The following is a 57,671-nucleotide window of genomic DNA, read 5'->3' on the forward strand; positions in this document are numbered from 1 at the left end:
AGGATGCCATGTTGCAGCTCCAGGTCCGGATTGGCGGCGCCTGGATGGATGGCGAGGATGCGCCCGGCCGCGATTTCCACAGTGGCCGGGCCGGTGAAACGCTCACCATCGAAGAGTGTCTGGGCAAAAATCCGCATGGTCCGGCCTTGTTCGATCTCTGCCGCCCTTCTGCGGCCAGGGCGGGGGCGGGGCAAGGGAGCAGGCCAGATCGGCGGATAAAAATCGCCGCTGGCCCCTTGCCGGGCGCGGCCGGGAGTGCTGGCCTGGGCGCCTGTGAATGCAAGAGGTGATGCATGGATGCGCTGCCCCCCGCCCCTGAGCTTTGCCAGCTCGATGCCGCCGCGCTGGCGACGGCGTACCGCAAGCGCGATCTCTCCCCGGTGGAGGTGACCAAGGCGGCGCTGGCACGGGCCGAGGCGATCAACCCCGCCCTCAACGCCTTCACCTTTCTCGACCGCGACGGCGCGCTGGCGGAGGCCAAGGCGTCCGAGGCGCGCTGGCGGATGGGCGCGCCGCTCTCCGAGGTCGATGGGGTGCCGACGACGTTGAAGGATATCGTCTGGGTGCAGGGCTGGTCCGTGCGCTATGGCAGCACCACCACCGATGCCACGCCCTGCCGGGAGGATGCGCCCGCGGTGCGCAAGCTGCGCGAAGCGGGCTGCGTGTTCATCGGCCAGACGACGACGCCGGAATTTGGCTGGAAGGCACTGACCGACAGTGCCGCCTTCGGCATCACCCGCAACCCGCATGACCCCTCCAAGACCTCCGGCGGCTCCTCCGGCGGGGCGGCGGTGGCGGCTTTGATGCAGGCGGGGCGGTTGCATCTGGGCTCGGATGGCGGCGGCTCGATCCGGGTGCCGGCGAGTTTCTGCGGGATTTTCGGGATCAAGCCGAGTTTTGGGCGGGTGCCGGCCTATCCGGCGAGCGCCTTCGGCACGGTGGCGCATATCGGCCCGATGGCGGCGAATGTCGCGGATGGTTTGGCGATGCTGAAGGCGATGTCCGGCCGGGACCGGCGTGACTGGAACCAGGGGGCGGGGCAGTTTCCGGGGCTGGAGGCTGCCCCGCTTTCGCCCAAGGGGCTGAAGATCGGCTATTGGCGCATCCCGCCTTCGGGGGCGCTGGATGCGGAGCTGGGCGCGATCATCGATGCCAGGATCGCGGCGCTGGCGGGGCAGGGGGCGGAGATTTCGCTCTTCACGCTGCCGGGCGGCGATCTGCTGGACTTGTTCCATGACCATTGGTTCTCCGGGGCGGCGACGCGCCTGGCGGGGGTGCCGGAGGCAAAGCGCGCCGGGATCGATCCGGGGTTCCTGGAAATCGCCGCGCAAGGGGCGCGGATGAGTGCGGTGCAGCTGGTGCGCGCCCAGGTGCGCCGGGCGGATTTCGGCGCGGCGATGGATGCGGCGCTGGCGGATTATGATTTCATCCTCTCGCCGGGCACCGCCATTCCGGCTTTCGAGGCCGGGGCCGAGGTGCCTTCGGGCGCCGGGCTCACGCGCTGGACCGAATGGGCCGGGTTCAGCTACCCGATCAACCTCACCCAGCAGCCCGCCGCGGTGGTGCCGTGCGGCAAGACCAAGGCCGGGCTGCCGGTGGCCCTGCAGATCATCGGCGGGCGCGGCGAGGATGGAAAGGTGATGGCGCTGGCGGCTTCGCTGGAGGCGCTGTTCGCTTAAGGCGCCTGGCCTTGCAGGGCGGCGGCGGATAGCCCGGCTTTTTTCAGATTGCTGGCGACGCTGTCCGTCTCGCTCTGCACCTTGGCGTTATAGGCCTGGCCGGGCGGCAGATGGTCCTGCAGCACGAAATCCGGCCGGGGCTGGGTGTCCACATAAAGCGCCACCTGGAAGGCCTGCTGTTCGCTGAGATGCGGGTTGCCGAGCGGCATATTGCCCTTCACCCAGGTGGCGAGCTTGGCGATGTTGGCAAGGCCAGCCCCGGCATTATAGCTGCGCGCGCCCCAGACCGGCGGGAAGCTGCCCATGCCGGCGCCGTTGGCGCCGTGGCAGGCGGCGCAGTTCTGCTTGTAGAGTGTCTGGCCGGCGGCATAATCCGCCGCAGTGGCGGCCTTCACCATCGCCGGGTAGGGGCTGGGGGTGGGCGTGGCGAGCGCTTCCACTTTCTTGTCGCGGTCCAGCCAGTCGATATAGGCGGCCATGTCCACCACCACGGCGCTGTCCGTGCTCGGCCGCTTGCCGTCCATGCTGCGCATGAAGCAATTGGCGATGCGGTCCTCCAACGTGATCACCGCCCCCTCGCGCGGCGAGAAGGAGGGGTATTCGCTGGCGGTGTTGAGGAAATTACCGGGATGATCGTTATTGCCGGCATTAGTATGGCAGTTGGCGCAGGTGAGCGCGTTGCCGATATAGCCCTTCGAGGCGGCATTGGTGCCGGTCTGCATGATCAAGTCATGGCCGCTTTGAATGGCGGCGCCGAGCGGGCCGGGCGGCAGGCCCTGCAAAGGCTGCGCCGCCGCGGGCAGGTTGGCGAGGCTGAAAAGGAAGGTGGTGATGAATAGCTTGCGCATGATTCGCTCCCGTTTGTCCGAGCTCTATCACTTTTGTAATGAAGCGGAAATGACCGGAACGAGAAAATCCTGGCTTTACGCGCGCGAAGGGTGCGGTTCGGGCCTTCGCCTGTGCGCGTGGCTGGGGTAATCTCGCGCCAAAAGGAGATTTGCCACGGTGGCCCACGCCCCGACCAAGACGATGATGCCGCCGATGGCGGAGCCGCCGAGCCTGGTGCTCACCCGCCGCCAGCGCATGGGCGACCAGCTTTATGGCCAGATCCTGGAGCAGATCCTCTCCGGCCGCCTGCCCGAGGGGACCAGGCTGCCGGCGGAGGTGGATCTCTGCAAGATGTTCGGCGTCTCCCGCCCGGTGGTGCGCCAGGCCTTGCAGCGTCTGGGCGCGGATGGGCTGGTGCAGGCGCGCCAGGGCTCGGGCACCTATGTGATGGCGCGCCCGGCGGAGCGGCTGGCCAGTTTCGCGGCGCCTGAGCAGGTCGCGGATTATCTGCGCTCGGTCGAGGTGCGGGTGGTGCTGGAGGGGAGCGCGGCGGAACATGCGGCGGAGCGGCGCAATGCCGGGGAGCTGGCCGCCATCGAGGCGGCGCACGCGCATTTCCGCCAGGAGGCCGAGCGCGGCGTGCTGACCCCGGCCGGGGATCTGGCGTTTCACATGGCCATCGCCCGGGCCAGCGGCAATCATTTCTATGCGAGCGCGATGGAGCATCTGCACCAGGCGGTGAGCGGGTTCATGAGCGTCTCGCTCAGCCTCACCCGCACCAGCCCGCGCGAGCGCGCCAGCGTGGTGCTGCGCGAACATGAGCTGATTCTGGAAGCGATCCGCGGGCAGGACGGGGCAACGGCGCGCATCGCCATGCAGTTTCACATCACCCAGGCCCGGCGGCGGATGGTGGACCATCATCGCGACGATTGAGCCGCGGGCGCCGCGCTCACCGCGCTTCATGAACCGGCTTTAACCGGTCCCCCAGCCGCCTTTGCCCGGCGCATGCGCTATAAGGGGGGCGGGCCCGTGTGGCCGCCGATCGTCAAGATGTGATGGAGGATCGTTGAAATGGCTCTGCAAACCAGTTCCGCCCATGCGCGTGTGCGCGAGCGGCTGTTCGTGATGTGGGAAGAGGCGGGGAGCGACCCTGATGCCGCCTACCAGCTCTGGCATAAGGTCCGCCCGCTGCTGGAGGATCGCGGGATCTCCGCTGTCGCCCGGCCGCCTGCCTCCCGGCAGGCGCCGCCGCGAGAAGAAAGGCGGCGCTGAGCGCCAGCCTTCGAACCGTTCGCCGGGGCCGGCCCGGCGTTGGGGGGAGATACGTGGGTTTGGCAAAAAATGCGTTACAATCTTCCGTTAAATGTAAGCTTGTAACCTTTTTTGCGAAGAGGGTGGTTCGATGCGTTATCTCTTGAAATCGCTTGCTGTACTGTCCGCCCTGGCGGTTGGGGCGCTGGCCCTGCCGGGGCGCGCCCAGGCGCATGATGGCTGGCATGGTGGCGGTTGGGGATGGGGGATCGGGATCGACGTGGCGCCGATCGTGGTGCCGGGGCCTTATGTCTATCCGCCTTATTACGCCCCGCCGCCGGTTTATGTCGCGCCGGCCCCGGCGCCGGTGCCGGATGGCTATTATGAGCCTTATCCGGGCTATATCGCGCAGGCGCCGGTCGCGCCCGTGGCGCCGGTGGCCCCTGCCGCGCCCGTCGCGCCGGCCGATGCGGGGGCGGCGCAATCCTGCCATGCCGGCGCTTATATCTGCCCGATGGAGGTGAGCGTGCCGGTGGGCGGGCGCTGCTATTGCCCGGGCAATGATGGCGCGCGCCAGTACGGCACCGCCCAGTAATTTCCGCCCTCCGTGGGTGAACGCGAAAAGGCTTCAGCGTCGCGCTGAAGCCCTTTTTGCCGCCCGGATGCAGGTGCGTCAGGCCGCGAAGAGCGGCGCGCCGATATAGCTGCCCGGCTGCGCCCCTGGCGGGCAGGCGAACACGGCGCTGCCGACATGGGTGGTGAACTGGTTCAGCGCGTCGAATTTCGACATTTTGTCGAAAATCTTGATGAAGCCGTTGCGCGGGTCTTTCTGATAGGCCTGGAAGAACAGGCCGGACTCGAACTCGATCCCCTGCGTCCAGGGCGGCCAGCGCTCGGCGGTGAAATCGGCGCCGTTATTATAGCCGTAAGAGCGGCGCAGGATCTGCGCGCCATCATTCAGTGCCGCCGCGCCCAGCCTGGCATGGGCGGTTTGCGGGATGACATAATTGCCGTCGCTGTCGGTGGCGTTGAAATTCGGCGTGTCGAACTCGCGCGTGCCGCCGAGCGGCGCGCCGCTGGCCTTGTGGCGGCCGAAAGTCTGCTCCTGGAAGCCGACCTTCATCCGGTCCCAATGTTCCAGGGCGATGCGGATGCGCCGCGCCACCATGTAGCTGCCATTCTGCATCCAGCCGGCATCCGCCCCGGCCCAGACCACCGCATCCATCTCATGGCCGGTCGGGTTCATGGTGCCGTCCTTGAATCCCATCAGGTTGCGCGGTGTGCCCTTGGTCCGCGGGGCGGTGGAGAAGCCGGTCTGCACCCATTTCAGCGTCGCGGCGCCATAGGCGATGCGGGAGAGTTGGCGCACGGCATGGAAAGCCACTTGGGGATCGTCGGCGCAGGCCTGCACGCCGAGCGCGCCGCCGCACTGGCCCGCCACCAGCTGGTCGCCGTTGAAGGCGGGCAGATCCACCAGCGCCGCCGGGCGCCGGGCGGCCAGCCCGTAACGGTCCTTGCCGTTCAGCGTGAACAGATCCGGGCCGAAGCCGAAGGTGAGGGTGAGCCGCGCCGGGGTCAGCCCCAGCGCCTCGCCGCTATCGAGCCCCGGCTCGTCCTCCTGCTGGGTGCCGGGCTCGGCGGGCAGGCCGGCGGCCATCCGCGCCGATGCCGCCGTCCAGCGTTGCAGCAGGACGATCAGCTCGGCGCGGTGTTCGGTTTCGAGATCGAAGGACGCGAAATATAGGGCACTCTGCATCGGGGTGGTGATGCCCTGCTGGCGGGGGCCGTAAAATGGCAGGGTGGTCCCGGCCGCCTGCATCCGCGCGGCGGCGGCGGCGGGCAGGCTGGCGGCGGCGCCCGCCAGCCCGGCCGTGCCGAGGAAGCGGCGCCGCGAGGGCGCCTTGGGGGTATCCGTGCTCATTGCGCCAGCTGCACCGTGTTCATGTCGTCCTCGACATAATAGAGCCCTTTGCCGTCCGGCGTCGTGACCAGACCGAACAGGTCGCCGCTGCCCGGCGGGGTCTGGGCCTGGTCCTTATCCAGCCATTTATCGCCGATCTGCTGGCCCGAAGCCGGGTCGATCTCGACGGCGCGGCCATCCAGCCCGTTTACCGCGATCAGATTGCCGTTCGGGGCCATGGTCAGGGCCAATGGCCGGTTCAGCAGCCCGCCCTTGCTGACCTCGGTGCCGGTGCCGGCACTGTCCGTCCGGGTGGCGGCGTCGGTGATCTTGACGATGCGGTTGCCGATCGCGTCCGAGACATAGAGCGTGCCATCCTTGCCCAAGGCCAGGCCGGTGGGGCCGACCAGGAAGACGCTGGCATCCGCCTGGGCGCCGAAGCCAGTGCTGATCACGGTCTGGCTCGTCACTTCAGGCGGCTTGCCGGCGGGAATGTTCAGCTCCAGCCGCAGCACGGTGGCGGTGTTCTGCACGGGCTGGCCGGGGGCGCCGATGCCAAAGCCGGCATTGGAGAGGAAAAGGGTGGCTTTGTCGCCCTCATCGATCCAGGCCATGTTGCCCCACGGATCGTCGATATCCGGGCCGGCCAGCGTGCCCGCCAGCTTGCCGCTGGAATCCAGCAGGATCAGGCAGCCTTTGCCCAGCGTCTTGGTGGTGCCGTCGGTGGAGGGGGCGGAGCCGACGATGACCCAGCCGGATTTCAGCACCGCCATGGCGGTGGAAAGCCCGACCCCGCCGGGGCAGCCGGCGAGCTTGGCGGGCAGGGTGGCGAAGGTCGTCGTCTGTTTGGTGGCGGGGCGGTAATCGATGATCGTGGTGCCGGTGCCCTGCAGATTGGCCTTGTTGTTGAAATTATCCGCCAGCAGGTCGCCCTTTTGCAGGCTGCCGGCGGAGACCGGGGAAACCGCCATGGCGTAGGGGTTCTGGTCGCCGTTGGCCGGCACGGTGGAGGTGATCAGCCGCTCATGCTTCAACCCGCCGAGATAGCCAGGTCCGGGATGGTCGGTCTGGGCATAGGCGGGCAGGGCCAGGGTCAGGCCGAAGAGGGTCAGCAGCGTGCGTGAGGGCATAAAATCAGTCTCCCAGGTTTCTAAAGGAGAATGAAAACCATTCTCAATTAAAACGCAACAGGAGATGATAATAATTCTCAATTGAGGGGCGGATCAGACCCGCGCGGCGGCTGGAGCGCGCCGACCGTAAACGGTCAGCGCGCTCCAGATCTTTGTTTTGGCGAGCAACTTTATGGCCCTGACTGAGTCCAGTGAGGGTCATGTTGCGCTATGTCGGCGATCAGCGCTTCCAGCGCCTCGAAGGAGACCGGTTTGACCAGATGATGGTCGAACCCGGCCTCGGCGGCGCGTTCCTTGTCGCGCTCCTGGCCCCAGCCGGTCTGGGCGACGATCTGAATGCCCTGCAAGGCGGCCTCCTGGCGCAGGAGGCGGCAGACCTCATAGCCGTTCAGCCCGGGCAGGCCGATATCCAGCAGGATGATGTCCGGCCGGTAGCGCCGTGCCGCGTCCAGCGCGCCGTGCCCGTCATGCAGCAGCTCATAGTCATGGCCCATCTCGTCGAGCATCCAGCCGACGGTCTGCGCCACTTCGATTGTGTCATCGACGACCAGGATGCGCCGCGGGCCGGAAGCGGGGGCGCTGGCGGCGGGGGCCGGCGCGGCCAGAGGCGGCGCCTCGATCAGCTGCATGCGGATGGTGAAGCGGCTGCCCTGGCCGGGGCCAGCACTCTCCACGCTGATCTGCCCGCCTTGCAGCGCCGCCAGCTGCTGCGCCAGAGCCAGACCGATGCCAAGCCCGCCCTGCGCCTGGTCGCGATGCGCATCGATCTGGGTGAAAAGCTGAAAGACCGACTCCAGCATGTCGGCGGGAATGCCCATGCCGTCATCGATGACGCTGATCACCGCCGTCTCGCCCTCCTGATGGGCATCCAGCGTGATATGGCCGCCGGCAGGCGTGTATTTGGCGGCGTTGTTGAGCAGATTGCCGATGATCTGCGCCAGCCGGGAGAGATCCGCCTGCAGCCAGAGCGGCGTCTGCGGCTGCAGGACGGTGAGGTTGTGGCCGGCGGCGGCGATCAGCGGCTGGCTGGTCTCCAGCGCCAGGCGCAGCACATCGCTCAGTGGCACCGGCGCCAGGCGCAGCTCGATCTTGCCCTGGCTGATGCGCGAGACATCCAGCAGATCGTCGATCAGCCGCACCAGTTGCGTCAGCTGGCGGTCCATCATCGCGTGGATGTCGGCGGCCTGGTCGCGGCCGGGGTTGCGCCGCAGCAGGTCCAGCCCGTGGCGCAGCGGCGCCAGCGGGTTGCGCAGCTCATGCGCCAATGTCGCGAGGAAATCATCCTTGCGCCGGTCGGCGTCGCGCAGCGCCTCGGCCTGCTGGCGCAGCGTGTCGCGCTGTTCGGCCAGCTGCTGGCGCTGGCGGTAGAGCTCGAAAAACACCTCGGCCTTGCTGCGCAGAATATCCGGCTCGATCGGCTTATAGATGAAATCCACCGCGCCGGCGCCATAACCCTGGAAACGGCGCTGCGTGTCCGAGGCGCCGGCGGTGACGAAGATGATCGGGATGCGCCTGGTGCGCTCATTGCCGCGCATCAGCTCGGCCAGCTCGAAGCCGTTGAGGCCAGGCATCTGCACATCCACCAGCGCCAGCGCCACGTCATGGGTCAGCAGCAGCTCCAGCGCCTCGTCGCCCGAGCGCGCCTTCAGCAGCACCAGCCCGTCGCGGCGCAGCAGCGCGTCCAGCGAGAGCAAATTCTCTTCAAGATCGTCGACCAGAAGGAAATAGACGGGTGCCATATGCGATCTCTCAGTTCTCATCGACGGGCGGCATCGCCGCCAGCTCTTGCAGATAGGCGGCGACGCCGCCGGGTGTGACGATACGGGCCCGCGGACAGGCCGCCAAAGCCGCCTCCGGCATGGCGGCGGCGAAGGCGGTTTTCGGGTCCTGCACGGCGACCTGGCCGCCGGCGGTTTCAACCGCCCGCAGGCCCCGCGCCCCATCCTCATTCGCGCCGGTGAGCACCAGCGCGGCCAGGGCCGGGCCATACACATCGGCGGCGCTCTCGAACAGAATATCGATCGCGGGGCGCGAATAGAGCACCGGCTCATCCGCCGACAGGGCCAAAGCCTGCTCGGTCTCGACCAGCATATGATAATTCGGCGGGGCGAAATAGATCGTGCCGGGCTCGATCGGCTCCTTGTCCTCGGCCTCGCGCACCCGCATCTCGCAGCGGCGCGCGAACAGCTCCGCCAGCAGGCTTTTGCGGTCCGGTGGCACATGCACCACCACGAAGACCGGCAGCGGAAAGCTGGCGGGCAGGGCGGGCAGGACCTGGTTCAACACCTCCAGCGCGCCGGCGGAGGCGCCGATGACCACGGCACGGCAGCGTCTCGCGCTCATCCGTCGCGCCTCTGATAAAGCCGCTCCTCGCGGTTGAATTCGCTGAAGGCATCGGCATGGGCGCAGAAGCGCAGATTCTCCTTCGCCCCCAGCCCAAGAAACCCCTTGCGGGAGAGCGAATCCTTGAACAGCCCGATGGCGCGGTCCTGCAAAGCGCGGTTGAAATATATCAGCACGTTGCGGCAGGAGATCAGATTCATCTCGGCGAAGACGGCGTCGGTGACCAGGCTGTGATCGGCGAAGAGCACGCGCTCGCGCAGGGATTTATCGAACACCGCGCGGCCGTAGCCGGCGCTGTAATATTCCGAGAGCGAGGATTTGCCGCCAGATTTGCGATGGTTTTCGGTGAAAAGCTGGATCCGTTCCAGCCCGTAAATGCCGGCGCGGGCGCGGGCCAGCGCGTCCTGATTGATGTCGGTGGCATAAAAGATCGTGCGCTCCTCCAGCCCTTCCTCGCGGAACAGGATGACGAAGGAATAGAGCTCCTCGCCATCGGCGCAGCCGGCGATCCAGAGTTTCAGCGACGGGTAGGTGCGCAGATGCGGGATGACGGTTTCGCGGATGGCCTTGAAATAGCTCGGGTCGCGGAACATTTCGCTGACCTGCACGGTGAGATAGCCCAGCATGCGCGGCAGCATCGTCTCGTCATGCAGCAGCCGCTCCTGCAGCGCCGAGATGCTGGCAAAGCCCATCTGCTCGCGCGCCAGCCGCAGCCGGCGTTTGATCGAGGTGGCGGCGTAATGGCGGAAATCGTAATGATAGCGCAGATAGAGCGCTTCCAGCAGCAGCTGGATTTCGATCTCCTCGACCTGGTCAGTCATTGGCGCGGGTCATTTCGGCATCCAGACCCGCACCAGCGAGAGCAGCTTCTCCACATCCAGCGGCTTGGCCATATAGTCGCTGGCGCCGGCTTCGATGCAGCGCTGCTGGTCGTCCGGCATCGCCTTGGCGGTGAGCGCGATGATCGGCAGCTTGGCCCAGGCGGGGTTTTCGCGGATGGCGCGGGTGGCGGTGAGGCCGTCCATCACCGGCATCATCACATCCATCAGCACCAGATCCACCGCCAGCTCGCGATGCAGCTGGGAGGTCGCCAGCCGCTCCAGCGCCTCCTTGCCATTGCGGGCGATTTCCACCAGCGCGCCGCGCGGCTCCAGAATGTTGGTCAGCGCATAAACATTGCGGACATCGTCCTCGACGACCAGGATGCGCCTTCCTTCCAGCAGCGCATCGCGGTTGCGGGCCTGGCGGATCATGTTCTGCTGCTGCTCCGGCAGCTCGGCCACAACCTGATGCAGGAACAAGGTGACTTCATCGAGCAGCCGCTCGGGGGATTTGGCGCCCTTGATGATGATGGATTTGGAATAGCGGCGCAGCCGCAGCTCGTCATCGGCCGAAAGCTCGCGGCCGGTATAGACGATGACCGGCGGGAAGGAATAGGCATCCTGCTGGCTCAGCGTCTCCAGCAGCGCGTAGCCGGAGGTGTCGGGCAGCGAGAGATCCAGCACCATGCAGTCGAAGGTCTGGGTGCGCAGCAGCTCCAGACATTCCGCGGCGGTGCCGGCGGTGACGGTCTCGGTGTCGTCCGAGGCGAGGAGCTTGGAAACGGCGTCGCGCTGGCGCTCATCATCCTCGACGATCAGCACGCGGTGCATGCGCTGCTCCAGCCTGGCTTCCAGCTTGGCCAGCACCTCCGCCACCTGTTCGCGGCGCACCGGCTTGAGCATATAGCCGACCGCGCCCAGCGAGAGCGCGGTCTGTGCATGATCGCCGGCGGAGACGACATGGATGGGGATGTGGCGGGTATGCACGTTGCGCTTCAGCCGGTCGAGCACCGAGAGGCCGGACTGGTCGGGCAGGCCGACATCCAGGATGATCGCGCTCGGGGTGAGGTCGCGCGCCAGGCTGAGCGCTTCCTCGGCGGTGCCGGCGAGCAGCACCTGGAAGCCCATCTCATGCGAGAGATTTTTGAGGATGCCGGCGAAAGCCTGGTCGTCCTCCACCACCAGCAGCACCCGGCGGGATTGATCCAGCGAGTCGCGGTCATCGCTCAGCGGTGGGGTTGGCGCCGGGCGGGCGCGGGTGGGGCCGGGGGCGGGCAAGGCGGCCGGCGCCGGGAAGCTGGCCGGGCGCGCGGCGCGCGGCGCCACCAAGCCGGGATCGAACGTCTCCGGCAGGGTCACGGTGAAGACGCTGCCCTGGCCGAGCGTGCTCGTCACCCCCAGCGTGCCGCCGAGCAGCCGGGCGAGCTCGCGCGAGATCGACAGCCCCAGCCCGGTGCCGCCATATTTGCGGCTGATGGTGCCATCCGCCTGATGGAAGGCATCGAAAATATGCGCCTGCTGCTCTTCGGAAATGCCGATGCCGGTATCCGACACGGCGAAGGCGACCCGCCCGCCATCGGCACGCTTGATGCTCAGCCGCACCTCGCCGGCTTCGGTGAATTTCAGCGCGTTGGAGAGCAGGTTTTTCAACACCTGCTCCAGGCGCTGGGAATCCGTCACCATGCTGGTCGGCGCGTCCGGCGCCGCCTCGATCACCAGCCCGATCCGCCGCTCGCGGGCGATCGGCTCGAACATCTGGCGCAAATGCGTGGCGATGCGCTCCAGCTTCACATGATCCGGCTGGATTTCGACATGCCCGGCCTCGATCTTGGAGAGATCGAGAATATCGTTGATCAGGGTCAGCAGATCATTGCCGGAGGATTGGATGGTCTGGGCGTATTTCACCTGCTCGGCGGAGAGCGTGTTGGTCGGGTTATCGGCGAGCAGCTTGGCCAGGATCAGCAGCGAGTTCAGCGGCGTGCGCAGCTCGTGCGACATATTGGCCAGGAAGTCCGATTTATAGCGGCTGGCCTGCTCCAGCTCGCGCGCCTTCAGCTGGATGAAGCCATTGGCTTTTTCCAGCTCGTCGCGCTGGCTCTCCAGCAGCTGGGTCTGTTCTTCCAGCCGGGCATTGCCCTGTTCCAGCTCCGCCTGCTGCTGCTCCAGCCGCGCCTGGGATTCCTTCAGCGCCCGGCTCTGCTCCTCCAGCTCCTCGTTGGAGACCCGCAGCTCCTCCCCCTGCACCTGAAGTTCCTCGGATTTTTGCTGGGTTTCCGCCAGCAGCGCCTTCAGCTCGTCGCGGTAGCGGGTGGCGCGCACCACCATGGCGATGGCGGCGGAGAGCTTGTCCAGCAGCGCCACCACCTCGCCATCCACCGGTTGGATGAAGCCCAGCTCCAGTACCGTGTTGGCCACGCCTTCGATGCTGCCGGGCACCACGATCAGCTGGCGCGGGCTGCGCTGGCCGAGCGCGGTGCCGAAGGTGAGATAGCCTTCCGGCACGTTGTCGAGCACGATATGATGGGTCTTCGCCACCGCCTCGCCGAGCAGCCCGTCATGCGCGGTGATGTGCGCCGGCAGGAAGGCGGTGGCCGGCACGCCATAGCTGGCGGTGCGCGCGAAGCCGTCCTCGTCGGCGACATAGATCACCCCGGCGACGGCGCCGAAATAGTTGGACATGAAGGCGAGGATGCTCTCGCCCAGCCGCGCCGCATCCGGCTGGCCGCGCATCGCCGCCTCCAGCCCGACCTGGGCGGACTGGATCCAGTCCTGGCGCTGGCGTTGCAGCGTGGCGCGGCGGATCAGCCAGCCCACCACCAGCGCCAGAATGATGCTGACCAGGCCGGAGGCGATGCCGCTGGCCATCGCGTGCTGGTAGGCGGCCGCCATCTCGCGCAGGCGCTGGGCGCGCAGCACTTCCTCGGTCTGGTCCATCTCGCCGAGCAGATCGCGGATATCGTCCATTTCGATCTTGCCGCGATTGCTGGCGATGATCGCCATCGCCGCGGGCTTGTCGCCGGACTGGGTCAGGGCGATGGTCTGTTTCAGCTCAGCCAGCTTGGCCGCCACATGCTGGCGCAGCGGCGCGATCCGCGCGACCTGTTGCGGGTTATCCTTGACCTGCCACGCCAGCGTGTCGATTTGCGGCGCCATGTTGGCGATGGCGTTGTCATAGGGGGCGAGATAGGCGACATCGCCGGTGAGCATGTAGCCGCGCTGCCCGGTTTCGGCATCCAGCGCCGTGGCGCGCAAGGCCGAGAGGCTGGCCAGCACATCGTGCGAATGCGAGATTTCGGCATTGTCGCGCTGGATCGTCCGCAGATTGAAATAGGCGGTGGCGCCGCTGATCAGGAAGAAGAGGATGGTGAGACCGAGACCGATGGTGATGGCGAATTCCGATCCTGCCGCGCGTCGATTCGCCTGCCAGCCTGGGGTCCGCTTCATCCTTGTCTCTATTCAATGATCTGTTGGTTAAACCGCGCGTCACACTACATATGGAAAAAGGTAAGGCAAATTGCATTAGTGTCATAAGATTTTTAGGCGCCAGGGCTTGTGCCGGGGCCGGATCGTCCCGGATGCTAGTGAGCTGGGCCTCCCGGGATCGATGCCAGGGCGGCGTCGGCGTAAATGGAAGCGGACATGTGATGGAAGCGGACATGTGATGGAACCTGGCATGTGACGGCAGTGGCTCGCAGCGGCGCACTGGACGGGCTGGCCCAGCTGGCCGCGCAGATTTGCGGGGTGGCGGCGGGCCGGGTGACACGCGTCACCTCCGCCGGGCAGCTGGTGCTGGGGCAATTCGGCACGGCGGCGCAGGCGGACGCGATTTTGCCGCTCTCCCATGGCTTCTGCCCGCTGGTGACCGCCGCCGGCGCGATGCTGAGCATTCCCGATATCGAAGCGGTGCCGGCGCACGCGGCGAATGCCGCGCTGCGCGAAGGCTGGCGCTTCTATGCCGGTCTGCCGCTGCGCGATGCGGACGGGGCGGTTTTCGGGACGCTCTGCGTGGTCGATCTGGCGGCTCGGCCTGGCGGGCTCTCGCCGGAGCAGGTCGCGGCGCTGACGCTGCTGGGCGGGCAGGCGAGCGCGCAGCTGGCGCTGCGCGAGCAGGCGCGGCGCCAGAGCCAGGATGCCGAGAACGCCGCGCGCTATCGCGCTTTGTTCAATAATCTCGATGCAGGCTTCTGCATCATCGAGTTTTTCGATGGGCCGCACGGTCCGCTCTCCGATTATGTGCATATCGAGGCGAATGAAGGCTATGAGCGCCATACCGGCATTGCCGGCATCGTCGGCAAGACGCTGCGCGAGGTGGCGCCGAATGCGGCTGAGGGCTGGCTGGAGATTTATGGCGAGGTGCTGCGCACGGGCCAGGCGGTGAGCTTTGAGCGGGCGTTCACCGAGGTCGGGCGGATCATTGAGGTCTCGGCGAATCGCATCGGCCCGGCGAACCAGCGCCAGGTTTCGGTGTTGTTTCGCGATATCACCGCGCGCAAGCGGACCGAGGCGGCGCTGCGCGAAAGCGAGGCGCTGGCCCGCGAGAACGGGCAGCGCCTGCAGTTCGCGCTCGCGGCCGGGGCGATTATCGGCACCTGGCTGTGGAATCTCGGCACCGGCCTGGTTGTGGTGGATGCCGCGTTTGCCGTGAATTTCGGGCTGGACCCGGAATGGGGGCTGGAAGGGCTGGAGCTGTCCCAGATTATGGCCAGCGTGCATCCGGACGATCTGCCGGGGCTGATGGGCGCGATCGACTCAGTGATCGCCCGGGGCGGGCCCTATGCCCACCAATATCGCGTGCGCCGCGCCGATGGGCGATATTACTGGGTGGAGGCGAATGGCCGGGTGGAGCATGATGCGGATGGCACGCCGCTGACCTTTAACGGCGTGTTGCTGGACGTGCAGGAGCGCCGGATGATGCTGGCCGAGCGCGAGCGCGCCGCCGCCGCGCTGCGCAGCCTGAACGAGACGCTGGAGCAGCGCGTGGCTGAGCGTACGGCGGAGCTGATGCGCGCCGAAGAGCAGCTGCGCCAATCCCACAAAATGGAAGCGGTGGGGCAGCTGACCGGCGGGCTGGCGCATGATTTCAACAATCTGCTCACCGGCATCATCGGCAGCCTGGAATTGCTCGGCACCCGGGTGAATCAGGGCCGGCTGAACGAGCTGGACCGCTATCTGAATGCCGCGCAAGGCGCCGCCCGGCGCGCGGCGGCGCTGACCCACCGGCTGCTGGCCTTCTCCCGCCGGCAGACCCTGGACCCGAAACCGACCGACATGAACCGGCTGGTGCGCGGTATGGAGGAGCTGATCCGCCGCACCATGGGGCCGGAGGTGGAGATCGAGGTGGTGGGGGCGGCCGGGCTGTGGGCGACCTTGGTGGACCCGCCGCAGCTGGAAAACGCCCTGCTCAATCTCTGCATCAATGCACGCGACGCGATGCCCCATGGCGGCCGGCTGACCATCGAGACCGCCAATCGCTGGCTGGACCCGCGCACGGCGCGGGCGCGCGATCTGCCGCCGGGGCAATATGTCTGCCTCTGCGTCACCGATACCGGAGCGGGGATGCCGCCGGAGGTGATCGCCAAGGCGTTCGACCCGTTTTTCACCACCAAGCCGCTGGGTCAGGGCACCGGGCTGGGATTGTCGATGATCTACGGCTTCGTGCGCCAGAGCGGCGGGGTGGCGCGGATCTATAGCGAGCCGGGACATGGCACCTCGGTGAGCCTGTATCTGCCGCGCTTCGCCGGCGAGGAGGCGGCGGGCGAGCCGGTGCCGGAGCTGCGCGCGGCGCCGCGCGCCAGCCATGGCGAGACGGTGCTGGTGGTGGATGATGAGCCCAGCGTGCGGATGCTGGTGATGGAGGTGCTGGAAGAGCTGGGCTATGCCGCCATCGAGGCGGCGGACGGCCCGGCCGGGCTGCGGGTGCTGCAATCGGATATGCGGATCGACCTGCTGGTCACTGATGTGGGGCTGCCGGGCGGCATGAATGGGCGGCAGATGGCGGATGCCGCGCGCGCCACGCGGCCGGCGCTGAATGTGCTGTTCATTACCGGCTATGCGGAGAACGCCATCATCGGCAACGGCCATCTGGAACCGGGCATGCATGTGCTGACCAAGCCTTTTGCGCTGGAGACGCTGGCGGCGCGGATCAAGGAGCTGATCACCAACCCAGGGTGAAGATATAAAATTTGGTTCTGTCCCAGATAACTTTCCGGCTTATACCTTCAACGCCTTGAAGGATCAGCATTATTTCGATCATTGCAGGGTTTCGCCTTTTGCCCGTGGCGTCAAGGGGTTTACTCGCCTTCGGCGACGCGCGGCGAAGCCGCGCGCCCTTGACGCCACGGGCAAAAGGCGAAGAGACTCGGGATCGACATAATGGCCAGATGAATGAAGATCGGGGACAGCCCCTAAAACTTTGCGGATGTGAAGGCTTTTTTCAAAACCCCGCAGGCTTTCTCTGTCTTCGTCAAAAACCGCGTCATTGTTTCAAGGAGGCGGTCTCAAACCGTCTCTCATCGATTTCACCATGGCGTTTTAGAGCATCAAGCTTTTAGCTTGATGCTCTAACTTTTGTTTTTGCGCGCAATTTTATATGTTTATCTTGACGCTCCCGCGTCAACCTAAACACTTATTGCGCTAGAACCGGTTTTCGGTGCGGCCGCCAGCAGGTCGTTGCCTAAAAACAGAGGCGCGGCATTTTTGATTTCCTGGCGGATGAAGGCCAGCGCCAGCTTCACCGGCATGCTGTGGACGAGGTCCGCATGCACCATCGCCCAGTAGCTGCGTTGCAGATGCAGCGTCTGCGGCAGCACCGCCACCAGCTCCGGCCGGCTTTGCGCCACATAGCCGGGCAGCAGGCAAAGCTGCTGGCCGGCACAGGCGGCTTCCAGCTGCGCGTGAATGCTCGAACATTGCAGGCGCGCGCGCAGGCTCGGCTCCAGCTCGGTCAGATAATCCAGCCCGCGGGTGAAAATCAGCTCATCGATATAGAATGCGAAATCATGCCCGCGAAGGTCCTGCGCGCTGCGGATCGGCTTGTGCGCGTTCAGATAATCCTTCGTCCCGAACACGAATAAACGGTAATCGGTGAGCTTCTCCGAGACCAGCTTGCGCGACTCCGGCGGGGTGAGGGTGATCAGGATATCCGTATCCCGGCGCGACATCGAGACCACTTGCTGGATGGTCAGCAGCTCCACCGCCAGCCTTGGATGGGCGGCGGCAAAGCGCGCCAGCCGCCCGGCCAGGAAGAAATTGCCGATGCCCTCCAGCGCGCTGATCTTCACCGCCCCGCTGGCGCTGACCTGGCCGCCGCCCAGCCGCTCCTCCAGCTGGCCGGCCTCGATCTCGATGCGTCCGGCCTGTTCCAGCAGCGCCTCGCCCTGGCGGGTGAGGGAATAGCCGCGGGCATTGCGCACGAACAGGGACACGCCCAAGGCCGCCTCCAGCGCGCTGATCCGCCTGGCCACCGTCGCGTGGTCCGCCGCCAGCATCCGCCCGGCCTGGGAAATGGTGCCGCTGCGCGCCACGGCGAGGAAATAGCGCAGATCGTTCCAGTCGAACCCCGGTCTCATATGTGCAATTCCGCACAGTTGATGGTTGATATTTCCTGTATTCCTGCGGAAGCTGTCAAGGCTAAGGTGACGTTCAAATCCGGCCCGTCAGAGGCAAAGGTGAGAAGGGAGACATAATGTCAGCAATCATGCTTCCGCGCGTGGTGCGCATCGGTGGCGGCGCTCTGGCCGAAACCGGCGAGGCGCTGCTGCAGCTCGGCCTCACGCGCCCGGCCATCATCACTGACAAATTCCTGCTGCAAAGTGGTATGGTTGAGCGGCTGCAGGATGTTCTTGGCAAATCCGGCCTGCATGCCTCGGTGTTTTCGGACACCGTTCCTGACCCGACCAGCGATTGCGTCGCCGCCGCGTCCGATTTCGTGCGCGAAGCGGGGGCGGATTGCGTCATCGGTTTTGGCGGCGGCAGCCCGATCGACACCGCCAAGGCCGCCGCCATTCTGGCGCCGCGCCCGGGCACGATGCGGGCGTTGAAGGCCCCGCATCAAGAGATGACTCCCGGCCTGCCGATCATCGCCATCCCGACCACGGCGGGCACCGGCTCCGAGGCGACGCGCTTCACCATCGTCACCGATACCGCAACCGATGAGAAAATGCTCTGTCCGGGCCTGGCTTATTTGCCGACGCTCGCCATCGTCGATTACGAACTGACGCTGACCATGCCCAAGCGCCTGACCGCCGATACCGGGATCGACGCGCTGACCCATGCGATCGAGGCCTATGTTTCGCGTCTGGCCAACCCGTTTTCGGATTCGATGGCGATCGCCGCCATGCAGGCGATCTGGCGTGGCCTGCGCACCGCCTATCACGAGCCCGGCAACCGCGCCGCGCGTGAGCAGGTGATGCTGGGCGCGATGCAGGCGGGGATGGCGTTTTCCAATGCCTCGGTCTGCCTGGTGCATGGCATGAGCCGGCCGATCGGCGCGCATTTTCATGTCGCGCACGGGCTTTCCAACGCGATGCTGCTGCCCGCCATCACGCGCTGGTCGATCGAGGGCAATGTCGCGCGCTATGCGGATTGCGCCCGTTCCATGGGCATCGCCCCGGCCAGTGCCGCGGATGCGCCGGCGGCGGCGGCGCTGGTGGAGGCGTTGCGGGGGCTGAATGAGGATTTGGCGGTTCCCAGCCCGAAAGATTACGGGCTCGATGCGGCGCGCTGGAGGCAGCTGCTGCCATTGATGGCCGAGCAGGCGCTGGCCTCCGGCTCGCCGGGTAACAACCCGCGCGTGCCTGAGGCCGCCGAAATTGTCGCACTTTATGAAGATGTATGGGGCTGATGCGGTTTTCGCGCGGATCCGCGCAAAGGATTGTTGACATTAACGCAACGGCGAAGGAATATCTCCTAAAAATTCGACGAACTTAACAAAAATTTCGCGGCTAACCGAAATAAATGAGGAAATAACAAGATGGTCTTCAAAAATACCGCCTCTTTGAATCGTCGTGGCTTGCTGAAGGCTGGCGCTGCCGCCTCCGCCTCAAGCCTGATTCTTCCTGAAGTCAGCTGGGCCCAGAGTGAATCGCCGGTGAAGATCGGCAATATCGATCCGCGCACTGGCACCTATGCCGCCCTGGGCGAGAATCAGATTCGCGGCGCAACCATGGCCGTGGATGAGATCAACAAGAAGGGTGGCATTCTCGGCCGCCCGGTGCAGCTGCTGGTGGAAGATTCGCAAGGCCTGCCCGGCCCGGCCGTCAGCAAGGCGCAGAAAATGGTCAGTCAGGATAAGGTGGATTTCCTGATGGGGTCGGTGAACTCTGCTGTTTCCGCCTCGCTGGCGCAATTCTCCAGCCAGCATAACCTGCTTTACATCGACACTGGCGGCCATGCCGATCCGATCACTGGCAAGAACTGCACCTGGAATACTTTCCGCACCTGTTCCACCACCTGGCTGGAAACCGCCGCGGACTTCGATCTGCTCTATCAGAAATTCGGCAAGAAATGGTTTTTCATCACGCCGGACTATGCTTTCGGCCATTCGCTGCATGATGATTATGTCGCGCAGCTGACCAAGGCCGGCGGTGTGTCGCTAGGCAACGCGCTGGCACCTTTGGGCACCACGGATTTCTCCTCCTACCTGATCCAGGCGCGGGCCGCGAAGCCGGACGTGCTGATCTGCCTGCAGGCGGGCGATGATCTGGTGAATGTGCTGAAGCAGGCTGTGCAGTTCGGTATGAACACGCAGATGACCATTGCCGGCGCGCAGCAGGAGCTGGAAGTGCTGGAAGCGCTGCCGCCGGCGGCGCGGCTCGGCTGGTGGACGTTCGAGTGGTACTGGAACCAGCCCGGCGTGCCGCATCTGGAAGAGTTCGTTGCCGCGCATAAAGCGAAATATAACGGCAAGGTGCCGACCGCGCGCACCTGGTTCGGCTATGCCTCGGCGCATGCCATCGCGTTGGCGGCGAACCAGGCGAAGTCGCTGGATGCGCTGAAGGTTGTGCGGGCGCTGGAAGGGCTGGTGCTGCCGCCGGAAGTCGCGCTGCAGCCGGGCAAGTGCTATTACCGGGCGGAGGATCATCAGATGATCGCCAACATGTTCCCCGGCAACGTGCCCAACGGCGCCACCTATCCCAATCTGTTCAACGTGGCGCAGACCGTGCCGAGCGGGACGATCGCGAAATCCCCGGCCGAGGCAGGCTGCAAGCTCGTCTATCCGAGCTGAGCTTTGGCGTGACCGCAAGGGAGCCGGCGTGGGAATGCCGGCTCCCTTTTCCGTTATGCACGGTTGCAATGAAAAGCTGCGCCGCGTGGCGCTTTAAGGGCGAAACACCGTGGAATCACTGATTATGTACAGCGCGTTCAACGGGCTGATCGTCGGCATCTTCTACGCGCTGATGGCGCTGGGGCTGTCGCTGATCCTGGGCTTGAACGGCGTCATCAATTTCGCGCACGGCACCTTCATGGCGCTGGGCGGCTATCTGGCTTTCACCATCGAGCCTTATGTCGGGTTCTGGGGGAGTCTCATCCTGGCGCCGTTCGGGGCGGTGGTGCTCGGCCTGCTGGTCGAACGGATTTTGATCCGTCCGCTTTATGGGCGCGATCCTTTGTTCTCGCTGCTGCTCACCTTCGGGCTGGCGATGATCATGGAGGATCTGATCCGCACCATCTGGGGCTCGGTCGGGCAGCCCTTCGCGCTACCCAATTATCTGAACACCCCGCTGTCCGCCTCGCTGTTTTTCCTCACCGGCTATCGGCTGGTGTTGATCGCGATCACCATTCTGGTCACCGGCGCGCTGTTCGCGGTGCTGCGTTATACGCGCATCGGCATCCGCATCCGCGCCGGCAATGCGGATCTGGAGACGATCTCGGCGATGGGGGTGAATATCTTCTTCCTGCGCGCGGCGAATTTCGGCATCGGCATTTTCCTTGCCGGGCTGGCGGGGATTCTCGCCGCCGGGCAGCTCGGGCTTTCGCCCTCGATCGGCTCCTCGCTGATCATGCCGTCTTTCGTGGCGATCATCGTCGGCGGTGTCGGCAGCTTGATCGGCTCCGTGCTGGGCGGGCTGATCATCGGCATCGCCTCGGGCATCACCGCGGCGTTTTTCCCCGTCGCGCAGGAGGTGGTGATCTATGTGATCATGGCTGTTGTGCTGGTCCTCAGGCCGCGTGGCCTGCTCGGTCAGGAAGGATTGTTTGAATGAGCGCCTCCATCGAAACCAAACCGGCAGCGGCGCAAGGCTCCGCGCGCATGCTGGTGGCGGCCGGCATCTGGGTGCTGCTGCTGCTGGTGCCGCTCTGGCTGCCGGCTCTGGGTGGCTATACGGATCTCGCCACCCGCGCGCTGATCTACGCCATCGCCGCCTCCGGGCTGAACCTCGTGCTCGGCTATACCGGCGGGCTTTCCTTTGGCCATGCCGCCTATTTCGGGCTGGGCGCCTACGGGGCGGGGCTGTGCCTGATCTATATCGCGCCCTCGCTGCCGCTGGCGATCCTGGCGGGCACGGTGCTGGGCGGCATCGCCGGCATTCTGGTCGGGCCGATGGCGATGAAGCGCAAGGGCATCTATTTCGCGATGATCACCATTGCCTTCGGGCAGATGTTCTATTTCATCGCGGTGCGCTGGAATGCGCTGACCGGCGGTGAGGATGGGCTGACCGGCTTCTCGCGCGTGCCGCTGCATCTGGGCGGGCATGCGATCCACATGGGGCCGGTGCGGTTTTATTATCTGGTGCTGGCCTTGTTCGCGGTGGTGATGCTGGTGCTCTGGCAGATCCTGCGTTCGCCGCTCGGCCATAGCTTCGTGGCGGTGCGCGAGAACACCACCAGGCTCCGCTTTCTAGGCGTTGCGGTGGATAAGCAGATCTGGGTGGCGTTCGCGATTTCCACCTTCATCACCGCGCTCGCGGGGGCGCTGAATGCGCTGCTCACCGGCTTTGCCTCGCCGGATAATCTCGGCTGGCAGCTTTCCGGCTCCTTCGTGGTCATCTGCGTGCTTGGCGGCATGCGCTCTTATTGGGGGCCGTTCCTGGGGGCGATCATCTTCATCGTGGCGCAGGATTATCTCTCCAGCGTGACGCAGAACTGGATGAGCTTCATCGGCCTCATCTTCGTGCTGGCGGTGTTGTTCTTCCCGCAAGGTCTGCTGGGCTTCATCAAGGGGAGGGCGCGGTCATGAGCTTCCTGACATTGGATGGCGTCGGCCGCCGCTTCGGCGCGGTGCAGGCGCTGAAGGGGATTTCGCTGTCGGTTGAGAAAGGCGAGCTGCGCGCCATCATCGGGCCGAACGGGGCGGGCAAGACGACCTTGTTCAACCTGATTTCCGGCTATTTTCCGCCCAGCGAAGGCAGCATCCAGTTCGATGGCCAGCCGATCCTTGCGGTCTCGCCGAATGCGCTGGTGCGCCGGGGCATCATCCGCACCTTCCAGATCACCCAGGTGTTTCTCTCGCTCAGCGTCTATGAAAATCTGCGCGTGGCGGTGGAGACGGCGATGGGGTTGCAGCTGCGGCCCTGGATCTCGCGCAATGTTCGCAACCAGGTCGAGGCGAAGGTGGAGGAGCTGGCGGCGATCACCCGGATCGGCCCGAAGATGGACCGGATCGTCGGCGAGATGTCGCATGGGGATCAGCGCGTCGTCGAGGTTGGCATCGCGCTGTCGCGGCATCCGAAGCTGTTGCTGCTGGATGAGCCGACGGCGGGGATGGGTGATGAGGAAACCAACCACATGACCGATCTGATCCGCCGGCTGAACAAGGAGCAAGGCATCACCATCCTGTTCGTCGAGCATGACATGGCGATCGTGTTCGGCATCGCGGACCGGATTACCGTGCTGGATAACGGCACCATGCTGGCGGAGGGCACGGCCAGGGAGATTTCCGAAAATCCCCGCGTGCAATCGGCCTATCTCGGCAATGCGCTGGAGGAGAATGCGGCATGAGCGCGGTTCTGGAAATCGATGGTGTGCACACCTATTACGGCAAGAGCCATATTCTGCACGGCGTATCGCTGAAGGTGGAGGAGGGCGAGCTGGTGGCGCTGCTGGGCCGCAATGGCGCTGGCAAAACCACCACCATGCGCAGCGTGATGAGCCTCACGCCGCCGAAAGCCGGCAGTGTGAAACTGTTCGGGCGTGACCTCACCCGCGCCTCGCCGCATAAGATCGCGGTCTCCGGCGTCGGCTATGTGCCGGAGGGGCGCAAGATTTTCGGCCATATGAGCGTGCATGAAAATCTGCAGGTGCCGCCGGAGATCAGCGGGCCGTGGAATATCGAGACGGTGTATGAGCTGTTTCCCCGGCTTTATGAGCGCCGCGCCAGCAAGGGCGGGCGGCTTTCCGGCGGTGAGCAGGAGATGCTGGCGATTGCCCGCGCGCTGCTGCTGAACCCGAAGCTGCTGATTTTGGACGAGCCGAGCCAGGGTCTGGCGCCGGTGATCGTGCAGGAGGTGATGCGCACCATCGCGCGGATGAAGAAGGAGGGCATGTCGGTGCTGCTGGTCGAGCAGAACGCCATGCTGGCCTTGCAGCTGGCGGACCGCGCCTATGTGCTGGCCGATGGCGAGATGGTTTATTCCGGCGATGCGGCGACGCTGAAAGCCGACAAGGCCAGGATGGAAAGCCTGGCCGGCGTCAGCCATGCGGCCTGACCAATTGCTCTTGCCCTGAGGGGCGGATCCGGCGTGAAATAGGCTGGAGCCGCGATAAAGACAGCAAGAGAGTTCGAGGATGTCCCTGCAAATGCCTCTGCCGGACCAGCGTGTGCTGGCCCGGCGCGACGAGATTATCAAGGCGCTGCGCCAGATCGTCCCCGGGGAAGGGGTGATCGACGCGCCGCATGAGCTGCGGCCTTATGAATCGGACGGCCTCACCGCCTACCGGCAGCCGCCGATGGTGGTGGTGCTGCCGGAGACGGTGGAGCAGGTGGCGGCGGTGCTGCGCTACTGCAAAGGGCAGAATATCAAGGTGGTGCCGCGCGGCTCCGGCACCTCGCTCTCCGGCGGGGCGCTGCCGCTGGCGGACGCGGTGCTGCTCGGCATGGGGCGGTTCAAGAAAATCCTTGAAATTGACTATGAGGATCGTCTGGCGGTGGTGCAGCCGGGCGTTACCAACCTTGCCATCACCAAGGCGGTGGAGGGCGAGGGGTTTTATTATGCGCCGGATCCGTCCAGCCAGATCGCCTGTTCCATCGGCGGCAATGTCGCGGAGAATTCCGGCGGGGTGCATTGCCTGAAATACGGTCTCACCACCAATAACGTGTTGGGCGTGCAGCTTGTGACGATGGAGGGCGAGATTTTGCGCTTCGGCGGCAAGGCGCTGGAGGCGCCGGGGCTGGATCTGCTCGGCATCATCGTCGGCTCCGAGGGGCTGCTGGGGGTGGTGACGGAGGTGACGGTGCGGATTTTGCCGAAGCCGGAGACCGCGAAGGCGCTGCTGATCGGTTTTCCCAGCGTGGAATCCGCCGGGCAATGCGTGGCGGACACCATCGCCGCGGGGATCATTCCGGCCGGGATGGAGATGATGGACAAGCCCGCCATCCATGCCGCCGAGGCCTTCGTGCAGGTCGGTTATCCGCTGGATGTGGAGGCGCTGCTGATTGTCGAGCTGGATGGGCCGGAGGCGGAATGCAGCCATCTGATCCAGGAGGTCGAGGCGATTGCGCGGGCCAACCAGGCGGGGATGATCCGCATCTCCCGCGATGAGGCGGAGCGGCTGGCCTTCTGGGCCGGGCGCAAGGCGGCGTTTCCGGCGGTGGGGCGGATTTCGCCGGATTATTACTGCATGGATGGCACCATCCCGCGCGCCAAGCTGCCGGTGGTGCTGCAGCGGATGAACGCGCTCTCCGAACAATATGGGCTGGGGGTGGCGAATGTGTTCCATGCCGGGGACGGCAATCTGCATCCTTTGATCCTGTACGATGCCAACAAGCCCGGCGAGCTGGAGCGGGCGGAGGAATTTGGCGCCGATATTCTCAGGCTGTGCGTCGAGGTGGGCGGGGTGCTCACCGGCGAGCATGGGGTGGGGGTGGAGAAGCGCGATCTGATGCCGGCGATGTTCTCCGAGGACGATCTGCGCCAGCAGCAGCGGCTGAAATGCGCGTTCGATCCCGAGCTGCTGCTCAATCCGGGGAAAGTGTTCCCGAGCCTGCATCGCTGTGCGGAGCTGGGGCGGATGCATGTGCATCGCGGGGCCTTGCCGTTTCCCGAACTGCCAAGGTTTTGAGCATGACTCCGCAAAATACCAAAGAGGTTTGCGAGATCATCGGCCAGGCGCTGGCGGACGGTGAAAAGCTGGAGATTGTCGGCGGCGGCACGCGGGCGCAGATCGGCGCGCCGCGCGAGATCCCGACGCTCTGCCTGGCCGGGCTCTCGGGCATTCTGGAATATGATCCGGCGGAGCTGGTGCTCACCGCCCGCGCCGGCACGCCTCTGGCCGAGATCGAGGCGGCGGTGGCTGAACGCGGGCAGGGGCTGGCGTTTGAGCCTTATGGCGCGGCCGGGTCCACGATTGGCGGGGTGCTGGCGGCCGGGGTGGCGGGCGCGCGCCGGGTCTCCGCCGGCGGGGCCAGGGATCATCTGCTCGGGTTCGAGGCGGTGTCCGGCCGGGGGGAGATATTCCGGGCCGGGGCGAAAGTGGTGAAGAATGTTACCGGCTATGATCTGCCGAAGCTGCTCTGCGGCTCCTGGGGGCGGCTGGCGGCGCTGACGGAGGTGACGCTGAAAGTGCTGCCCCGGGCGCCGGAGCGCGTGACTTTGTGCTGGCGCGGGCTGGCGGATGAGCCGGCCTTCGCGCTGATGCGCGCGGCCTTGCGGGCGCCGTGCGATGTGGCGGCGGCGGCGCATCTGCCCGGCGAGGCGACGATGTTGCGGCTGGATGGCGTCGGCCCCTCGATCGCGGCGCGGCGGGACTATCTGGGCGCGGCGCTGGCGGCCTATGGGCCGCCTGAGGCGCTGGACGATGCGGCGCCGCTCTGGGCGCGTGTGCAAGGCGGGGCGGGGCTGACGACCGAGGCACCGCTATGGCGGCTCAGCCTGCCGCCACGCGCCGCGCTGGGGGCCATCGCGCCGCTGCTGGCGGCGGGTGGAGCGTATCTGGCGGATTGGGCGGGCGGGCTGATCTGGCTGGCGCTGGAGGGGCGTGAGGCGCTCATCCGTGAAGCGGCGGACGCGGCGGGCGGCCATGCCACGCTCATGCGTGCCCCGGCGGAAATACGTGCGCGCATTCCGGCGCTGCATCCCCAGGCGCTGGGGGTGGAGGCGCTCTCGCGGCGGGTGCGGCGCGGCTTTGATCCGATGGGGATTTTCGAGACCAACCGCTTTCTGGACGAGGCCGATGCAGACTGATTTCTCCCCCGCCCAGCTCGCCGACAAGGACATCGCCGCTTCCGAGGCGATCATCCGCAAATGCGTGCATTGCGGCTTCTGCACCGCCACCTGCCCGACCTATGTGCTCGGCGGCAATGAGCTGGATAGCCCGCGCGGGCGGATCTATCTGATCAAGGACATGCTGGAGAATGAGCGCGTGCCGGGGCCGGAGGTGGTCAAGCATGTGGATCGCTGCCTCTCCTGCCTCGCCTGCATGACCACCTGCCCCTCGGGGGTGAATTACATGCATCTGGTGGACCATGCCCGCGCCTATATCGAGACGCATTATCGCCGGCCTTTGGCGGAGCGCGTGTTGCGGGCGGTGGTGGCTTCGGTGCTGCCTTACCCGAAGCGTTTTCGGGCGGCGTTGCGTCTGGCCGGGCTGGCGCGGCCGCTGGCGGGATTGCTGCAGGGCATCCGCCCGCTGCGCCCGGCGGCTTCGATGCTGCAACTGGCACCGGCCAGGCTGCCCCCGCAGGCGCGGCTACCCGCCAGCCCCGCCGGGGCGCGCGGGCGGGTCGTGCTGATGCAAGGCTGTGCAGAGCCGGTGCTGCGCCCGGAAATCCGCGCCGCCACGATGCGGCTGCTGGAGCGCTGCGGTTATCAGGTGAGTTTCGCCCCGGGCGAGGCCTGCTGCGGCGCGCTCACCCACCATATGGGGCGCGAGGCCGAGGCGCTGGCGGCGGCCAGGCGCAATGTTGAGGCCTGGAGCCGGGAGATCGAGGCCGGGCTGGAGGCGATTATCATCACCGCCTCGGGCTGCGGCACCACGATCAAGGATTACGGCTATATGCTGCGTGACGATCCGCTTTACGCGGAGAAGGCGGCGCGGGTTTCGGCGCTGGCCAAGGATGTCTCGGAGGTGATCGAGGCGGCGGGGCTGCCGGCGCGGGTGGAGATCCCGGCGCGGATCGTCGCCTATCATCCGCCCTGCTCGATCCAGCATGGCCAGAAGCTGACCACCGGGCCGCAAAATCTGCTGCGCGCGGCGGGGTTTACGGTGAAGCTGCCGGCGGATTCGCATCTCTGCTGCGGCTCGGCGGGGACGTATAATATTTTCCAGCCGGAGATCGCCGGGCAGCTGGGCGCGCGCAAGGCGCAGACGCTGGAGGCGCTGCGGCCGGATGTGGTGGCGACCGGCAATATCGGCTGCGCGGTGCAGATCGGCCAGCATTCAGGGCTGCCGGTCGCCCATATCGTCGAGCTGCTGGACTGGGCCACCGGCGGCCCCGCGCCCGCCGGCCTCTAAGGTTCAAAAGGTTCCGGGGGTTCACCCCCGGTTGATCGTCACCACGGAAGACGTCATCGGCGCGATCGCCTTGGCCAGGGCGCTCTCCACCGCCTTGGCGGTAAAGCCCGCCCGCAGCAGCGCCCGCCCGGCCGCGACATGCGCCTTCGACGCACCCGCATCCTGGCTCAGCGTCCCGATCGCGGCGATGAGCCCGGCCGCATCCGGCGCCACGGCGGCGCGCAAAGCGGGGGGCAGCTCCAGCCCCTCGGCGGCGATCGGCGTCATCACGCAGGGCAGGCCATGCGCCCAGGCTTCCAGCACCTTGCCCTTGATCCCCGCCCCGAAGCGCAGCGGCGCCAACGCCAGGCGGGCGCGGGCGTAATAGGGGGCGAGATCTTCCACCGCGCCGGCCAGCTCCACCCCTTGCGTGCGCAGCATCTGCGCCACGCCATGCGGCAGCCCGGCGCCGACCACGGTGAGGCGCTGCCCGGCCAGGGCGGGCAGCACCGCCTGGGCGAACCAGAGCAGCCCGTCGAGATTGGGCTCATGCGCGAAATTGCCGACCAGCAGCAGCCCCTCGCGGTCGGTGCGCATGGCGGGCTTCACCGGCTTGATCGCCCAAGGCACCAGATGCAGCTTCTGCGCCTCCAGCCCGGCCTGGCGCAGCAGCGCCGCCTCGGCCGGGGAGTGGGTGAGCACGGCATCGGCCTGCAGCATCACCGCGAATTCCTGCGCCTGCTGGCGCTGGGCGGCGCGGGTCAGCTCCGGGCGCTCCTGGATCTCGCCCTGGCGGCCCAGGCGCAGATGATGCAGGTCGGCGACGCTGAACATCACTCTCGCGCGCGGCTGGTAATGCCGGATCAGGCTCATATAGGGCGCAGCGACGCTGACCCGGTGCAGATAGACCAGCTCGAACATCCCGGCCTGGCGGCAGAGCGCTTCCTCCACCGAGGCGATGGCGGGGGCAGCGAGGCAGGCGATGCCCTGCGCAGCCAGCAGCGCCTGGGCGGCGCCATCCGGCGCGGCGCCGGTGCGCGGCAGGAAGGAGACGTGCCAGCCCAGCGCCTGCAAGGCGCGCATATGGGAGAGGATGGCCTGGGCCCCGGCATTGCGGTCCGGCCGCGGCCAGGCATCGTCGATCACCAGCGCCCGCTTTGCCGGCAGGGCGGCCTGGCTGCCGCGCTGGCGGCGCATCGGCCCGGAATCGTGGCGCTGCGCGGCCTGCTGGCCCTTCAGCTGCTCGACCTCGTCCAGCAGCAGCGCCAGCAGCGCATCGCCCTCGCCGCTGCAGCCGCGCGCCTCGTCCAGCGCATCGCGCAGGCTGGCCAGGGCCGCCGCGTCCAGCGTGGTGCGCGGGGCGATCGGCGCCGGGGCGCCGCTCAGCAATGTGCCGCAGCCGGCGGCGCGCACGCTGATCAGATGCGCCTGCCCGGCGGGCAGCGGGCGCGGCAGGGTGAAGCTGAAGCCATGCCAGCCATTGCCGATGCCGGCCTCCGCCAGATCCGCGCGGAACTGGTTGGCGAGCACGCTGCCGATCCTGGTCTCGTGGTTGAAAATCTCCAGCTCCAGGCTTTCCTGCGGCTGATCCTTCATCCAGGCCCAGCCGCGCACCAGATGCCGCGTCGCTTCGTCCAGAACCCCTTGCACCGCGCCTTGCGCGTTGCCGCGCCGCTGGGCACGCGCCAGGATGCGCCGTTGCAGCGCCGCCAGCCGGCGGCCGCCTTCCAGCACCGGCGCGCAGAATTTCCATTGCGGGCGAGTATCGTCCGGATAGAGGGCGGCGAACTCATCGGCATTGTGGAACATGTTGCGGCTGGCGCAATCCATGAAGCTCTCGGTGGGGGCGTCCTCCGCGAACAGGATTTCGTGGCGCTCCAGCTCGATATGCAGATATTCGACCCGCGCCGGTGCCTCGATGAGGGTGACGTTGCGGCCATTCACCAGATGCTTGGCCGGCACCAGATGCCCCTCCAGCAGCATCGCATGCTCGGGCGAGACGATCAGCGGCCGGGCGGGCAGCCCTTCGCCCAGCGCGCCGGCCTCGATGCGTACCGGCCAGACGCCGCGGTTGGCGGCAAGGAACGGGTTGGCATAAGCGCGCTTGCCGATCCATTTGATCGGCTGCGGCCCGTGCTCGCGGGTCTGCACCAGATCGCCGATGGACAGCGCCTCCACCGGGGTTTCGCCGGCCGGCGTGCGGATGCGCGTGCCCGGGCAGAAGCAGGGCGTGCCGGTTTCCACCAGCACCAGCTTGTAGCTTTGCGCGGTCAGCGCCGATCCCAGCGTGACCGGCGTGCCGGCGCTGCCGAGATTCTGGTAATCCTGCATCGTCACGTCGTAGGTGCCCTGATTCACCAGGGTCGCGGTGCTGGCCCAGGCGCCATCCGCATCGGCGGTGGTGATGATGGTCTGGGTGATGTTGTTGGCGGTGTCGGTCAGGCGGATCACCACCGCATCCTCGCCATTCACCTTGTTGGTGTAGGTAGAGGCCCAGAGGCTGCTATTGCTGCCGGTCACGGTGCCGCTGGTCCAGGTGCCGGAGGCGTTGTCATCGCCGGCCCAGCCGAAGGAGAGCAGGGTTTCGGCGGTGGTGATGGTGTTGAGCGCGGCGCTGCCGACGGTGGTCACGCTGCCGGCACTCACCGTCAGCGTATCGCCGGAGAGAGTCTGCCCGGCCAAGGCTTCGAAACTCGTGCCGGAGAAGGTGCCCACCACCGGCGCGGCGTCGAGAGAGAGCCCGGCGATGACGGTGCCGGCGGTGTTTTCCTGCACCAGATTGGGGTCGCTGGCGGTGCCGTCGCTGCCGGCGAGGTTATAGGTCAGGCTGTTGACATATTGCGGCACGCTGGTGCCGCTCGTGCCGGAAACCACGCCCAGCCCATCCACCCCGGCGGAGGCTTGTTGGCCGCTATAATCCGGGTTGAGGATGGCGGGCGGGGTGGTCACGGTGCCGCCCGTGACCAGCGCGCCGTTCACCGTGCCGGAGGCGATGGTCAGCGGGGCGGTGATGCTGCCGCCGGTCACCTGCTCGGCGGTGAGGGTGGCGTTGGTCAGCGTCGCGCCTTCAATCAGCTGGCCGCCATTCAGCGAGGTGCCGCCGGTGACGACATAGCCGGAGACGCTGCCGGCGGTCACGCTGCCGCCGGCGATGGTGCCAAAGGCGAACACGTCGTTATTCAGCGCCGTGCCGCTCACGCCGGCATCGTGCAGCCCGGCATTGGTGTAAGTCGTGCCGTTGATGACGTAGGTGACGAGGTTGCCGTCGAGCGTGCCGGCGGTGATGGTGCCGTCCTGGATGGTGATGTCGCTGCCCAGCCCGGTGACCAGCGTGCCGGCCTGCAGCGCCCAGGTGCCGTTGCTCTCGGCGAGCTGGGCATTGACGATGCTGGCGACGATGCTGCCGCTGGCGAAATTGCCGTTATCCAGGGTGCCGGCGGTCAGCGTCGCGTCGTTGATCGTATCCGTGCCGTAAGTGATGCTGCTGGCATTGGTGACGGCGCTGGTCTCGGCGGTGAGATAGAGGTTGAAGGTCTTGCTCTCGGTGCCGTTGGTCTCGACCACCTGATACCATTCGGTGCCGCCGGCGCTGTTCATCGGCAGGTTGTCGAGCATCAGATTGCCCGTTGCCATGGTCGCGCTGGTATTGGCGCTGGCGCTGTAAGTGCCGTTGCTTTGCGAGATATCCCATTGCTGCCACAGCGAACCGCTCAGCGTGATGGTGTCGCCGAAGGTCGGCACGTTGTTGGCATCGGAGGTCAGCAGCCGCAGCTCGATGGTGGCGTTGTCGGCCAGCACCACGCCGGCATTGGTGCCGTTGCCGGTGGCGAAATCCAGCACGATATTATTGCCGCTGGTACCGGTGACCGGCGTGTAGGTGCTGGCGGAGACGATATTGGCGATGGTGGGGGCGGTGTAGCCGGTCGGGGTATCGGTGGCGCCGAAGACGGTGAGGTCGATGGTGGAGACATCGATGCTGGTGCCGGGCTCGGCGAGGGCGAGCAGCGGCCCGCCCGTGGTGTAGGCGGCGGTCTCAGCGTCGGCATAGTTGAAGCCGTAGGAATTCGAATAGCTGGCGAAGGCGGCGGCGTAGCCGTTATAGGTGTGGCCGGCGATGATGGCGCTGCTGAGGCTGCGCCCGAAGCCGTAGGTGGGGTCCCAGTTGGCGCTCTTGTTCAGATCGATGCTGCCGCCGAGTTGGCCGTTCACCGGAACGCCGCTGGTGCCGTAATAGCCGGCATCGAAGCCGACCAGGAATTGCCGCAGCACTGTGCCCCATTCATTATTGGCGCCGGTGTTCATGGTGGTGAAGACACTGCCGTTGGAGACGATGGTGGCGGTGCCGTCGGTGGCGTAGATGCTGTTTTCCAGATTGCCGGCGTCGATATAGATGGTGCCCTGGATCTGGCTGTCGGCCTGCGGGGTGAGGGTGAAGACCAGGCTGCCGCTGCTGGTGCCGGCGCTCACCGCGTAATCGAAATAACCGGCATTATGGTAGGTTCCGCCGGCATCCGCGCCGCCATTGAAGAAGCCGGAAATCTCGATGTCGCTGGCAATCGAGCTGACGGCGGTGACATAGCCGGCCCAGTCCAGCGTGTTGCTGGGCGGGATGGCGCTGGCGAGGGAGCCGGCCAGTGGCCCGGTGCTGTAGGTGCTCAAGGTGGCGCCGGCATGGGCGAGCAGCGTTTCCAGCGCGGTGCCGGTGATGTCGTAGCCGACCGAGGCGCTGGCGCCGCTCGTGTAGCTCACCCCCATCCCCAGGCTGAGCCCGTACTGGACCACGGAGGTGAGGTTGCCGGCATCGGTGGCGGTGCCGGTGAGGTTCAGCTCGACCGAATCATAGCCGAAATGATTGGCGGCGGCGGTTTGCGCGTTGATGTCGCTCTGCTGGGTGATGAGGCTGGAGAGCGAGGGGCCGTTGGCGCCATTGGCCTCGCTCTGCACCAGAATATACATCTTGCCGCTGGCGAAGCTGCCGGGCAGGGTAACCGGCACGCTTTCGCCGCTGAGCGTGCTGGAGATGCTGGCGGCCGTGCCGCCGACCACGGTGCCATCGGTCAACAGCGTGGTCCAGGTGCCGCTGGTCGGGCCGCCATTGTCGTAATAAACGACATAGACCGACGAGGCGGTGTTGTTGTTGGTCAGTTCATCGATCAATGTCGAGCTGAGCGTCACATCCACCGTTGTCGTCATATCGCCAGCCTCTGCCTTGTTGCGGACGCAACTTTGTTTTCGATGGTCACATTAACGGTTGTTTAATCCTTTATTGTCAATGCAGTAATATTGCCACACGGGGCCACATGGCCCTCGGGCCGCCGCCGGTGCGATTTTGACGTGTAACGTCCGTACCGTATGATGTGGGTTGTTTTTAAAAAGAGACTAAATTTGGTTGTGTGCTGAATTTAAAGCGATTTTCGGGTCGTTCCGGTGAAATTTCAGCCCCCGGCCGTTTTGTTGCGGAACATGGTGAATTCTTTGTGAAGCCGCTTCCGGGGGCGGCGTGATTTTGCGTTGCCGCGCGGTTAGAGCCGCAAGCTTTTAGCCCGAGGCTCCGACTTTGGTATCGGCGAGCGCTTCCCTGTGTTTATCTTGACGCTGGCGCGTGGACCAGGCCCTCGCTTTTTGTTCGAGCCCGCAACTTTATCCGTTCAAGCGATTCCGTTTGATCGGATATTGCTGTAGAGCAATAGGGTTTATCCTGACGCGCCCGTGTCGGGAGACACACAACAACAAGCGCGTCCGACCGAACCGAGAGCGTCACGCCAGACGCTGGCGGCTTTGGAACGCCGCGCAGGATATTTTCAGGGTCGTTATGAAGAGATTGATTGCGGCATTCGCCTTGCTGGCTCTGGCCGGGTGCCATTCCGCCGACAAACAGGCGGGTCTGGGCCGGGGCGATGCCGGGGAATGCTGGTCAGCGCCGAACAAGAGCGCGGCACAGCTGGCCGCCTTCCAACTGGCGCTGGCCACGCTCACCCAGTCCTTGCCCGATGGCATGACAGACGCGCAGGCCAGCAAGATCGGCGGGTCGATGAAGCTGACCCTGAGCAAATTCTTCCTGGAATCCTACGATCCCGTCGCGGGGGCGGCGAATTGCGGGGCGGTGTACAGCTTCTCCTATACCCGCCCGGATGGCAGCACCTATAGCGACGATCAGGGCAATACGATCGGCTTCGAGGTCTATCAGGCCGAGCAGGGGCAGAAGATCGTCATCAGCGCCGATGATTATGACAGCGCCACGTTTCAATATCAGGATGATGGCGGCGCGGCCTCGCCCTCTGGCGGCGGCGATACCGAACAGTAGGCTGGGCTTACCCTTCCAGCCGATAGCCCACGCCCGGCTCGGTTTTCAGCCGGGCGGCGAAGTCCTCGCCCAGCTTGCGCCGCAGCTGGCCGATATAGACGCGCAGATAGGCGACATCCTCGGTATGGGCCGGGCCCCAGAGGGCGGTGAGGATCTGCCGGTGGGTGAGTACCCGCCCGGCATTGCGGGCCAGCAGCAGCAGCAGCGCCTGCTCGCGCTTGGTCAGCGCCAGCGCCGCGCCATCCAGCCAGGCCTTGTCCGCGTCCAGCCGCAGCCCGGCCAGCTCCAGCACCGGGGCGGCGGCGGGCTGGCCCTGGCGGCGCAAGGCGGTGCGGATGCGCGCCAGCAGCTCGCCCAGGGCGAAGGGTTTTTCCACATAATCATCCGCCCCGGCATCGAGGGCGGCGATCTTTTCCGCCTCGCGCTCGCGCGCGGAGAGGATGATCACCGGTACGGCGGAGAAATCCCGCAGCCGGCGCAACACCTCCTGGCCATCCATGTCCGGCAGGCCGAGATCCAGCAGCACCAGGTCCGGGGCGTTGCCGGCCACCAGGCGAAGCGCCTCCTCGCCGCGTTCGGCGCGCAGCGGGGTGAAGCCGGCGGCGCTCAGCGCCGGGGCGAGGAAGCGATGGATCTGCGGCTCGTCATCCACCACCAGAATGCGTCCAGAGATCATGCCGCCGGCAGCTCCAGCGCGATGATCGTGCCCGGCAGCCCGTCGGCCGGCAGATCCGTGCGCGGGCTCTGGGCGCGGATGCTGCCGCCCATCGCCTCGGTGAAGGCCTTGGCGATGGCCAGCCCCAGCCCGGTGCCCGGCGCCACCCTGTCGCCCCGGCTGGCGCGAAAGAAGCTGTCGAACACCGAATCCAGCTCGCCGGGCGCGATGCCGACCCCGGCATCGGCAACCGCAAGCCGCACCAGCGCGCCGTCGCGCACCGCGCTGACGGTGATGTGGCTGTCCGGCGGGGCGTATTTCACGGCATTGTCGAGCAGATTGACCATCACCTGTTCCAGCAGCCCGGCGTCGGCCTGGGCGAAGACAGCATCGGGCGCGATATTGACGCGTGTATAGACCGCCCCGGCCACCCGCGCGATGGCGGCCTCGACGATCTCCTCCAGCTTCACCCGCTCCCGGCGCACGGTCAGCCCGCCCGCCTCCACCCGCGCCATATCCATGATGTTGGCGAGGAATTTGGTCATAAGCGCGCTGTCCTGGATGATGCTGGCGAGCAGATCGGCGCGGGTGGCCTCATCCAGCGCCGGCCCGGCCTGGGACAGCGTCTCGGCGGCGCCGCGGATGGAGGTGAGCGGCGTGCGCAGATCATGGCTCAGCGAGGAGAGCAAAGCGTTGCGCAGCTTCTGGCTGTCCTGCTGGGCCTCGGCGCGGGCGGTGGTGAGCGAGAGCCGGGCGCGCTCGATCGCCAGCGCGCTTTGCCCGGCCAGGGCGGCCAGCGCCTGGGCCAGCGGCGCGCTGGGCGGGGCCTGGGGCCGGGCGCCGAGCACGCCGATGCAGCCCTGGCTGTTGGTGAGCGGCAGAAACCGCCAGGGCACCGAGGGCAGGGTGGAGGTGCCGGCGCCGGTTTCCATGCCATGGGTGGCGCACCATTGCGCCGCCGCCTGCGCCGCCTCGTCCAAAGCCGTGCCGGGCGGGTGGCTGGCCTCGGCGCGCAGCCCCTGCGCATCGGCCAGCAGCACAATGCCGGCCGGGGTCAGGCTGGCCGCTTCCTCGGCGCTGCAGGCCAGCACGTCCGACAAGGTGGCGGCGCGGGAGAGGCGCTGGCCGAATAGCGAGATCCGCCGCAGCGCCTCCACCCGCGCGGATGCCGCCCCGGCCTCCTGGCGCACCCGTCCGGCGAGCTGGCCGGTGAGCACCCCCACCAGCAGGAATACCAGCAGCGCCACCACATCCCGCGGGTCCGCCACCGAGAGCGTGTAGAGCGGCGTCAGGAAGAAGAAATTCCACAGCAGGAAGCCGGCAATGGCGGTGAACAGCCCGGCATTGCGCCCGGAGCGGCTGGCCATGGCGACGATGAGGCCGGTGAAGATCAGCCCCATCGCCTCCTGCGGCACATAGGCGCGCGCTGCCAGCCCGCTGAGGGTGACGAGGCCCAGCAGCGTCGCCGAGACCGCGTAGGGTTCCCAATCCGGCCGGCGGGGGCTGCGCGGCGGTGCTGGCGCCGCCGCGGGGACGGGCACGAAATGCAGGGTGAAGGCGCTGGCGCGCCGGGTCAGCGCCTCCGCCAGCCGCCGCCCCGGCCGCCAGCGTGAGACAACGCGCCTGCCCATGACGATATGGGTGATGTTCTGCCGGGCGGCATAATCCAGCACCGCGCCGACAATGTCTGTCGCGCTCTGGGTCACCACCTGGCCGCCCAGCTGCAGCGCCAGATCCAGTGCCGCCTGCAGCCTGGCATCGTCGCTGCCGCGCTCGATATGAAAGATTGTCAGGGGGGCGTGCAGCGCCTCCGCCAGCCGGGCGGCGTGACGCACCACATTGCCGGCGGCGCCATCGGCTGCCACCAGCGCCAGCACCCGCTCGGCCACCGGCCAGGGGCCGGGGATGGCGCGCAGGCGCATATAGCGGGTGACGTCCTTGTCGATCCGCTGCGCGGCGCGGCGCAGCGTCATCTCCCGCAGCGCGCCGAGATTGCCTTCGCGGAAGAAATCCTTCAGCGCCCGCGCCGCCACCTCCGGCCGGTAGATCTGCCCCTCCTGCAGCCGCCCGCGCAGCTCCGCCGGGGGCAGGTCGATCAGCTCGATCTCATCGGCCATGTCCAGCATTGTATCGGGGATGGTCTCGGCCACCCGCACCCCGGTGATGCGTGCCACCTGGTCGTTCAGGCTTTCCAGATGCTGGACATTCACCGTGGTCCAGACATCGATGCCCGCCTCCAGCAGCGCCTGCACATCCTGCCAGCGTTTGGCATGGCGTTGGCCCGGCGCGTTGGTGTGGGCGAGCTCATCGACCAGCAGCAGCTGCGGATGCCGGGCCAGGGCGGCCTCCAGATCGAACTCCTCCAGGCTCTGGCCGCGATAGGGAACGGCACGCCGGGGCAGCTGTTCCAGCGTGCCGATCTTGCCGATGGTCCCGGCGCGGCCATGGGTTTCGATCAGCCCGGCGACCACATCCAGCCCGCGCGCCGCCTTGGCCTGGGCGGCGTCCAGCATCTCCCAGGTCTTGCCCACACCCGGGGCGGCGCCGAGGAAGATTTTCAGGCGCCCGCGACCGTCCCGTGCCGCCGCCGCCAGCAGTGCCTCCGGGTCCGGCCGTGTATCCTCGTCTTTCGCCATGCTGGTTTATGGGCGGCTGAGCTTGTCCAGCGCAAGATTGAGTTCGAGGACATTCACATGATCGGTGCCGATGACGCCGAGCACAGCATGGTGGGTCGTGCGGGCGATGAGGTCGGTCACGGTCGCTGCCGGCAGATGCCGCGCGGCGGCGATGGCGGGGGCCTGGCGCAGCGCGTTGGCGAGCGAGATGTCAGGGTCCAGCCCGGAGCCGGAGCTGGTGACGGCATCCGGCGGGACCGGCCCCGGGCCATAGGCTTTAACGTAGGCGGCGACGCGCTGCTGGATGGCGGTTTGCAGCGCGGCACTGGTGGGGCCGAGATTCGAGGCGCCGGATTCGCTGGCGTCATACGGGGTGGGGATGGCGTTGCCCTTGGCATCCGTACCCATCAGCGCCGAGGGACGGGGCTGGAAATAATCCGCCCCGGTGAAATTCTGCCCGATCAAGGCGGAGCCGATGATCTGGCCGTTCTGGCGCAGCAGCGAGCCATTGGCCTGGACGGGCAGCGCCGCCTGCATGGCGCCGGTGAAGGCCTCCGGTAGGATGAAACCAAGGCCCAGTGTGAAAAGCACGACCAGCGAGAGCGCCGGGCGAAGTTCGCGGAGTATCATGATGATGTTCCTTCAGATCAGGCCAAGCAGCATGTCGATCAGCTTGATCCCGGCGAAGGGCGCGATGAGGCCGCCCAGCCCGTAGATCAGCAGGTTGCGCTTGAGCAGGGCGGCGGCGCCGATGGCGCGGAATTTCACCCCCTTGAGCGCGAGCGGCACCAGCACCACGATGATCAGCGCATTGAAGATCACCGCCGAGAGGATCGCACTCTCCGGGCTGCGCAGATGCATGATGTTGAAAACCCCCAGCTGCGGGTAGGTGCTCACGAAAATCGCTGGCAGGATAGCGAAATATTTTGAGATGTCGTTGGCGATGGAGAAGGTGGTCAGCGCCCCGCGGGTGATCAGCAATTGCTTGCCGATCTCGACGATCTCGATCAGCTTGGTCGGGTCGCTGTCCAGATCCACCATGTTGCCGGCCTCGCGCGCCGCCTGGGTGCCGGTCTGCATTGCCACGCCGACATCCGCCTGCGCCAGGGCCGGGGCGTCGTTGGTGCCGTCGCCGCACATCGCGACCAGGCGGCCTTCCTCCTGAACCTTTCTGATATAATCAAGCTTGTTCTGCGGTGTGGCCTCGGCGATGTAGTCGTCCACCCCGGCCTCGGCGGCGATGGCGGCGGCGGTGACGCGGTTATCGCCGGTGACCATCACGGTGCGGATGCCCATGGCGCGCAGGGCGGCGAAGCGTTCCTTGATGCCGGGTTTGACGATATCTTTCAGCTCGATCAGCCCGAGCAACTTGTCGTTCAGCGCCACCGCCAGCGGGGTGGAGCCGGCGCGGCCGATGCGCGCGGCGGCTTGTGCGAAGGCGTCGTCGCCTTGCGTGTTCAGCGCTTTCAGCACGGAATCCACAGCCCCTTTGCGGTAGGCCTGGCCAGCGCTGTCGATGCCGGACATGCGGGTATTGGCGCTGAAGGGGATGATGGTGGCATCCGCCGGACGCTCGGGCGTGAGGCTGTATTTGTCGCGCGCCAGGGCGAGGATGGAGCGGCCTTCCGGGGTTTCATCGCCCAGGCTCGCCATCGCGCAGGCCTGCGCCAGATCGCGCTCCTGCACGCCATTCACCGGGTAGAAGGCCGAGGCCATGCGGTTGCCGAAGGTGATGGTGCCGGTCTTGTCGAGCAGCAGCGCATCGACATCGCCCGCCGCCTCCACCGCGCGCCCGGAGGTGGCGACGACATTGAAGCGCACCAGCCGGTCCATGCCGGCAATGCCGATGGCCGAGAGCAGCCCGCCGATGGTGGTGGGGATCAGGCAGACCAGCAAAGCCGCCAGCACGGGGATGGAAAAGCTCGTTCCGGAATAAGCACCAAAGCCGACCAGTGTCACCACCGCGATGAGAAACACCAAGGTGAGGCCGGCGAGCAGGATGTTCAGGGCGATCTCATTCGGCGTCTTGCGGCGCTCCGCCCCTTCCACCAGCGAAATCATGCGGTCCAGAAAGGTGTTGCCGGCATCGGCGGTGATGCGGATCACCAGCCAGTCCGAGACCAGCTGGGTGCCGCCGGTCACCGCCGAGCGATCGCCGCCCGCCTCGCGCACGACGGGGGCGGATTCGCCGGTGACGGCACTTTCATTGACGCTGGCGACACCTTCGATGATCTCGCCGTCCGAGGGGATGATGTCCCCCATCTCGACCAGCACGATATCGCCCTGGCGCAGATCAGGTGCCGCGGTGGGTTTGTAGAGGGCGCGGTTGGGCGGGTTGGTGAGCAGCTTGGCCATGGTATCCGAGCGGGCGCGGCGCAGCGTTTCCGCCCGCGCCCGCCCGCGCCCTTCCGCCACCGCCTCGGCGAAGGTGGCGAAGATCACTGTCAGCCACAGCCAGGCCGCGATGACCAGGGGAAATTCCGCCGGCCGGTGTGTCACCAACGCCTCGATGCCGGTGGCGGTGACCAGGGCCGAGACGATCTCGGTGACGAAGATCACCGGATTGCGCATCAGCGTGACGGGGTTGAGTTTGGCCAGCGCATCCAGGCCCGCGCGGCGCATGATGCCGGCATCGAACAGGGAAATCGTTTCAGCGTTCGACATGTCAGAAAATCTTTCCAGCTTGCAGGAGCACATGTTCGGCGAGCGGGCCCAGCGTATCGGCCGGCAGGAATTGCAGACCGCCGAGGATGATGATGACGCCGATGAGCAGCCCGATGAAAAGCGGGCCGGTGGTGGGGAAGGTGCCGGCGCTGGCGGCCAGGCGCGGCTTGGCGGCGAGCGAGCCGGCGATGGCCAGAACCGGGATCATGAAGGCGAAGCGCCCGAACAGCATCGCCGCCCCCAGCCCGTAATCCAGCAAGGGCGTGTCGGCGGAGAGGCCGGCGAAGGCGCTGCCATTATTCTCGGTGGCGGAGGTCCAGCCATAGAGCATCTCGGTGAGGCCGTGCGGCCCGGCATTCGCCAAGGACGCCAGCCCGGATTTGGTGACCAGCGAGAAGCCGGCCCCGGCCAGGATGAACAGCGTGAGGATCAGCACGCCGAGCATGGCGAGCTTGATCTCCTTCGCCTGCACCTTCTTGCCGAGATATTCCGGTGTGCGCCCGACCATCAAACCCGCAATAAACACCGAGAACAAAGCGAAGACGATGATGGTGTAGAAGCCCGAGCCGACGCCGCCCGGTGTCACCTCGCCCAGCTGCATAAGGAACAGCGGCACGGCACCGCCCAGCGGGGTGTAGCTGTCGGTGAAGCTGTCCACGGCACCCGTTGAGGTGCCGGTGGCGGAGACGTTGAAGGTGGTGCTGGGGGCGATGCCGAAGCGCATTTCCTTGCCTTCCCAATTGCCGCCCGGCGCGACGCCGGCAGCGATTTGCAGCGGGTTGCCATGCGCCTCCGCCGCGTAGGCGCCGATGCAGCCCAGCGCCAGGATGATCGCCATCGCCGCCATCAGCGCGCGGCCCTGCGCCTTGTCCTTCACCATATGGCCGAAGGCGATGGGCAGGGCGAAGCCGATCACCAGCAGCAGCCAGTTTTCAAAGAGGTTGGTCCAGCCATTGGGATTTTCGAACGGATGCGCGGAATTGGCGTTGAAGAAGCCGCCGCCATTGGTGCCCAGCTCCTTGATCGCCTCCTGCATCGCCACCGGCCCGATGGCGATGGTCTGCGTGCCGCCCTGCAGCGTGTGCGCGGTGATGAAGCCAGAGAAACTTTGCGGTACGCCCGCCAGCACCAGCACCACCGCCGCGATCAAAGCGCCGGGCAGCAGCAGATAGAGGGTGATGCGGGTGAGATCGACATAGAAATTCCCCAGCCGCGCCGCGTTTCCAGTAAAGGCGCGCATCATCGCGGCGGCGGCGGCGATGCCGGCGGCGGCGGAGATGAACATATGCACCGCCAGCCCATAGGCCTGCGCACCGTCAGAGATCTGCGCCTCCGGCGCGTAGGCCTGCCAGTTGGTGTTGGTGGCGAAGCTGGCGGCGGTGTTGAAGGCCAGGCGCGGCGACATGCCGGCGATATGTTGCGGGTTCATCGGCAGATAGAATTGCAGCCGCAAAATCGCATAGAGCAGCGCGAAATGGATCACGCTGAGCAGCAGCAACGCCACCGCGTAGCTTTGCCACCCCATGGCGCGGCGTTCATCCACCCCGGCCAGCCGGTAAATCCCGGTTTCGAGCGGGCGCAGAAACCGCACCCGCCCTTCAAAAATCGCCGCCAGATAGCGCCCGAGCGGAAACGCCGCGCCGAGCACGAGCAGAAAGACCAGCGCGATATACGCGAAGCCCTGAATTGTCATGGGAGTTCTCTCAGAAATCTTCAGGGCGCAGCATCGCCCAGACCAGATAAACCAGCAGCACGGCGCAGATGGCGCCACCCAGAACCTGGTCCAGCATCATACGTGCTCGCAGGCGGGAACATAAAGAATCAACAACGCGAAAATCATCGCGCCGAAGATGATGGTGACGAGATCGCCCATTTACGGCCTCCTATGGAAGCCTTTGGTGTAGGCGGACAAAAATAAAGCCGCGATGCGGAAGGCATCGCGGCGCCATAAAGAGCGTATAAAGATTTGCGGCTAGAGCGTATTCCGTTCACTTTGGCGCACGGAATACGCTCTAGCTTTTTGTTTGCCCGAGCAACTTTATCCGATCAAACGAGTCCGTTTGATCGGATGCTGCTCTAGCCGCGCGGCAGCATGCGGCGCAGCACCCCGTCCTTCAGCACATAATGATGCACCAACGCCGCCAGCGCATGCAGCCCGGCGAGGATGATGATCGTCCAGGCGACATAATCATGGATCTGGTCGACGAAATGCCCGGTCGCCCTGGAAAAATCGCCGAAGGGCGAAGGGATCGGCAGGCCGAAGAAGCTCAAGGGCTGGTTATCCGTCCAGCGTGTGGCGAAGCCGAGCAGGATTTCCGCGCCCAGCAGCAGATAAAGCAGGTGGTGCAGCCCGCGCGCACCGCGATTGAGCAGGTCCTTGCCATCGTCGAACTGGGTGTGGCCGGGGCGGGCGCGCCAGACCAGCCGCAGCACGAACACCGCCGTGAGCAGCAGCCCGAAGGACATATGCAGCACGATCATCAGATGATGGTTCGGTTTGGAGAAAAAATCCCAGAATTCCGCCAGCAGGAAGTTCACCACAACCAGCAGGGCGGTGAGCCAGTGCAAGGCGATGGTCGGCCCGTCATGGCGGCTGCCGGGCTTATCAATCGATATCATATCGGACATGTTTTGGCCTTATGGCTGTAATTCGGATCGCGTGACCGTTCTGGGGGACGGGGTGTGGCAGAAATCGGGCCAAAATGGCAAGCGCGACATCGGCATTCCGCCACAAATGGCTGATGTTACAGGATCTTCATGTCGCGGTTAGGATGTGGCAGCATTTCCGTGGCCATATCGGTCGGATGCGCCACCAGAACTCTCCGCCCGAATTGGCACATGATTGCGCCCTGTTCCTTGATATTGACGGAACGCTTCTCAACTTCTCTGTTGATCCGTTGGGTGTGGAGGTGCCGCCTGGCCTGCCGCCGCTGCTGCGCGGGCTGGCGGGCTGGCTGGATGGGGCGCTGGCTTTGCTCTCCGGCCGCCGTCTGGCGGATATCGACCAGCTGCTCGGGGCAGGTTTCGCCGCCGGGGCGGAGCATGGCGCCGTGTTGCGCGCCGGGGACGGGGCGATCATCGCCGAGGCGCGGCCGGACCCCGCCTTGCAGGCGCTGCGCGCGCCGCTGGCCGAGGCGGTGGGGCGCCATCCTGGCACGCTGCTGGAGGAAAAACGCTTCGGGTTGGTGCTGCATTGGCGCGCCGCCCCGCAGGCGCAGGAGGCGCTGACCGAGCTGGGTCAGGCGCTGGCCGCGCCGCATCCCGGGTTGGTGCTGATGCCGGCGCACGCCGCCCTGGAAATCCGCCAGCGCGGCACGGATAAGGGCGCGGCGCTGGAGCGCTTCATGGCGCTGCCGCCTTATGCGGGGCGCCGGCCGGTCTTCATCGGCGATGATGTGACGGACGAGCCGGCCATCGCCCGTGCCCGTGAGATGGGCGGGATGGGGCTGCATGTCGCCCGTGATTTCGGTGGCAAGGTCGAGGCGGTGCGCGCCTGGCTGGCCGCCAGCCTGGAAAAAGGGAGGATGGATGTCGCTACGCTCCAATCTTGACCTCGCCGTCATCGGCAATGGTGCCATCGCCTCGCTGGTGGACCGGGACGGCCGGCATGTCTGGTGCTGTTGGCCGCGGCTGGATGGCGACCCGGTCTTTCACGCTCTGCTTGGCGGCCCGGCTGAGCAAGGGGAGATGCATGTCGAGCTGGTCGGCCAGGTCGAGGCGACACAGAGCTATCTGCCCAATACCGCGATCCTGGAGACGATCCTGCGCGATGATCAGGGCAATGCGCTGCGGGTGCTGGATTTCTGCCCGCGTTTCCGGCTTTATGGGCGGGTTTTCCATCCCTACATGCTCATGCGCCGGCTGGAGCCGCTCGCTGGGCGGCCGCGGGTGAAGCTGCGCATCAAGCCGGGCTTCGCCTATGGCGCGGAGCATCCCAAGCCGGGGATTGGCAGCAATCATCTGCGTTTTGTCGGCCCGGAATTCGCCCTGCGGGTGACCACGGATCTGCCGATCTCGCATATCGTGCATGAGCAGCCGCTCACGCTGGGCCGGCCGGGCACGCTGGTGCTGAGCGTGGATGAGCCGCTGAACCAGGCGCCGGACCAGCTGGCCACGCATTTCCTGGCCGAAACTCGGGCTTATTGGGAGGAATGGGTCGCCAGCCTGAACGTGCCGTTCGACTGGCAGGAGGCGGTGATCCGCGCCGCGATCACGCTCAAGCTCTGCTCTTATGACGATACTGGCGGCATCGTCGCGGCCCTCACCACCTCGCTACCCGAGGCCCAGGGCTCCGGGCGCAACTGGGATTACCGTTTCTGCTGGCTGCGTGATTCGATGTTCACCATCGCCGCCCTCAACCAGCTCTCGGCGACGCGGACGATGGAGACCTATCTCGGCTTCGTGCTGGATACCGTCACCAGTGCCGGCCCGCGCGAGCTGCCGCCGCTCTTTCCCATCGCGCCGGGCATGAAGCTGGATGAATATATCGCCCCGGCGCTGACCGGCTATGGCGAAGGCAATCTGCCGGTGCGGGTCGGCAATGGCGCCGCCGGGCAGCGCCAGAACGATGCCTATGGCTCGATCATCATGAGCCTGGCGCAGCTTTTCTTCGACCGCCGGCTGCGGGTGCGCGGCGATGAGGCGCTCTATCGCCAGCTCTGCGAGCTGGGCGACATAGCCGAGCGCGTGGCGCTGGAGCCGGATGCGGGGCCGTGGGAATTTCGCGGCATGGCCCGCGTACACAGCTTCTCCGCCGCGATGTGCTGGGCCGCCCTCTCGCGCCTGGCGATGATCGCCTCGACGCTGGGGCTGGAGGCGGAGGCGGTGCAATGGACCCTGCGCGCCCAGAGCCTGCGCGCGGAAATCATGCGCCGGGTGGTGACCAGGGAAGGCTGGATCTCCGGTGCGCTGGATCAGGAGGTGGCGGATGCCTCGGTGCTGGTGCTGCCCAATATCGGCTTCATCGACGCGAAATCCCCGGAATTCGCGGCGACCTTGGATATGGTCGAGCGCCGGCTGATGCATGGCGGCTTCGTCATGCGCTATGACGACCCGGATGATTTCGGCCTGCCGGAAACCGCGTTTTTGCTGTGCAGCTTCTGGCATGTCAGTGCCCTGGCGCTGGCCGGGCGGCGGGCGCAGGCGATGGAGCTGTTCGAGCGCATTCTGGCGGCGCGCAACCATGTCGGGCTGCTGGCCGAGGATGTGGAGCCGGCGCAGGATGGCACGCCCGGCCGGCTCTGGGGCAATTTTCCGCAAACCTATTCCCATGTGGGCTTGATTCTCTGCGCGATGCGTCTCTCGCGCGGCTGGGAGGAGGGGCTATGGCGCGCCTCGTAATCGTCTCTAATCGCGTCCCGGATGTCTCGGATGGCGCCGCGCCGCGCGCCGGCGGGCTGGCGGTGGGGCTGGCCGATGCGCTGGTGCCGGGCTCGGTCTGGTTTGGCTGGTCGGGCAAATGCATCGACACGCGCTCCCATGAGGTGACCCGCGCCGAGGCCGAAGGTGTGACCTACGCCACCATCGATCTGGCGGAGGCTGACCACCGCGCCTTCTATCTCGGCTTTTCCAACGCCACGCTCTGGCCGCTCTTTCACATGATGCCGAGCTTCGTCACCTTCGATTCCGCCGAGTACAAGGCCTATCGCGAGGTGAATGAGCAATTCGCGGAAGCGCTGATGGCACTGCTGCGGCCGGATGATCTGATCTGGATCCATGACTACCAGCTGCTCGGCGTGGCGGCGGATCTGCGTCGGCGCGGGGTGCGCAACCGCATCGGCTTCTTCCTGCATATTCCCTTCCCGGCGCCGGCTTTGTTTGAGCTGCTGCCCTGCGCGGAGGAGCTGCTGGCCGGCATGCTGGCGCATGACGTGATCGGCTTTCATACCCCCCCGGACCGGGCGCGGTTTCTCGAGGCGATGGCGGCGCATGGTTACCAGGTGCAGGGCGATGACGTGCTGCATGAGGGGCGGCGCATCCGCGTCGTGGTCACGCCGATCGGCATCGATGTGGAGGGTTTCTCGCGCCTCGCCGGGCGCGCCATCCGCCGGGTGGAGGCCAAGCGCGTGGTGGAAAGCCTGAACGGGCGCACGCTGATGATCAGCGCCGACCGGCTGGACTATACCAAGGGCCTGCCGGCGCGTTTCGACGCCTATCGGCGCTTCCTCGGCAGCTATCCCGAGCATCGGCGCAGGATCAGCTTCCTGCAGGTCGCCGCCCCCTCGCGCGAGGAGGTGGAGAAGTACAAATCCCTGCGCGACGAGCTGGCCTACAAGGCCGGCGCCATCAATGGCGCGTTCTCGGATTTCGACTGGGTGCCGCTGCGCTACATGACCCGCGCGGCCGGGCGCGGCCTGCTGGCGGGGATGTTCCGGATCTCGCATATCGGGCTGGTCACGCCTTTGCGTGACGGCATGAATCTGGTGGCGATGGAATATATCGCCGCGCAGGACGGGGCGGATCCGGGTGTGCTGATCCTTTCGCGCTTCGCCGGGGCGGCCTCGCTGCTGCCCGAGGCGCTGCTGGTCAACCCCTATGACATCGACGCGATGGCGGCGGCGATGGATCGGGCGATGAGCATGAGCCTGGAGGAGCGCCAGGAGCGGCATGAGGCGCTGCTGGAGCATATCCGTACCCATAACGCCACCGCCTTCAGCCGTAGCTTCGTGGCCGCGCTGAATCGGCATCATTAAGCCAGAGTTGTAAAAGTTTTTGAGGGGGTGCGAGCTTTTTTCAAAAACTTCCCACGAAGGTTCGCGGGGTGACGGCGGCGTTGCCTACGCCCAGCCGTTTTCGCCGCTTTTTTGAAAAAAAGCGGCACCAAAAAACTTTTGCAAATTTTCAGAAGGTTGTTTTCAAGGATTCGCACCAGCCTCGACGCGGCCCGCCGCGGTTGATAAGCCCTCCCGGCGATGCAGGGCTTTGGACTCGGGATATGACGGTAGCGATTGAGATGGGGCAGGGGCCCGGCGGGGTTGCGGCCGCCATGGATCTGGAGGAGCTGCTCGCCACCCGCCTGCTGGTGCAGGGCAATTCCGGCTCCGGCAAATCCCATTTGCTGCGCCGGCTGCTGGAGCAGAGCGCGCCCTGGGTGCAGCAGGCGATCATCGACCCGGAAGGCGATTTCGTCACTTTGGCCGAGGCCTTCGGGCATCTGGTGATCGATGCCGAGGCGCATAGCGAGCAGGGGCTGCAACTGGCCGGCGAGCGGGCGCGGATGCACCGCGTCTCTACCGTGCTGAACCTGGAAGGGCTGGACGCGGAGACCCAGATGCGCCGCGCCGCTGCCTTTCTCGGTGGCATGTTCGAGGTGCCGCGCGACCATTGGTACCCGGTGCTGGTGGTGGTGGACGAGGCCCAGCTTTTCGCCCCCGCCGTCGGCGGCGAGGTTGCGGACGAGGCCCGCAAGCTCTCTCTCGGGGCGATGACCAATCTGATGTGCCGCGGGCGCAAGCGCGGGCTGGCGGGGGTCATCGCCACCCAGCGCCTGGCCAAGCTGGCCAAGAATGTCGCCGCCGAGGCCTCCAACTTCCTGATGGGCCGCACCTTTCTGGATATCGATATGGCGCGGGCGGCGGATCTGCTGGGCATGGAGCGCCGCCAGGCGGAGGCGTTCCGGGACCTGGAGCGCGGGCATTTCATGGCGCTCGGCCCGGCTTTGTCGCGCCGGCCGCTCTCGATTCGCATCGGCGCCACGCAGACCGCGCCGCGCACCTCCACCCCGCGCCTGACCCCGCTGCCGGGGGCGGCGTTGGAGGATGCGCATGCGGTGATTCTGGCAGCACCTCCGCCGGACGCCCCGCGACCGGTGCGCCGCGCCCCGGCCCCGCCGCCGCCGGACCTGATCAGCCAGCTGATGGAAGCGGCCCCGGCGGTGCAGGAGCGCGCCGAGGAAGCGGCCGCCCCGCCCAGCCCGGAGGAGCTGGCCGCCCGCCGCGCCCGGCTGGATAAGATCCTCACCGCCATCCTCGCCGACCCGGAGGCGGGGTTTCGCACCGTCGGCGTGCTGTATCAGGATTTTCTGGTCCGCTGCCGGATCGAGGGCATGGGCAATGGCGCGCCGGACATGGCCGCCTTCCGCCGGATGCTGACGCGCGCCCGTGCCGGCATCTCCGCCGAGATGGCGCAGGAGGAGGTCTGGCAGGACGTGACCGCCCGCGCTGGCCTGCTGCCGGAGGATATGCAGGGGATCTATATGATGATCGCCCGCGCCGCGAAGGATGGTGCCCCTTGCCCCTCGGACGCCGCCATCGCCCGCGCCTACGGCACCCGCTCAATGGGCCGGGCGCGCCGGCTGCTCACCTACATGGAAGAGCAGGGGTTGATTGTGTGCCAGCAGGACGGGGCGGGGCGACGAATCGTGACGCTGGTGGAGCTGGCCTGGGCGACGGCGGCGGGGGATCCGAACGGGGAGTAGGGGAGGTTAGGGGGGATAGCTGCCTTTCCGCTTAAGAGCGTCCGGGCTGGTAAAGCGGACCTATGCCGTTGCAGACTGTCGCGTAAATCCTAAGTTACGCGACAATCCTGATCCCGGCAAAAACGCCCCATGTACATGGGTGGCCCTCGAACGCCGCCCCCTCGACGTACCGCCAGCCGTGCCAGCGCGGCGTCCGAAACCCTTCACTAAAGCGGACACTCAAATCAGTTAGTGTTGTTCACGGAAGCAGACATGAGCGTCCCCGCTACTTCTTCAAGAATCTTGCCGTCTTCATTCCGGCCTTGTGTGAAAAATGGGCCTGTCGTATCCTTTCGATATGCTAGGAATTCTCGAGAAACCGGATGGGACAGCCTACTTCACGAGAAATCGAGAGACAATTCTATCACAGCTTATGATAGCTTGCTGCCTTGGCGGTTGGTCTTATTGGAGCATCACTGTGTTCCTATCATTCGCTGCACAGCGCGCCCCCATTTCGACCTTGGTTTTGGAAATGCTCTTGCCCATACATTGGGGCAATATATTGCTTATTGTGGTTTTTCTCGCCTTAACCCGCCCTGCGCTCCTTGAAATTAACAACAAACAGATCTCTTGGCGTAATTTTGGCGAACGTAAAAAGACATTTCCCATCGAACAGTTGGGGTGGGTATATCATGGGGATATGGATGTACTCGTTTACAGAGGACCATCTCTGCCCTCACGCAAGACAACGTTAGAAGCTGTAAAGCTCTTCTCCAAAGATGGCGAGCTTCTAACTTCGATTTCTGGCAAGGGTTTTTCTGCTTCATTTAGCGATATATCCGCTTATATTCTTCAAAGAACAGGAGCTATAGCAGGCGCACCTCCGACGTTATCGAAGCAAAAATCGAATGCGATGAACGTAACGATCCTTCTCTTCAAGATATTCGGTGGCTATATTTTTGCCCTAACTGCTGCAGCGTTGCTTATCTATTATGCCTAGAGTGGCTCGCACTATCACGCATCTGCGCTCGACAATTTTGATGACATACTTATCATCGTTGTCTCGTCCGCTATAAGCGCCGCACTACCTAAAACCAGACATTCCGCGTCCCCCTAGCCGGTCCCGGTCTGTCGCATAACTTGTAAATTATGCGACAATCGCCCCCTGTTGGAGGCATATGGCGATTTCGTGTCGCGGATTTCTGTCGCTTGATACGATATCTTGCGACAGAAATCTGCGACGGTAAGCAATCACGGCTATCGAGCCTTGTTGAAAGCAGGGTGTGCATCTGCAAAGGGTCGTAAGCCGTCACTCACAGATGCCCACTTTGCCATAACGCCCCGCAACCAGCCGCGCAAAACGATCCTTTGCGTCACCTTAGAGCATCAAGCTTTTAGCTTGATGCTCTAACTTTTGTTTTTGCGAGTAATTTTATGTGCTTATCTTGACGCTACCGCGTCAACCTAAACACATATTGCTCTAAAAAACCCGCTCACCCCACTTGTGCCATCACCCCCAATACCTCCGTCGCCGCCCGCACCCCGCTCTCATAGGCCCCATGCGCGGTCGAAAAATCCGTTGCATGTGTCGCTTCCCCTGCGAAAAACAGACGGTTCTCGAATGGCCGCGCTAGCGCCGCGCGGGCGCTGCGTTGGCCGGGGCGGGCGTAGGAGTAGGAGCCGCCGATATGGGTGGTGCGGGTCCAGTCGGTGGTGATCAGCGGGCGCAGCTGTTTGCGCACATCGGCACCCAGCAGCTTCGCCAGCCCGTCCATGGCTGCCGCGTAGGCGGCGACCGGACCTTCGCGGGTGATGATCTCGGCGCTGTCATTGCCGAGATAGGCTTCGATGGTCGGTAAACCCATAGGCCGGATGCCGTAACTCATCGCTTTCACATCGCGCGGGTCGCCGAGCAGATGGCTGCGGGGCTCGAACGCTTCGGGTTCCAGCAGCTCGAAAATCACCTTCTCGTCATGGCCGAGCGGCAGCTGTGCGGCCGCCTCCCGCCACGCAGCCGCCCCCGCCGGCAGCCTGATCCGCTCGTCCGCCAGCATCGCGGTGGAGCAGGTGAGGATGGCGGCGCGCGCGCGGATCGTCCCGCCCGGCGTGGTCAGCGCCACGCCCGCGGCGGTGAGAGAAATCTCCTGCACCGGCGTGGAGAGTTTCAAATCCACCCCGGCCGGAAAATGGGAGCTGATCAGCGCGCCATAGCCGCCGGGCATGCGCCAGTTCTCGTCGGTGGAGGCCTCCTCATAGGCGGCGTAATCGGCGGCGGACATCTCCTCCAGCCGGCCGCCGCTGATGAAGCCGACGATGGTGCGGATATAATCATTCCACGCCCCACCAGCCTCCAGCGCGCCGGCGGCGACATCATCCGCCGGCGGGTTGTCGAGCAGGCGTTGCGACCAGGCATCGAACGCCTCGCTCGCCGCATCCTGCTCGGCGGGGGTGAAGCCGAGATCGCGATATTGCCGGCGCCAGGCGGAGGGGCGGCGATAGATCTCCACCCCGGCGGCCTCGGCCAGCCGCGTCCAGACATTGCGGCTGGCCGAATGCAGCCAGGCACAGCCCATATCCAGCTTCAGCCCGGCCAGATCCAGGGTCCAGCCCCGCCCGCCCAGGCGTGCTGCTGCCTCGATCAGCATCACCTTGCGTCCCTGCCCGGCCAGATGGCGCGCCGCACCGATGCCGGCGGCGCCGCCGCCGATGATGGCGATGTCGATCTCCATGGCTTCACACTCCGTTTTCTCGGACTGTCATATCCCGCCCCACGCCGTTAGGTTAATAGGGTAGAATTGAAACAGGCTATTCGAGTTTTGAGGTATAATGCGCGGAACTGAGTTTGCCCGGCTGCGGGCCTTCGTGACGGTGGTGGAGGAGCAGAATTTCGCCCGCGCCGCGACCCGGCTGCGCATTGCCGCGCCGACGCTGAGCCAGATGATCCGCGAGCTGGAGGAGGCGCTGGGGGTGCGGCTGCTCAACCGCACCACCCGCAGCCTCTCGCTCACCGCAGCCGGCACCCGGTTGCTGGCGCGCTTCAAGCCGGCGATGGCGGAGATGCAGGCGGCACTTGAGGATGTCGCCAGCCTGCGGGACACGCCGGCCGGGCTGGTGCGGTTGCACACCCCGGCCCAGCCCTGCGCCGCCTTCATCGAGCCGCTGCTGGGGGCGTTTCATGCCGCCTATCCGGATATCGTGCTGGACATCACCGTGGATGACGCCGTCACCAACATCGTCGAGGCGGGGTTCGATGTCGGCATCCGCATCGGCGAGCTGCTGGAGCAGGACATGGTGGCGCTGCGGTTGTGCGGGGACATGCGCCAGATCGCCGCCGCTTCGCCTGAATATCTGGACAAGTTCGGGGTGCCGCAGACGCCGGGGGATCTGCTGGGCCATCGCTGCATCAATATCCGCCCGCCGGGCCGGGCGGGGATTTATAACTGGGAATTCGGGCAGAATGGGCGCTGGTTCGCGGTGGCGGTGGGCGGGCCGTTGATCGTCTCGCACCGGGAGGTGGCGTTGCGGGCGGCGCTGCAGGGTGTGGGCATCGCCTTCATGTCGGAGCAGCTGCTGCGCCCGCATATCGAGGCCGGGCGGCTGGTCGGGCTGTTGCGGGATTACGCGCCGCCTTTTCCCGGCTGGCATCTCTATTATCCCAGCCAGCGCGATCTGCCGGGGGCGGTAAGGGCCTTCGTGGAGGTCTGCCGCGCTCATGCGGCGGTTGAAGGATGACGCTTTGATGACGCGCTGGCCTGAACCGGGTGCGGCCTGTTACGAGCGTGGCGATCAGGGGGGCGCCATGGAGGAGAGCAAGGGCAGCGCGCTGGAGGTGCTGCGGATTTTCCTGCGGCTGGGCTGCAGCTGCTTTGGCGGGCCGGTGGCGCATATCGGCTATTTCCGCACGGAATTCGTGAGCAAGCGCGGCTGGCTGGCGGAGCGCGATTATGCCGAGCTGGTTGGGCTCTGTCAGTTCCTGCCCGGCCCGGCGAGCAGCCAGGTCGGCTTTGCCATCGGCCTGTTGCGGGCTGGGCTGCCGGGGGCGCTGGCGGCCTGGGTTGGGTTCACGCTGCCTTCGGCCTTGTTGCTGGTCGCCTTCGCTTACGGTGCCGGGCATCTGAACGGGGGGCTGGGGCAGGGGCTGCTGCACGGGCTGAAGCTGGTGGCGGTGGCGATCGTCGCGCAGGCGGTCTGGGGCATGGCGAAATCCTTCTGCCCGGATCTCCGGCGCGCCGGCATCGCGGTGGCGTGCGGCCTGCTGATCCTCAGCGCGCAGAGCGGGGCGATGCAGCTGGTGGTGATCGCGCTGGGGGCGTTGGCGGGGCTGGCGCTGTGCCAGGGCGGCGGCGTGCCGGAGCCGGTGGCGCAGATGCCGGTCTCGCGCCGGGCCGGGCTGGTGGCGCTGGGGCTGTTCTTTTTGCTGCTGTTCGGGCTGCCGATGCTGGCCTGGATGCCGTCCATGGCGGTGATGGCGGCCTTCTACCATGCCGGCGCGCTGGTGTTTGGCGGCGGTCATGTGGTGCTGCCGCTGCTGCGCGATGCGGTGGTGGCGCCGGGCTGGGTGGGGTCTGGGGCTTTCCTGGCTGGCTATGGCGCGGCGCAGGCGGTGCCCGGCCCGCTGTTCAGCTTCGCCGCCTATCTCGGCACGCTGGCCGCCCCCTTGCCGGGGCCGGGCGGGGCGGCGCTGGCGCTGATCGGGATCTTCCTGCCGGGGATGCTGATTTTGCTGGCCGCACTTCCCTTCTGGGCGGCGCTGCGCCGGCGGCCCGGCGCGCAAGCGGCGATGCGCGGGGTGAATGCGGCCGTGGTCGGGCTGCTGGCCGCTTCGCTCTATAACCCGGTCTGGACCAGCGCGGTGCTGCGCCCGGCCGATGCGGCGCTGGCGCTGGTTCTGTTTCTGCTGCTGCTGGTTGCCAAGCTGCCGCCGCTGGCGGTGGTGGGGCTTGGCGCGCTGGGCGGGATGGGGCTGATATTCATTTAGATATCAGTGGCTTATTCGAACCCGGCCGCCTCGTCCATCCGCGTCCCCTCCCGCACCCCCTCGATATCGCCAAGCGCCACCAGCAGATGGGAAAGCGGACGCTTTTCTGCCGGATCTCCCGCTCGATGCCGATCAGCGCGGAAAATAGAAAGGCCAGCGACAATTCGCCGATCTGCAGCCCGTTCGGATCGAAACCATGCAGCATCAAAGATGCCTCCCGCAGCCCTGCCTGAGCGGCACGCTGCCAAAACATGAAAACGAGGTCAGGCTCCTTGCATTACAGACCTCTCGGTGGTTCAGATTGGGGTGATTGGGGAGATGCCTATGCCGATTAAACATGAGGGGCAGCAGGCGCCGGCCAAACTGGCAAGCGGGTTTGCGGGATGAGCGCGCTGCCCTATCGCGCCGCCTTGGAGGCTTGCGCCGCCGAGCCGATCCGCATTCCCGGGGCCATCCAGCCGCATGGCGCGCTGCTCTGTTTCGATCCGCAGACCCTGGCCCTGCGCCAGATGAGCCGCAATGCAGCGGCGATGCTGGGGGTCGAGCTGGCGCCTGGTCCCCTGCCAGCCGGGCTTTCAGGGCTTCAGGCGCCGCTGCGCGCCTGGCTGGAGAGCGGCGATGTCGTGTTCCTGAAAGTGCTGGAGGTCGCCGGGCGGCGCTGGCAGCTGCAAGGGCATCTCACCCCGCAAGGCGCGCTGCTGGAATTCGAGCCGCCGCCGCAGCCGGATGAGGAGGCGCTGGAGAGCCTCTATCCCCGGCTCAGCGCCTTCATGGCGGATCTCAGCGCTTCGGCGGATCTGGCCGGGGTGGCGCGCGCCGCGGTGCGCGAGATTCGCGCGCTGACGCAGTTCAACCGCGTGCTGCTCTATAGTTTCGATGAGACCGGCGACGGTACCGTGCTGGCCGAGGCCAATGATGGCGTGCTGCCCAGCTATCAGGGTTTGCGTTTTCCCGCCTCCGACATTCCCGAACAGGCCCGGGCTTTGTATCGGCTCAGCCGCATCCGGCTGATCCCGGCGGTGGATTACACGCCCTGCCCGATCGAGCCGGTGAACAGCCCGGTGGACCAGGCGCCGCTGGACCTCTCCCGGGCGGGCTTGCGCAGCGTCTCGCCGGTGCATCTGGAATATATGCGCAATATGGGCACCGGCGCCTCGATGTCGGTCTCGATCCTGGTGAATGGCGCGCTCTGGGGGCTGATCTCGGCGCATAACGCGGCGCCGCGCATGGTCAACCCGCAGATTCGCAATGCCTGCGACATTCTGGGGCAAGTGCTGTCGATGCATATCGAGACCCGGCTGCAGGCCGGGCTGGCGGCGGAGCGGCTGGCGCTTTCGGCGGTCGAGCAGAGCCTGCTGGCCGGGCTGGCGGAGGCGCCGAGCCTGCAGGCGGGGCTGGCCGCGCATGCGGCCGAGCTGCTGGCCATGCTGCGCGCGCAAGGGGCGGCGACCATCATCCAGGGCAAGGTCTGGATAACCGGGCAGACCCCGGATGAGGCGGCGATCAAAGCCTTTGCGGCGGATCTGCAGGCCGCCGGGGAAGAACAGTTCGAGACTGACAGCCTGGCTCAGCGTTGGCCGCAGGCGGCGGGCTTCGGCGCCCAGGCCAGCGGCATGCTGGCGATCTCCACCTCCCAGGTGCATGCCGATTACGTCTTCTGGTTCCGCCCGGAGCTGGTGCGCACGGTGGAATGGAGCGGCAATCCGGTGAAGGCGGCGGAGCCGGTTTCCGGCCGGCTGCACCCGCGCAAATCCTTTGAGATGTGGAAAGAGCGGGTGGAGCTGCGCAGCGCCCCCTGGCGCCCGGCCGAGATTGAAACCGCGATCTCCTTCCGCAACGCCATCCAGACTTTGGTGCTGCGCCGGGCCGAGGAGCGGGCCGAGCTGACCGATATGCTGGAGCGCTCCAACCGCGAGCTGGAGGCGTTTTCCTACTCCATCTCGCATGATCTGCGCGCCCCTTTCCGGCATATTGTCGGTTTCGCCGAGCTGCTTTCGGATCGCGAGCGCTCGCTGGATGAGCGCTCGCGTCATTACGTCACCACGATCAAGGACGCGGCGGTCTCCGCCGGGCGGCTGGTGGATGATCTGCTGGCCTTCTCCCAGCTCGGCCGCAGCCAGCTCCATAAAACCCGGGTCGATATGGCGAAGCTGGTGCAGGAGGCGCGCCGGCTGCTGGAGCCGGAGTTGGGCGGGCGGCTGGTGCAGTGGCGGGTCGAGCCCCTGCCCGATGGTTGGGGCGATGCCACCATGCTGCGGCAGGTCTGGCAGAACCTGCTGCAGAACGCGATCAAATATACCCGTGGCCGGGAGATGACGCGGATTTCAGTTGGCGGTACGGCGCAGGGCGGCAAAATCCGCTACTGGGTGGAGGATAATGGCGTCGGCTTCGAGATGGCCTATGCCGGCAAGCTGTTCGGGGTGTTCCAGCGGCTGCACCGGATTGAGGAGTTTGAGGGCACCGGCATCGGGCTGGCGCTGGTGAAACGGATTGTCGAGCGCCATGGCGGCACGGTCGAGGCGCACGGTGAGCCAGGCAAGGGCGCGCGCTTCAGTTTCGTGCTACCCGAGGCTGGGCATGACAAAAGGAAGACGATAAGTGGCTGATTTGCGACCTATTTTGCTGGTCGAGGACAATCCGAGGGATCTGGAGCTGACGCTCGCGGCGCTGGCCAAATGCCAGCTCGCCAACGAGATCGTGGTGGCGCGGGACGGGGCGGAGGCGCTGGATTATCTCTATGCGCGCGGCGCCCACGAGAACCGCGTGCCGGGCGACCCGGCGGTGGTGCTGCTGGATCTGAAGCTGCCGAAGGTGGATGGGCTGGAGGTGCTGGAGAAGGTGAAGTCCGACCCGATGCAGCGCCAGATCCCGGTGGTGATGCTGACCTCCTCGCGCGAGGAGCGCGACCTTTTGCGCAGCTATGAGCTGGGGGTGAACGCCTTCGTGGTGAAGCCGGTGGATTTCAACGCGTTTTTCGAGGCGATCCAGGATCTGGGGATGTTCTGGGCGATTTTGAACGAGCCGCCGCCGGGTGCGCGATCCAATGGCATCTGAGACGCCGGTTCGGGTTCTGCTGCTGGAGGATAGCGCGGTCGATGCCGAGCTGGTGGCGGCGCATCTGCGCAAGGCGGAGCTGGAGGCGGAGATCACCTGCGTCGCCACCCAGGCGGATTTTCGCGCGGCGCTGAAGCGCGATACGCATGATGTGGTGCTGGCGGATTATTCGCTGCCGGATTTCGACGGGCTGAGCGCGCTGGCCATCGCCCAGGAGCTGCGCCCGCATCTGCCCTTCGTCTTCGTCTCCGGCGTGGTGGGGGAGGAATTCGCCACCAATGCGCTGAAGCTGGGGGCGCTGGATTATGTGCTGAAGCGTAATCTCTCGCGCGTCGCCCCGGCGGTGCGCCGGGCGCTGGACCAGGCGCGCGAGCGCGGCGAGCGCCGGGACGCGCTGGCGGCGCTGGAGCGCAGCGAGATGAATGCCCGCCTCGCCGCCGAGGCGGCGAAGCTGGGCTTGTGGGAATATGCCCCGGAGAGCGAGACGCTGCGCTGGGACGACACCGCGCGCTGGATTTTCGGCGCCGGCCCGCAGGACGAGCTGAGCCTGGAATTTTTGCGCGCGCGCTGCCACGAGGAAGATGGCGCGGCCTTGTTCGCGGCGCTGCGCGCGGCGCTGGAGGGGCAATCCGGCAAGACCGCGCGGGTGCAGCAGGATATCCGCATCACCCTGCCCGGCGGCGCCTTGCGCTGGGTGGCCGTGCATGGCCAGGCGCTGGCCGATACCACGCGCAGCCTGCGGCTGGTGGGGGTGGTACGCGACATTACCGAGGAGCGCCACGCCCAGGAGATCATGCGCGCCGAGGCGCAGGAGCTGGAGCGCCAGGTGGCGATCCGCACCGCCGAGCGCGACCGGATCTGGCGGTTGAGCGACGAGCTGTTCGCCGTGGTCGATCTGGGCGGGCGCATTCGCCGCGCCAACCCGGCCTGGGAGAGCCTGCTTGGCTATCAGGAAGGCCGGCTGGATGGCTGCCTGTTGAGCCTGCTGCTGCATCCGGAGGATCGCGACGGGCTGGCGGAGGTGCTGCAAGAGCTGCGCGATGGCCGCAAGCCGCCGCGCCGGGAGGACCGGTTCAGCCACCAGAATGGCGGCTGGCGCTGGATTTCCTGGGGGGCGGTGGCGGAGGAGGGGGCGGTCTATCTCGCCGGGCGGGATGTCACCGCCGAGCGCGAGGCGCGGATCGCCCTGGCCGAGCGTAATGCCGAGCTGGCGGCGCAGATCGAGGAGCGCCAGCGTGTGGAGGAGACGCTGCGGCAGATGCAGCGGCTGGAGGCGGTGGGCCAGCTCACCTCCGGCGTGGCGCATGATTTCAACAATCTGCTCACTGTGATTCTCGGCAATATCGGCTTCGCCGAGCGCCGGCTGAAAACCGCCGGGGATGATAAATTCCTGCAGCGTTTGCAGACTATGCGCAGCGCGGCCGAGCGCGGCGCCTCGCTGACCGCGCAGCTGCTCGCCTTCTCC

43 protein-coding genes (2 of these 43 only partly in view) are annotated in these 57,671 nt (G+C 66.1%); 25 read left to right on the forward strand and 18 right to left on the reverse strand.

All coding sequences use genetic code 11. From position 1 onward, the window contains the following. On the reverse strand, positions 1-137 hold the start of the coding sequence (nagA, locus tag T331_RS0105740; protein WP_026439341.1) for an N-acetylglucosamine-6-phosphate deacetylase. Its footprint begins 1,870 nt before the window's first position; only the first 137 of its 2,007 coding nucleotides appear in the window; it begins with the start codon at positions 135-137; the stop codon falls past the left edge of the window. A 156-nt stretch (positions 138-293) separates the two neighbouring features. Between nagA and T331_RS0105745 the strand changes: the two genes are divergently transcribed. After that, on the forward strand, positions 294-1,679 hold the full coding sequence (locus tag T331_RS0105745; RefSeq protein WP_026439342.1) for an amidase: 1,386 nt from the start codon (positions 294-296) through the stop codon (positions 1,677-1,679). Here T331_RS0105745 and T331_RS0105750 read toward each other — a convergent pair. After that, positions 1,676-2,527 (reverse strand): c-type cytochrome, encoded by an 852-nt coding sequence (locus tag T331_RS0105750; protein ID WP_026439343.1) that lies wholly within the window; start codon positions 2,525-2,527, stop codon positions 1,676-1,678. The genes T331_RS0105745 and T331_RS0105750 overlap by 4 nt on opposite strands. Before the next feature lie 157 nt (positions 2,528-2,684). On the opposite strand from T331_RS0105750, the gene T331_RS0105755 reads away from it, so the two are divergent. The 3 genes from T331_RS0105755 to T331_RS20255 all read left to right on the forward strand — a co-directional run bounded on the left by T331_RS0105755 (position 2,685) and on the right by T331_RS20255 (position 4,353). Next, the gene (locus tag T331_RS0105755; protein WP_008494208.1) at positions 2,685-3,440 is read left to right on the forward strand and encodes a FadR/GntR family transcriptional regulator; all 756 of its coding nucleotides are present in this window, start codon (positions 2,685-2,687) and stop codon (positions 3,438-3,440) included. Positions 3,441-3,578: 138 nt separating this feature from the next. After that, positions 3,579-3,779, forward strand: coding sequence for a hypothetical protein (locus T331_RS0105760; RefSeq protein WP_026439345.1), 201 nt, complete (start codon positions 3,579-3,581; stop codon positions 3,777-3,779). A 130-nt stretch (positions 3,780-3,909) separates the two neighbouring features. After that, positions 3,910-4,353 (forward strand): hypothetical protein, encoded by a 444-nt coding sequence (locus tag T331_RS20255; RefSeq protein ID WP_051622194.1) that lies wholly within the window; start codon positions 3,910-3,912, stop codon positions 4,351-4,353. A 78-nt stretch (positions 4,354-4,431) separates the two neighbouring features. Here the strand turns inward: T331_RS20255 and T331_RS0105770 are convergent, their stop codons facing one another. From T331_RS0105770 to T331_RS0105795, 6 genes are all read right to left on the reverse strand, one after another. Further along, positions 4,432-5,679 (reverse strand): Dyp-type peroxidase, encoded by a 1,248-nt coding sequence (locus T331_RS0105770; RefSeq protein WP_026439346.1) that lies wholly within the window; start codon positions 5,677-5,679, stop codon positions 4,432-4,434. Continuing rightward, positions 5,676-6,788, reverse strand: coding sequence for an NHL repeat-containing protein (locus tag T331_RS0105775; protein ID WP_026439347.1), 1,113 nt, complete (start codon positions 6,786-6,788; stop codon positions 5,676-5,678). Before T331_RS0105775 ends, T331_RS0105770 begins: the two co-directional genes overlap by 4 nt. Before the next feature lie 170 nt (positions 6,789-6,958). Continuing rightward, a complete protein-coding gene (locus T331_RS0105780; RefSeq protein WP_026439348.1) occupies positions 6,959-8,527 on the reverse strand; it encodes a response regulator in 1,569 nt (522 codons plus the stop codon). Between the two features lie 10 nt (positions 8,528-8,537). After that, on the reverse strand, positions 8,538-9,131 hold the full coding sequence (locus T331_RS0105785) for a chemotaxis protein CheB (RefSeq protein ID WP_026439349.1): 594 nt from the start codon (positions 9,129-9,131) through the stop codon (positions 8,538-8,540). After that, positions 9,128-9,952, reverse strand: a complete 825-nt coding sequence (locus tag T331_RS0105790; RefSeq protein ID WP_026439350.1) for a CheR family methyltransferase — start codon at positions 9,950-9,952, stop codon at positions 9,128-9,130. Before T331_RS0105790 ends, T331_RS0105785 begins: the two co-directional genes overlap by 4 nt. Before the next feature lie 9 nt (positions 9,953-9,961). Further along, the gene (locus T331_RS0105795) at positions 9,962-13,396 is read right to left on the reverse strand and encodes a response regulator (protein ID WP_026439351.1); all 3,435 of its coding nucleotides are present in this window, start codon (positions 13,394-13,396) and stop codon (positions 9,962-9,964) included. A 231-nt stretch (positions 13,397-13,627) separates the two neighbouring features. Here T331_RS0105795 and T331_RS0105800 point away from each other — a divergent pair, with 231 nt between their 5' ends. Continuing rightward, complete coding sequence (locus tag T331_RS0105800; RefSeq protein ID WP_244876899.1) at positions 13,628-16,123, forward strand: ATP-binding protein; 2,496 nt, start codon at positions 13,628-13,630, stop codon at positions 16,121-16,123. Positions 16,124-16,569: 446 nt separating this feature from the next. On the opposite strand, the gene T331_RS17480 is transcribed toward T331_RS0105800, so the two are convergent. Further along, positions 16,570-17,520: a LysR family transcriptional regulator gene (locus T331_RS17480; protein ID WP_051622195.1), complete on the reverse strand. Its 951-nt coding sequence runs from the start codon at positions 17,518-17,520 to the stop codon at positions 16,570-16,572. 116 nt (positions 17,521-17,636) lie between these two features. Between T331_RS17480 and T331_RS0105810 the strand changes: the two genes are divergently transcribed. The 9 genes from T331_RS0105810 (at position 17,637) to glcF (ending at position 27,562) form a co-directional block, all read left to right on the forward strand. After that, positions 17,637-18,794 (forward strand): iron-containing alcohol dehydrogenase, encoded by a 1,158-nt coding sequence (locus T331_RS0105810; RefSeq protein ID WP_026439353.1) that lies wholly within the window; start codon positions 17,637-17,639, stop codon positions 18,792-18,794. 129 nt (positions 18,795-18,923) lie between these two features. Continuing rightward, the gene (locus tag T331_RS0105815; RefSeq protein WP_026439354.1) at positions 18,924-20,177 is read left to right on the forward strand and encodes an ABC transporter substrate-binding protein; all 1,254 of its coding nucleotides are present in this window, start codon (positions 18,924-18,926) and stop codon (positions 20,175-20,177) included. 109 nt (positions 20,178-20,286) lie between these two features. After that, on the forward strand, positions 20,287-21,156 hold the full coding sequence (locus T331_RS0105820) for a branched-chain amino acid ABC transporter permease (protein WP_026439355.1): 870 nt from the start codon (positions 20,287-20,289) through the stop codon (positions 21,154-21,156). Then, positions 21,153-22,130, forward strand: a complete 978-nt coding sequence (locus tag T331_RS0105825; protein WP_008494225.1) for a branched-chain amino acid ABC transporter permease — start codon at positions 21,153-21,155, stop codon at positions 22,128-22,130. Before T331_RS0105820 ends, T331_RS0105825 begins: the two co-directional genes overlap by 4 nt. Then, positions 22,127-22,891 carry an ABC transporter ATP-binding protein gene (locus T331_RS0105830; RefSeq protein WP_026439356.1) on the forward strand — a complete coding sequence of 255 codons (765 nt, stop codon included), beginning with the start codon at positions 22,127-22,129 and terminating at the stop codon, positions 22,889-22,891. Before T331_RS0105825 ends, T331_RS0105830 begins: the two co-directional genes overlap by 4 nt. Then, the gene (locus T331_RS0105835) at positions 22,888-23,598 is read left to right on the forward strand and encodes an ABC transporter ATP-binding protein (RefSeq protein WP_026439357.1); all 711 of its coding nucleotides are present in this window, start codon (positions 22,888-22,890) and stop codon (positions 23,596-23,598) included. The genes T331_RS0105830 and T331_RS0105835 overlap by 4 nt, the downstream gene beginning before the upstream one ends. 79 nt (positions 23,599-23,677) lie before the next feature. Beyond that, positions 23,678-25,171, forward strand: coding sequence for an FAD-linked oxidase C-terminal domain-containing protein (locus T331_RS0105840; protein WP_026439358.1), 1,494 nt, complete (start codon positions 23,678-23,680; stop codon positions 25,169-25,171). 2 nt (positions 25,172-25,173) lie between these two features. Next, the gene (gene glcE / locus T331_RS0105845; RefSeq protein WP_026439359.1) at positions 25,174-26,292 is read left to right on the forward strand and encodes a glycolate oxidase subunit GlcE; all 1,119 of its coding nucleotides are present in this window, start codon (positions 25,174-25,176) and stop codon (positions 26,290-26,292) included. Then, the gene (gene glcF, locus T331_RS0105850; RefSeq protein ID WP_026439360.1) at positions 26,282-27,562 is read left to right on the forward strand and encodes a glycolate oxidase subunit GlcF; all 1,281 of its coding nucleotides are present in this window, start codon (positions 26,282-26,284) and stop codon (positions 27,560-27,562) included. Before glcE ends, glcF begins: the two co-directional genes overlap by 11 nt. A 21-nt stretch (positions 27,563-27,583) precedes the next feature. Here glcF and T331_RS19075 read toward each other — a convergent pair whose 3' ends face one another. Next, complete coding sequence (locus T331_RS19075) at positions 27,584-32,734, reverse strand: Hint domain-containing protein (protein WP_051622196.1); 5,151 nt, start codon at positions 32,732-32,734, stop codon at positions 27,584-27,586. 619 nt (positions 32,735-33,353) lie between these two features. On the opposite strand from T331_RS19075, the gene T331_RS0105860 reads away from it, so the two are divergent. Further along, positions 33,354-33,845: a hypothetical protein gene (locus tag T331_RS0105860; RefSeq protein ID WP_026439361.1), complete on the forward strand. Its 492-nt coding sequence runs from the start codon at positions 33,354-33,356 to the stop codon at positions 33,843-33,845. A gap of 7 nt (positions 33,846-33,852) precedes the next feature. On the opposite strand, the gene T331_RS0105865 is transcribed toward T331_RS0105860, so the two are convergent. From T331_RS0105865 to T331_RS0105900, 7 genes are all read right to left on the reverse strand, one after another. Next, the gene (locus T331_RS0105865; RefSeq protein ID WP_026439362.1) at positions 33,853-34,521 is read right to left on the reverse strand and encodes a response regulator transcription factor; all 669 of its coding nucleotides are present in this window, start codon (positions 34,519-34,521) and stop codon (positions 33,853-33,855) included. Then, entirely contained in the window at positions 34,518-37,136 is a 2,619-nt protein-coding gene (locus T331_RS0105870) for a sensor histidine kinase (RefSeq protein ID WP_026439363.1), read from the reverse strand. Before T331_RS0105870 ends, T331_RS0105865 begins: the two co-directional genes overlap by 4 nt. A gap of 6 nt (positions 37,137-37,142) precedes the next feature. After that, positions 37,143-37,745: a potassium-transporting ATPase subunit KdpC gene (kdpC, locus tag T331_RS0105875; protein WP_407637427.1), complete on the reverse strand. Its 603-nt coding sequence runs from the start codon at positions 37,743-37,745 to the stop codon at positions 37,143-37,145. 12 nt (positions 37,746-37,757) lie between these two features. Continuing rightward, the gene (gene kdpB / locus T331_RS0105880; RefSeq protein WP_026439365.1) at positions 37,758-39,779 is read right to left on the reverse strand and encodes a potassium-transporting ATPase subunit KdpB; all 2,022 of its coding nucleotides are present in this window, start codon (positions 39,777-39,779) and stop codon (positions 37,758-37,760) included. 1 nt (position 39,780) lies between these two features. Continuing rightward, on the reverse strand, positions 39,781-41,472 hold the full coding sequence (gene kdpA / locus T331_RS0105885; protein WP_026439366.1) for a potassium-transporting ATPase subunit KdpA: 1,692 nt from the start codon (positions 41,470-41,472) through the stop codon (positions 39,781-39,783). A gap of 10 nt (positions 41,473-41,482) precedes the next feature. After that, entirely contained in the window at positions 41,483-41,572 is a 90-nt protein-coding gene (gene kdpF, locus T331_RS19415) for a K(+)-transporting ATPase subunit F (RefSeq protein WP_081822134.1), read from the reverse strand. A 283-nt stretch (positions 41,573-41,855) separates the two neighbouring features. After that, positions 41,856-42,407, reverse strand: a complete 552-nt coding sequence (locus T331_RS0105900; protein ID WP_008494243.1) for a cytochrome b — start codon at positions 42,405-42,407, stop codon at positions 41,856-41,858. Positions 42,408-42,520: 113 nt separating this feature from the next. On the opposite strand from T331_RS0105900, the gene otsB reads away from it, so the two are divergent. The 5 genes from otsB to T331_RS19800 all read left to right on the forward strand — a co-directional run bounded on the left by otsB (position 42,521) and on the right by T331_RS19800 (position 49,174). Next, positions 42,521-43,330 carry a trehalose-phosphatase gene (otsB, locus tag T331_RS0105905; RefSeq protein WP_244876900.1) on the forward strand — a complete coding sequence of 270 codons (810 nt, stop codon included), beginning with the start codon at positions 42,521-42,523 and terminating at the stop codon, positions 43,328-43,330. Continuing rightward, the gene (locus T331_RS0105910) at positions 43,308-45,119 is read left to right on the forward strand and encodes a glycoside hydrolase family 15 protein (protein WP_026439368.1); all 1,812 of its coding nucleotides are present in this window, start codon (positions 43,308-43,310) and stop codon (positions 45,117-45,119) included. Before otsB ends, T331_RS0105910 begins: the two co-directional genes overlap by 23 nt. Then, positions 45,104-46,471 (forward strand): alpha,alpha-trehalose-phosphate synthase (UDP-forming), encoded by a 1,368-nt coding sequence (locus T331_RS0105915; RefSeq protein ID WP_008494246.1) that lies wholly within the window; start codon positions 45,104-45,106, stop codon positions 46,469-46,471. The genes T331_RS0105910 and T331_RS0105915 overlap by 16 nt, the downstream gene beginning before the upstream one ends. A 242-nt stretch (positions 46,472-46,713) precedes the next feature. Further along, positions 46,714-48,195: an ATP-binding protein gene (locus tag T331_RS0105920; protein WP_026439369.1), complete on the forward strand. Its 1,482-nt coding sequence runs from the start codon at positions 46,714-46,716 to the stop codon at positions 48,193-48,195. A 313-nt stretch (positions 48,196-48,508) separates the two neighbouring features. After that, positions 48,509-49,174, forward strand: a complete 666-nt coding sequence (locus tag T331_RS19800) for a hypothetical protein (protein ID WP_162173880.1) — start codon at positions 48,509-48,511, stop codon at positions 49,172-49,174. A gap of 493 nt (positions 49,175-49,667) precedes the next feature. Here T331_RS19800 and T331_RS0105925 read toward each other — a convergent pair whose 3' ends face one another. Beyond that, positions 49,668-50,903 carry a flavin monoamine oxidase family protein gene (locus T331_RS0105925; RefSeq protein WP_026439370.1) on the reverse strand — a complete coding sequence of 412 codons (1,236 nt, stop codon included), beginning with the start codon at positions 50,901-50,903 and terminating at the stop codon, positions 49,668-49,670. A 97-nt stretch (positions 50,904-51,000) separates the two neighbouring features. On the opposite strand from T331_RS0105925, the gene T331_RS0105930 reads away from it, so the two are divergent. The 5 genes from T331_RS0105930 to T331_RS0105955 all read left to right on the forward strand — a co-directional run. Next, positions 51,001-51,906, forward strand: coding sequence for a LysR family transcriptional regulator (locus T331_RS0105930; protein ID WP_026439371.1), 906 nt, complete (start codon positions 51,001-51,003; stop codon positions 51,904-51,906). A gap of 7 nt (positions 51,907-51,913) precedes the next feature. Further along, on the forward strand, positions 51,914-53,152 hold the full coding sequence (gene chrA, locus T331_RS0105935) for a chromate efflux transporter (RefSeq protein WP_456049064.1): 1,239 nt from the start codon (positions 51,914-51,916) through the stop codon (positions 53,150-53,152). A gap of 383 nt (positions 53,153-53,535) precedes the next feature. Further along, positions 53,536-55,758, forward strand: a complete 2,223-nt coding sequence (locus T331_RS17490; protein ID WP_035179319.1) for an ATP-binding protein — start codon at positions 53,536-53,538, stop codon at positions 55,756-55,758. Further along, positions 55,751-56,206 carry a response regulator gene (locus T331_RS0105950; protein WP_008494257.1) on the forward strand — a complete coding sequence of 152 codons (456 nt, stop codon included), beginning with the start codon at positions 55,751-55,753 and terminating at the stop codon, positions 56,204-56,206. Before T331_RS17490 ends, T331_RS0105950 begins: the two co-directional genes overlap by 8 nt. Then, on the forward strand, positions 56,196-57,671 hold the 5' portion of the coding sequence (locus T331_RS0105955; RefSeq protein ID WP_026439374.1) for a response regulator. It continues 957 nt past the right edge of the window; only the first 1,476 of its 2,433 coding nucleotides appear in the window; the start codon lies at positions 56,196-56,198; the stop codon falls past the right edge of the window. Before T331_RS0105950 ends, T331_RS0105955 begins: the two co-directional genes overlap by 11 nt.

The sequence above is a fragment of the Acidocella facilis ATCC 35904 genome, from assembly GCF_000687875.1.
Lineage (GTDB): Bacteria > Pseudomonadota > Alphaproteobacteria > Acetobacterales > Acetobacteraceae > Acidocella > Acidocella facilis.

Excerpts from the sequence above, each read along its gene's own strand:
- T331_RS0105790 (WP_026439350.1), bottom strand. The coding sequence starts at position 9,952 with ATGACTGACCAGGTCGAGGAGATCGAAATCCAGCTGCTGCTGGAAGCG.
- T331_RS0105795 (WP_026439351.1), bottom strand. The coding sequence starts at position 13,396 with ATGAAGCGGACCCCAGGCTGGCAGGCGAATCGACGCGCGGCAGGATCG.
- T331_RS0105920 (WP_026439369.1), top strand. The coding sequence starts at position 46,714 with ATGACGGTAGCGATTGAGATGGGGCAGGGGCCCGGCGGGGTTGCGGCC.
- chrA (WP_456049064.1), top strand. The coding sequence starts at position 51,914 with ATGACGCGCTGGCCTGAACCGGGTGCGGCCTGTTACGAGCGTGGCGAT.
- T331_RS0105870 (WP_026439363.1), bottom strand. The coding sequence starts at position 37,136 with ATGGCGAAAGACGAGGATACACGGCCGGACCCGGAGGCACTGCTGGCG.
- T331_RS19800 (WP_162173880.1), top strand. The coding sequence starts at position 48,509 with ATGGGCCTGTCGTATCCTTTCGATATGCTAGGAATTCTCGAGAAACCG.
- T331_RS0105860 (WP_026439361.1), top strand. The coding sequence starts at position 33,354 with ATGAAGAGATTGATTGCGGCATTCGCCTTGCTGGCTCTGGCCGGGTGC.
- T331_RS0105900 (WP_008494243.1), bottom strand. The coding sequence starts at position 42,407 with ATGTCCGATATGATATCGATTGATAAGCCCGGCAGCCGCCATGACGGG.
- T331_RS20255 (WP_051622194.1), top strand. The coding sequence starts at position 3,910 with ATGCGTTATCTCTTGAAATCGCTTGCTGTACTGTCCGCCCTGGCGGTT.
- T331_RS0105750 (WP_026439343.1), bottom strand. The coding sequence starts at position 2,527 with ATGCGCAAGCTATTCATCACCACCTTCCTTTTCAGCCTCGCCAACCTG.
- glcF (WP_026439360.1), top strand. The coding sequence starts at position 26,282 with ATGCAGACTGATTTCTCCCCCGCCCAGCTCGCCGACAAGGACATCGCC.
- T331_RS0105760 (WP_026439345.1), top strand. The coding sequence starts at position 3,579 with ATGGCTCTGCAAACCAGTTCCGCCCATGCGCGTGTGCGCGAGCGGCTG.
- T331_RS0105910 (WP_026439368.1), top strand. The coding sequence starts at position 43,308 with ATGTCGCTACGCTCCAATCTTGACCTCGCCGTCATCGGCAATGGTGCC.
- kdpF (WP_081822134.1), bottom strand. The coding sequence starts at position 41,572 with ATGATGCTGGACCAGGTTCTGGGTGGCGCCATCTGCGCCGTGCTGCTG.
- T331_RS0105785 (WP_026439349.1), bottom strand. The coding sequence starts at position 9,131 with ATGAGCGCGAGACGCTGCCGTGCCGTGGTCATCGGCGCCTCCGCCGGC.
- T331_RS0105865 (WP_026439362.1), bottom strand. The coding sequence starts at position 34,521 with ATGATCTCTGGACGCATTCTGGTGGTGGATGACGAGCCGCAGATCCAT.
- T331_RS0105770 (WP_026439346.1), bottom strand. The coding sequence starts at position 5,679 with ATGAGCACGGATACCCCCAAGGCGCCCTCGCGGCGCCGCTTCCTCGGC.
- T331_RS17480 (WP_051622195.1), bottom strand. The coding sequence starts at position 17,520 with ATGAGACCGGGGTTCGACTGGAACGATCTGCGCTATTTCCTCGCCGTG.
- T331_RS0105775 (WP_026439347.1), bottom strand. The coding sequence starts at position 6,788 with ATGCCCTCACGCACGCTGCTGACCCTCTTCGGCCTGACCCTGGCCCTG.
- T331_RS0105930 (WP_026439371.1), top strand. The coding sequence starts at position 51,001 with ATGCGCGGAACTGAGTTTGCCCGGCTGCGGGCCTTCGTGACGGTGGTG.
- T331_RS19075 (WP_051622196.1), bottom strand. The coding sequence starts at position 32,734 with ATGACGACAACGGTGGATGTGACGCTCAGCTCGACATTGATCGATGAA.
- kdpA (WP_026439366.1), bottom strand. The coding sequence starts at position 41,472 with ATGACAATTCAGGGCTTCGCGTATATCGCGCTGGTCTTTCTGCTCGTG.
- glcE (WP_026439359.1), top strand. The coding sequence starts at position 25,174 with ATGACTCCGCAAAATACCAAAGAGGTTTGCGAGATCATCGGCCAGGCG.
- kdpB (WP_026439365.1), bottom strand. The coding sequence starts at position 39,779 with ATGTCGAACGCTGAAACGATTTCCCTGTTCGATGCCGGCATCATGCGC.
- otsB (WP_244876900.1), top strand. The coding sequence starts at position 42,521 with ATGTTACAGGATCTTCATGTCGCGGTTAGGATGTGGCAGCATTTCCGT.
- T331_RS0105815 (WP_026439354.1), top strand. The coding sequence starts at position 18,924 with ATGGTCTTCAAAAATACCGCCTCTTTGAATCGTCGTGGCTTGCTGAAG.
- T331_RS0105925 (WP_026439370.1), bottom strand. The coding sequence starts at position 50,903 with ATGGAGATCGACATCGCCATCATCGGCGGCGGCGCCGCCGGCATCGGT.
- T331_RS0105915 (WP_008494246.1), top strand. The coding sequence starts at position 45,104 with ATGGCGCGCCTCGTAATCGTCTCTAATCGCGTCCCGGATGTCTCGGAT.
- kdpC (WP_407637427.1), bottom strand. The coding sequence starts at position 37,745 with ATGATACTCCGCGAACTTCGCCCGGCGCTCTCGCTGGTCGTGCTTTTC.
- T331_RS0105745 (WP_026439342.1), top strand. The coding sequence starts at position 294 with ATGGATGCGCTGCCCCCCGCCCCTGAGCTTTGCCAGCTCGATGCCGCC.
- T331_RS0105780 (WP_026439348.1), bottom strand. The coding sequence starts at position 8,527 with ATGGCACCCGTCTATTTCCTTCTGGTCGACGATCTTGAAGAGAATTTG.
- T331_RS0105840 (WP_026439358.1), top strand. The coding sequence starts at position 23,678 with ATGTCCCTGCAAATGCCTCTGCCGGACCAGCGTGTGCTGGCCCGGCGC.
- T331_RS0105835 (WP_026439357.1), top strand. The coding sequence starts at position 22,888 with ATGAGCGCGGTTCTGGAAATCGATGGTGTGCACACCTATTACGGCAAG.
- T331_RS0105830 (WP_026439356.1), top strand. The coding sequence starts at position 22,127 with ATGAGCTTCCTGACATTGGATGGCGTCGGCCGCCGCTTCGGCGCGGTG.
- T331_RS17490 (WP_035179319.1), top strand. The coding sequence starts at position 53,536 with ATGAGCGCGCTGCCCTATCGCGCCGCCTTGGAGGCTTGCGCCGCCGAG.
- T331_RS0105825 (WP_008494225.1), top strand. The coding sequence starts at position 21,153 with ATGAGCGCCTCCATCGAAACCAAACCGGCAGCGGCGCAAGGCTCCGCG.
- T331_RS0105810 (WP_026439353.1), top strand. The coding sequence starts at position 17,637 with ATGTCAGCAATCATGCTTCCGCGCGTGGTGCGCATCGGTGGCGGCGCT.